Source organism: Micromonospora sp. NPDC049044 (assembly GCF_040649215.1).
Lineage (GTDB): Bacteria > Actinomycetota > Actinomycetes > Mycobacteriales > Micromonosporaceae > Micromonospora.
In genome coordinates this window covers 1-56,636 of record NZ_JBEZFA010000036.1, presented here as the reverse complement: position 1 = coordinate 56,636, position 56,636 = coordinate 1, and the positions used below count along the sequence as shown (strand labels likewise).

The 56,636-nt window shown below is 71.4% G+C and carries 55 protein-coding genes (1 of these 55 running past the window's edge); 33 read left to right on the top strand and 22 right to left on the bottom strand.

Going from position 1 to position 56,636, the window contains the following annotated elements; translation table 11 throughout:
* From AB0B85_RS25855 to AB0B85_RS25840, 4 genes are all read left to right on the top strand, one after another.
* On the top strand, positions 1-36 hold the final stretch of the coding sequence (locus AB0B85_RS25855) for a hypothetical protein (RefSeq protein WP_357411562.1). The gene continues 630 nt to the left of window position 1, outside the view; 36 of the gene's 666 nt are visible here — the last part of the coding sequence; its start codon lies off the left edge, out of view; the stop codon is at positions 34-36.
* 10 nt (positions 37-46) lie between these two features.
* Positions 47-856 carry an SDR family oxidoreductase gene (locus AB0B85_RS25850; protein ID WP_357411561.1) on the top strand — a complete coding sequence of 270 codons (810 nt, stop codon included), beginning with the start codon at positions 47-49 and terminating at the stop codon, positions 854-856.
* Positions 857-1,025: 169 nt separating this feature from the next.
* Positions 1,026-1,565, top strand: coding sequence for an orotate phosphoribosyltransferase (gene pyrE / locus AB0B85_RS25845; RefSeq protein WP_357373246.1), 540 nt, complete (start codon positions 1,026-1,028; stop codon positions 1,563-1,565).
* Positions 1,566-1,622: 57 nt separating this feature from the next.
* Complete coding sequence (locus AB0B85_RS25840) at positions 1,623-2,000, top strand: metalloregulator ArsR/SmtB family transcription factor (RefSeq protein WP_030332125.1); 378 nt, start codon at positions 1,623-1,625, stop codon at positions 1,998-2,000.
* Positions 2,001-2,173: 173 nt separating this feature from the next.
* On the opposite strand, the gene AB0B85_RS25835 is transcribed toward AB0B85_RS25840, so the two are convergent.
* Entirely contained in the window at positions 2,174-2,995 is an 822-nt protein-coding gene (locus AB0B85_RS25835; RefSeq protein WP_357411560.1) for a DedA family protein, read from the bottom strand.
* 140 nt (positions 2,996-3,135) lie between these two features.
* Here AB0B85_RS25835 and AB0B85_RS25830 point away from each other — a divergent pair, with 140 nt between their 5' ends.
* On the top strand, positions 3,136-3,615 hold the full coding sequence (locus tag AB0B85_RS25830; RefSeq protein ID WP_357411559.1) for a SigE family RNA polymerase sigma factor: 480 nt from the start codon (positions 3,136-3,138) through the stop codon (positions 3,613-3,615).
* A 2-nt stretch (positions 3,616-3,617) separates the two neighbouring features.
* A complete protein-coding gene (locus AB0B85_RS25825) occupies positions 3,618-4,682 on the top strand; it encodes an LCP family protein (RefSeq protein WP_357411558.1) in 1,065 nt (354 codons plus the stop codon).
* A 4-nt stretch (positions 4,683-4,686) separates the two neighbouring features.
* Here AB0B85_RS25825 and AB0B85_RS25820 read toward each other — a convergent pair whose 3' ends face one another.
* On the bottom strand, positions 4,687-4,899 hold the full coding sequence (locus AB0B85_RS25820) for a hypothetical protein (protein ID WP_357411557.1): 213 nt from the start codon (positions 4,897-4,899) through the stop codon (positions 4,687-4,689).
* A 124-nt stretch (positions 4,900-5,023) separates the two neighbouring features.
* Between AB0B85_RS25820 and AB0B85_RS25815 the strand changes: the two genes are divergently transcribed.
* Positions 5,024-5,407, top strand: coding sequence for a phage holin family protein (locus AB0B85_RS25815; protein ID WP_357411556.1), 384 nt, complete (start codon positions 5,024-5,026; stop codon positions 5,405-5,407).
* 136 nt (positions 5,408-5,543) lie between these two features.
* Entirely contained in the window at positions 5,544-6,569 is a 1,026-nt protein-coding gene (fbaA, locus tag AB0B85_RS25810) for a class II fructose-bisphosphate aldolase (RefSeq protein ID WP_124771129.1), read from the top strand.
* Between the two features lie 51 nt (positions 6,570-6,620).
* On the opposite strand, the gene AB0B85_RS25805 is transcribed toward fbaA, so the two are convergent.
* On the bottom strand, positions 6,621-7,814 hold the full coding sequence (locus AB0B85_RS25805; protein ID WP_357411555.1) for a hypothetical protein: 1,194 nt from the start codon (positions 7,812-7,814) through the stop codon (positions 6,621-6,623).
* A gap of 249 nt (positions 7,815-8,063) precedes the next feature.
* Between AB0B85_RS25805 and AB0B85_RS25800 the strand changes: the two genes are divergently transcribed.
* Positions 8,064-8,492, top strand: a complete 429-nt coding sequence (locus AB0B85_RS25800) for a DUF3151 domain-containing protein (protein ID WP_357411553.1) — start codon at positions 8,064-8,066, stop codon at positions 8,490-8,492.
* Positions 8,493-8,536: 44 nt separating this feature from the next.
* On the opposite strand, the gene AB0B85_RS25795 is transcribed toward AB0B85_RS25800, so the two are convergent.
* Positions 8,537-10,807, bottom strand: a complete 2,271-nt coding sequence (locus AB0B85_RS25795; protein ID WP_357411551.1) for a chromosome partitioning protein — start codon at positions 10,805-10,807, stop codon at positions 8,537-8,539.
* Positions 10,808-10,898: 91 nt separating this feature from the next.
* Positions 10,899-11,960 (bottom strand): hypothetical protein, encoded by a 1,062-nt coding sequence (locus AB0B85_RS25790; protein ID WP_357411549.1) that lies wholly within the window; start codon positions 11,958-11,960, stop codon positions 10,899-10,901.
* 124 nt (positions 11,961-12,084) lie between these two features.
* On the opposite strand from AB0B85_RS25790, the gene AB0B85_RS25785 reads away from it, so the two are divergent.
* The 5 genes from AB0B85_RS25785 to AB0B85_RS25765 all read left to right on the top strand — a co-directional run bounded on the left by AB0B85_RS25785 (position 12,085) and on the right by AB0B85_RS25765 (position 18,119).
* Positions 12,085-13,374 (top strand): adenylosuccinate synthase, encoded by a 1,290-nt coding sequence (locus AB0B85_RS25785; protein ID WP_357411547.1) that lies wholly within the window; start codon positions 12,085-12,087, stop codon positions 13,372-13,374.
* Between the two features lie 235 nt (positions 13,375-13,609).
* Positions 13,610-14,542 (top strand): type IV toxin-antitoxin system AbiEi family antitoxin domain-containing protein, encoded by a 933-nt coding sequence (locus AB0B85_RS25780; RefSeq protein WP_357411545.1) that lies wholly within the window; start codon positions 13,610-13,612, stop codon positions 14,540-14,542.
* Positions 14,543-14,632: 90 nt separating this feature from the next.
* Positions 14,633-15,883, top strand: a complete 1,251-nt coding sequence (gene purD, locus AB0B85_RS25775) for a phosphoribosylamine--glycine ligase (RefSeq protein WP_357411543.1) — start codon at positions 14,633-14,635, stop codon at positions 15,881-15,883.
* A gap of 422 nt (positions 15,884-16,305) precedes the next feature.
* The gene (locus AB0B85_RS25770; protein ID WP_357411541.1) at positions 16,306-16,890 is read left to right on the top strand and encodes a SigE family RNA polymerase sigma factor; all 585 of its coding nucleotides are present in this window, start codon (positions 16,306-16,308) and stop codon (positions 16,888-16,890) included.
* 2 nt (positions 16,891-16,892) lie between these two features.
* On the top strand, positions 16,893-18,119 hold the full coding sequence (locus tag AB0B85_RS25765) for a hypothetical protein (protein ID WP_357411539.1): 1,227 nt from the start codon (positions 16,893-16,895) through the stop codon (positions 18,117-18,119).
* Positions 18,120-18,174: 55 nt separating this feature from the next.
* Here AB0B85_RS25765 and AB0B85_RS25760 read toward each other — a convergent pair whose 3' ends face one another.
* The 3 genes from AB0B85_RS25760 to AB0B85_RS25750 all read right to left on the bottom strand — a co-directional run bounded on the left by AB0B85_RS25760 (position 18,175) and on the right by AB0B85_RS25750 (position 21,691).
* Positions 18,175-19,737 (bottom strand): AMP-binding protein, encoded by a 1,563-nt coding sequence (locus AB0B85_RS25760; protein WP_357411537.1) that lies wholly within the window; start codon positions 19,735-19,737, stop codon positions 18,175-18,177.
* Between the two features lie 285 nt (positions 19,738-20,022).
* Positions 20,023-21,237, bottom strand: coding sequence for an acyl-CoA dehydrogenase family protein (locus tag AB0B85_RS25755; RefSeq protein ID WP_357411535.1), 1,215 nt, complete (start codon positions 21,235-21,237; stop codon positions 20,023-20,025).
* Position 21,238: 1 nt separating this feature from the next.
* Positions 21,239-21,691, bottom strand: a complete 453-nt coding sequence (locus AB0B85_RS25750; protein ID WP_357411533.1) for an SCP2 sterol-binding domain-containing protein — start codon at positions 21,689-21,691, stop codon at positions 21,239-21,241.
* Between the two features lie 67 nt (positions 21,692-21,758).
* Here AB0B85_RS25750 and AB0B85_RS25745 point away from each other — a divergent pair, with 67 nt between their 5' ends.
* Positions 21,759-22,397: a TetR/AcrR family transcriptional regulator gene (locus tag AB0B85_RS25745; RefSeq protein WP_357411531.1), complete on the top strand. Its 639-nt coding sequence runs from the start codon at positions 21,759-21,761 to the stop codon at positions 22,395-22,397.
* A 38-nt stretch (positions 22,398-22,435) separates the two neighbouring features.
* On the opposite strand, the gene AB0B85_RS25740 is transcribed toward AB0B85_RS25745, so the two are convergent.
* Positions 22,436-23,083, bottom strand: coding sequence for a DedA family protein (locus tag AB0B85_RS25740; RefSeq protein ID WP_357411529.1), 648 nt, complete (start codon positions 23,081-23,083; stop codon positions 22,436-22,438).
* A gap of 169 nt (positions 23,084-23,252) precedes the next feature.
* Here AB0B85_RS25740 and AB0B85_RS25735 point away from each other — a divergent pair, with 169 nt between their 5' ends.
* On the top strand, positions 23,253-24,404 hold the full coding sequence (locus tag AB0B85_RS25735) for a histidine kinase (protein ID WP_357411527.1): 1,152 nt from the start codon (positions 23,253-23,255) through the stop codon (positions 24,402-24,404).
* A 16-nt stretch (positions 24,405-24,420) separates the two neighbouring features.
* On the top strand, positions 24,421-25,062 hold the full coding sequence (locus AB0B85_RS25730; RefSeq protein WP_357411525.1) for a response regulator transcription factor: 642 nt from the start codon (positions 24,421-24,423) through the stop codon (positions 25,060-25,062).
* A 15-nt stretch (positions 25,063-25,077) separates the two neighbouring features.
* Here AB0B85_RS25730 and AB0B85_RS25725 read toward each other — a convergent pair whose 3' ends face one another.
* Both AB0B85_RS25725 and AB0B85_RS25720 read right to left on the bottom strand, forming a co-directional pair.
* Positions 25,078-25,710 carry a DedA family protein gene (locus tag AB0B85_RS25725; protein ID WP_357411523.1) on the bottom strand — a complete coding sequence of 211 codons (633 nt, stop codon included), beginning with the start codon at positions 25,708-25,710 and terminating at the stop codon, positions 25,078-25,080.
* Positions 25,711-25,769: 59 nt separating this feature from the next.
* Entirely contained in the window at positions 25,770-26,741 is a 972-nt protein-coding gene (locus AB0B85_RS25720) for an SMP-30/gluconolactonase/LRE family protein (protein WP_357411521.1), read from the bottom strand.
* Positions 26,742-26,849: 108 nt separating this feature from the next.
* Here AB0B85_RS25720 and AB0B85_RS25715 point away from each other — a divergent pair, with 108 nt between their 5' ends.
* Positions 26,850-27,344: an Lrp/AsnC family transcriptional regulator gene (locus AB0B85_RS25715; RefSeq protein ID WP_357411519.1), complete on the top strand. Its 495-nt coding sequence runs from the start codon at positions 26,850-26,852 to the stop codon at positions 27,342-27,344.
* Here the strand turns inward: AB0B85_RS25715 and AB0B85_RS25710 are convergent.
* The 6 genes from AB0B85_RS25710 to AB0B85_RS25685 all read right to left on the bottom strand — a co-directional run bounded on the left by AB0B85_RS25710 (position 27,332) and on the right by AB0B85_RS25685 (position 33,685).
* Positions 27,332-28,594 (bottom strand): adenylosuccinate synthetase, encoded by a 1,263-nt coding sequence (locus AB0B85_RS25710; protein ID WP_357411517.1) that lies wholly within the window; start codon positions 28,592-28,594, stop codon positions 27,332-27,334. The two genes, AB0B85_RS25715 and AB0B85_RS25710, sit on opposite strands and share 13 nt — an antisense overlap.
* Entirely contained in the window at positions 28,591-29,550 is a 960-nt protein-coding gene (locus AB0B85_RS25705) for a hypothetical protein (RefSeq protein WP_357411515.1), read from the bottom strand. Before AB0B85_RS25705 ends, AB0B85_RS25710 begins: the two co-directional genes overlap by 4 nt.
* 9 nt (positions 29,551-29,559) lie before the next feature.
* Entirely contained in the window at positions 29,560-30,531 is a 972-nt protein-coding gene (locus AB0B85_RS25700) for a serine/threonine protein kinase (RefSeq protein WP_357411513.1), read from the bottom strand.
* Positions 30,528-31,280: an NUDIX domain-containing protein gene (locus tag AB0B85_RS25695; protein WP_357411511.1), complete on the bottom strand. Its 753-nt coding sequence runs from the start codon at positions 31,278-31,280 to the stop codon at positions 30,528-30,530. The genes AB0B85_RS25700 and AB0B85_RS25695 overlap by 4 nt, the downstream gene beginning before the upstream one ends.
* Positions 31,281-31,373: 93 nt before the next feature.
* Positions 31,374-32,189, bottom strand: a complete 816-nt coding sequence (locus AB0B85_RS25690) for a MaoC/PaaZ C-terminal domain-containing protein (protein WP_357411574.1) — start codon at positions 32,187-32,189, stop codon at positions 31,374-31,376.
* A gap of 140 nt (positions 32,190-32,329) precedes the next feature.
* The gene (locus tag AB0B85_RS25685; RefSeq protein ID WP_357411509.1) at positions 32,330-33,685 is read right to left on the bottom strand and encodes a 3-oxoacyl-ACP reductase; all 1,356 of its coding nucleotides are present in this window, start codon (positions 33,683-33,685) and stop codon (positions 32,330-32,332) included.
* A gap of 55 nt (positions 33,686-33,740) precedes the next feature.
* Between AB0B85_RS25685 and AB0B85_RS25680 the strand changes: the two genes are divergently transcribed.
* The 4 genes from AB0B85_RS25680 (at position 33,741) to purB (ending at position 40,099) form a co-directional block, all read left to right on the top strand.
* Positions 33,741-35,033, top strand: a complete 1,293-nt coding sequence (locus AB0B85_RS25680; protein ID WP_357411507.1) for an acetyl-CoA C-acetyltransferase — start codon at positions 33,741-33,743, stop codon at positions 35,031-35,033.
* Between the two features lie 175 nt (positions 35,034-35,208).
* Entirely contained in the window at positions 35,209-36,246 is a 1,038-nt protein-coding gene (locus AB0B85_RS25675) for a glycosyltransferase family 2 protein (RefSeq protein WP_357411505.1), read from the top strand.
* Positions 36,239-38,614, top strand: coding sequence for a hypothetical protein (locus AB0B85_RS25670; protein ID WP_357411503.1), 2,376 nt, complete (start codon positions 36,239-36,241; stop codon positions 38,612-38,614). Before AB0B85_RS25675 ends, AB0B85_RS25670 begins: the two co-directional genes overlap by 8 nt.
* A gap of 60 nt (positions 38,615-38,674) precedes the next feature.
* Positions 38,675-40,099 (top strand): adenylosuccinate lyase, encoded by a 1,425-nt coding sequence (purB, locus tag AB0B85_RS25665; protein ID WP_357411501.1) that lies wholly within the window; start codon positions 38,675-38,677, stop codon positions 40,097-40,099.
* A gap of 144 nt (positions 40,100-40,243) precedes the next feature.
* Here purB and AB0B85_RS25660 read toward each other — a convergent pair whose 3' ends face one another.
* Positions 40,244-40,804: a YbjQ family protein gene (locus AB0B85_RS25660; protein WP_357411499.1), complete on the bottom strand. Its 561-nt coding sequence runs from the start codon at positions 40,802-40,804 to the stop codon at positions 40,244-40,246.
* 24 nt (positions 40,805-40,828) lie between these two features.
* Complete coding sequence (locus AB0B85_RS25655; protein ID WP_357411496.1) at positions 40,829-41,512, bottom strand: DUF1986 domain-containing protein; 684 nt, start codon at positions 41,510-41,512, stop codon at positions 40,829-40,831.
* A 355-nt stretch (positions 41,513-41,867) separates the two neighbouring features.
* Here AB0B85_RS25655 and purS point away from each other — a divergent pair, with 355 nt between their 5' ends.
* The 4 genes from purS to AB0B85_RS25635 all read left to right on the top strand — a co-directional run bounded on the left by purS (position 41,868) and on the right by AB0B85_RS25635 (position 46,293).
* On the top strand, positions 41,868-42,131 hold the full coding sequence (gene purS / locus AB0B85_RS25650) for a phosphoribosylformylglycinamidine synthase subunit PurS (protein ID WP_030491392.1): 264 nt from the start codon (positions 41,868-41,870) through the stop codon (positions 42,129-42,131).
* Positions 42,128-42,811, top strand: coding sequence for a phosphoribosylformylglycinamidine synthase subunit PurQ (gene purQ, locus AB0B85_RS25645; RefSeq protein WP_357411494.1), 684 nt, complete (start codon positions 42,128-42,130; stop codon positions 42,809-42,811). Before purS ends, purQ begins: the two co-directional genes overlap by 4 nt.
* A gap of 67 nt (positions 42,812-42,878) precedes the next feature.
* On the top strand, positions 42,879-45,533 hold the full coding sequence (gene purL / locus AB0B85_RS25640) for a phosphoribosylformylglycinamidine synthase subunit PurL (RefSeq protein WP_357411492.1): 2,655 nt from the start codon (positions 42,879-42,881) through the stop codon (positions 45,531-45,533).
* A 4-nt stretch (positions 45,534-45,537) separates the two neighbouring features.
* Positions 45,538-46,293: a 2-phosphosulfolactate phosphatase gene (locus AB0B85_RS25635; protein ID WP_357411573.1), complete on the top strand. Its 756-nt coding sequence runs from the start codon at positions 45,538-45,540 to the stop codon at positions 46,291-46,293.
* Between the two features lie 173 nt (positions 46,294-46,466).
* Here the strand turns inward: AB0B85_RS25635 and AB0B85_RS25630 are convergent, their stop codons facing one another.
* Complete coding sequence (locus AB0B85_RS25630) at positions 46,467-48,431, bottom strand: hypothetical protein (protein ID WP_357411490.1); 1,965 nt, start codon at positions 48,429-48,431, stop codon at positions 46,467-46,469.
* Positions 48,432-48,592: 161 nt separating this feature from the next.
* Here AB0B85_RS25630 and AB0B85_RS25625 point away from each other — a divergent pair, with 161 nt between their 5' ends.
* The 5 genes from AB0B85_RS25625 to amcA all read left to right on the top strand — a co-directional run bounded on the left by AB0B85_RS25625 (position 48,593) and on the right by amcA (position 53,291).
* Positions 48,593-48,946, top strand: a complete 354-nt coding sequence (locus tag AB0B85_RS25625; protein WP_357411489.1) for a sterol carrier family protein — start codon at positions 48,593-48,595, stop codon at positions 48,944-48,946.
* Positions 48,947-49,112: 166 nt separating this feature from the next.
* Positions 49,113-50,651, top strand: coding sequence for an amidophosphoribosyltransferase (gene purF / locus AB0B85_RS25620; RefSeq protein WP_357411487.1), 1,539 nt, complete (start codon positions 49,113-49,115; stop codon positions 50,649-50,651).
* 59 nt (positions 50,652-50,710) lie between these two features.
* Positions 50,711-51,865, top strand: coding sequence for a phosphoribosylformylglycinamidine cyclo-ligase (purM, locus tag AB0B85_RS25615; protein WP_357411485.1), 1,155 nt, complete (start codon positions 50,711-50,713; stop codon positions 51,863-51,865).
* A gap of 126 nt (positions 51,866-51,991) precedes the next feature.
* Positions 51,992-53,095 (top strand): cyclophane-forming radical SAM peptide maturase AmcB, encoded by a 1,104-nt coding sequence (gene amcB / locus AB0B85_RS25610; protein WP_357411572.1) that lies wholly within the window; start codon positions 51,992-51,994, stop codon positions 53,093-53,095.
* Positions 53,064-53,291, top strand: a complete 228-nt coding sequence (gene amcA, locus AB0B85_RS25605; protein WP_357243548.1) for a multiple cyclophane-containing RiPP AmcA — start codon at positions 53,064-53,066, stop codon at positions 53,289-53,291. Before amcB ends, amcA begins: the two co-directional genes overlap by 32 nt.
* A gap of 136 nt (positions 53,292-53,427) precedes the next feature.
* On the opposite strand, the gene AB0B85_RS25600 is transcribed toward amcA, so the two are convergent.
* A complete protein-coding gene (locus tag AB0B85_RS25600; RefSeq protein WP_030332207.1) occupies positions 53,428-53,643 on the bottom strand; it encodes a DUF3073 domain-containing protein in 216 nt (71 codons plus the stop codon).
* Between the two features lie 299 nt (positions 53,644-53,942).
* On the bottom strand, positions 53,943-55,025 hold the full coding sequence (locus AB0B85_RS25595; protein WP_357411483.1) for a Glu/Leu/Phe/Val dehydrogenase dimerization domain-containing protein: 1,083 nt from the start codon (positions 55,023-55,025) through the stop codon (positions 53,943-53,945).
* A 193-nt stretch (positions 55,026-55,218) separates the two neighbouring features.
* Here AB0B85_RS25595 and AB0B85_RS25590 point away from each other — a divergent pair, with 193 nt between their 5' ends.
* Positions 55,219-56,058: a hypothetical protein gene (locus AB0B85_RS25590; protein ID WP_357411481.1), complete on the top strand. Its 840-nt coding sequence runs from the start codon at positions 55,219-55,221 to the stop codon at positions 56,056-56,058.
* A 250-nt stretch (positions 56,059-56,308) separates the two neighbouring features.
* Positions 56,309-56,518 carry a BldC family transcriptional regulator gene (locus tag AB0B85_RS25585; protein WP_007073996.1) on the top strand — a complete coding sequence of 70 codons (210 nt, stop codon included), beginning with the start codon at positions 56,309-56,311 and terminating at the stop codon, positions 56,516-56,518.
* Positions 56,519-56,636 lie beyond the last annotated feature (118 nt).

Sequence of the window (56,636 nt, the reverse complement as noted above, 5' to 3'; positions counted from 1 at the left end):
TCGGCGCCGCCCGCGCCCCCGTACCCGCCCAGGTGAGGACCGTCCCGTGCCGCTCGACCCCACCACCACCGAGCGTCGAGCCCTGATCACCGGGGCCACCGCCGGCATCGGCGCGGCGTTCGCCCGACGGCTGGCCGCCGACGGTTGGCACCTGGTGATCGTCGCCCGCGACGCGGCCCGGCTGGCCGAGTTGGCCGGCGAGTTGGGTGCCGCCCACGGCCGCGAGGTGGAGACGATCCCGGCGGATCTGTCCACCGACGACGGGTGCGCCGTCGTGGAGCGACGGCTCGCCGACGGCGAGCCGGTGCAGCTGCTTGTCAACAACGCCGGGATCAGCCTGAACAAACCGTTCCTGCGGTCCACCGCAGAGGACGAAGCGCGCCTGCTGCGGCTCAACGTGCACGCGGTCATGCGATTGACCCTGGCGGCGCTGCGATCGATGACCGAACGCCGAAATGGGGCAGTGATAAATGTCTCTTCGGTTGCTGGGTTCGGTACGGCCATGCCCGGTTCGACGTACTCGGCCAGCAAGGCGTGGGTGACCAACTTCAGCGAGTCCGTGGGCTTGTCAGCCCGCCCGTTCGGGGTCCGGGTGATGGCCCTCTGCCCCGGCTACACGCGCACCGAGTTCCACGAGCGGGCCGGCATCAACATGTCCAAGACCCCCGAGTGGCTTTGGCTGCGGGCCGAGGATGTGGTCGACGAAGCACTGCGTGACCTGGGCAAAGGCAAGATGGTCAGTGTCCCGGCATGGAAGTACAAGTTGGTGGTCGCCGGCATGCGGCATGCGCCGCGTCGACTGCTCCAGGCGGTCGCCCGGGACACTCGCGGGCGGATCGGCCGCGACGAGGGCTGACCCTCGACCGGCCCACCGGCTCCCGGTGATCGAGGCGGAGACGTTGGCGCGCCGCTATCAAGACGGTCGCTGAGCGTAGTCGAACATCGCCAATCATCGGTGCCTCGCCGGGCTGGTCAGGGTAGACCCCGCACACGCCGTTCAGACTTGCGCAGTAACCTCTATCGCCATGGGGGACCACGACGACCTGCGTAAATTCATTACCGACCTGGCCGTGGTCCACGGACGGGTCGTGCTCTCCTCGGGGCGTGAGGCAGACTGGTACGTGGACCTGCGGCGCGTCACGCTCCATCACCAGGCCGCTCCTCTGGTCGGCCGGGTGTTGCTCGACCTCACCGCCGACTGGGATTACGCCGCTGTCGGCGGCCTCACCCTGGGCGCTGATCCCGTCGCGGTCTCGATGCTGCACGCCGCCGCTCCGACCGGTCGTGCCCTGGACGCCTTTGTGGTGCGCAAGGCGGGTAAGGCACATGGTCTGCAACGGCGGATCGAAGGACCGGAGGTGGCCGGCCGTCGGGTGTTGGCGGTGGAGGATACGTCCACGACTGGCGGAAGTGTGTTGACCGCTGTCGAGGCGCTTCGCGAGGCCGGGGCGGAAGTCGTGGGCGTGGCGGTTATTGTTGATCGAGGCGCCGGCGACGCGGTGCGAGCCGCCGGATTGCCTTACCGGGCGGCCTATACGTTGGCTGACCTCGGCCTTGTGGCGTAAAAGTTTGCCGATTCGGATCTGCTGATATGCAGGCGGATCGATGCTGCTGGTGGAAGGATGGAATACGTGGGAACTGCGTTGGCCGAAATGACTATGCCTCAGATCTCGCCGCTTAACGGCGAGCCGATCGAACGTGCCGATGCCGAGCGTCTCGCCGGGGTCCTCAAGGCCCTTGCGGATCCTGCTCGGCTGCGGCTGCTCAGCCTGATCCAGTCGGCCCCAGAGGGCGAGGCGTGCGTCTGTGACCTGACGGCGCCGCTCGGCCTCTCTCAGCCGACGGTCAGTCATCACCTGCGTATCCTCACCGAGGCGGGCTTGCTGCAGCGGGAGAAGCGCGGTGTCTGGGCGTACTACAGCCTGGTCCCGAGTGCGATCGCGACGATCGCCGACCTGCTGACCCCGCCGCGTAAGCGGGCCACCAAGAAGGCCCGCTGACGTAGGCGCTGCACGCCGTCCCGCGCCGGGGCGGCGTCCGGTGGCGAGCCAGGGGTGGCGCCATCGGTGGGTAACACCTGCTCGTCCCCCGGCCGCACCGCCGGCGGCCGGGTCCGACATGCCGACGGCCGACCCCCGCACCAGGGGGCCGGCCGTCGTCGTCGTACCTGGACTCAGTGGTCCTGGCCGTGCTCCGGACGGTGCCGGCCGTGCTGGTGCACGTCGTTGTCGAACGCCTCGCGGGCCGCCTCCACCGCGCCGGCGGCGCTGGCCGCCGCCACCACCGCGACCGCCTCGCCGCGCTTACGGGCCCGCCGGTCGCGGAGGAACTCGAAGAAGATCGGCAACACCGAGATCAGGATGATCAGGGCCACCACCGGCAGGATGTATCGGTCGATCTTGTCGCCGATGGCGTCGTAGATCTGCTCGGCGAGCAGGTAGCCGATCAGCAGGATGCCGTCCACCCAGAGCACCGCGCCGACGATGTTCCAGAGCAGGAACTTCCGGGCCGGCATGCCGAGCGCGCCCGCGACCGGGTTGAGGAACGTCCGGACGATCGGGATGAAGCGCGCCAGCACCACGGCCTTCGCCGGGCCGAACTTCTCGAAGTAGTACTCGGCCTTCTCCACGTACTCCTTCTTGAAGAGCCGGGAGTTCGGCCGCTCGAACATCGGCCGGCCGTACCGGGCACCGAGCCAGTGCCCCAGTTGCGCGCCGAGGATCGCGCAGATCGGTCCGCCGACCAGCAGGGCGGGCAGGGAGAGCCGGGTGCCGTCACCGAAGATCGCGTCCGCCACCGGTGACGAGGCCACCCCGGCGAGGAACAGCAGTGAGTCGCCCGGGAAGAAGAAGCCCACCAGCAGGCCAGTTTCGGCGAAGAGGATCACCCACACGCCGATCAGCCCGAAGGTCTGCAACAGATCCTTGGGATCGAGCGGGTTCAGGGCGACGCTCTCCACGAGAGCGCGGGTCTTCTCAGCTGTGTCCACGGCCACAAAGGGTACCGAAGCCCAAGGTCCCGGCCGCGCCGGACCGGTCCCGCGCCACCCGCCCGCGTAGTGGAGTTCGGTCCGCCCTGCTGCAATGTTCCGCTCGCCCGCTTCCGTCATCTGCGGTAGGAGCCTCGGGAGGTGCAGTGACGTACGAGGAGTTCGCGGACACGCGGCTGGGCCCGCTACTGCGGTACGCGGTGATGCTCACCGGTGATCCGCACCAGGCGCAGGATCTGGTTCAGGAAACCATGGTCCGGGTCCAACTGAACTGGCGGCGGGTTGCCCGGGCGGATTCGCCCGAGCACTACGTGCGCCGGATGCTCACCAACCAGTTCATCGACTGGCGCCGCGGCTCCTGGGTGCGCCGGGTGCTGTTGCGGGCCGAGCCCGACGCGACGCTGCCGGCCCCCACCGACCACACCCAGACCGCAGTGGACCGGGACCAGATCTGGACCTGGCTGTCCCGGCTGCCGCGCCGGCAACGGGCCACCCTGGTGCTGCGCTACTACGAGGACCTGCCCGACGCGGAGATCGCCGACATTCTCGGCTGTGCCGTCGGGACCGTACGTTCGTCCATCTCCCGGGCCCTCGCCACGCTCCGGGCCGAGTACGTGGAGGCGTGAACATGATTGAGGACGACCTGCGTGCCGCCTTCGGCCGGCACGAGACGCTGACCCCACCCACCGGCCCGCTGCGGGCCGCGATCGATCGGCTGGCGACCCGTCGCCGGCAGCGCCGGAAGCGCTGGCAGGCCGGCGGTGCGGCGCTGGCCGTGCTCGGCGTACTCGGCATCGGGGTTCCGCTGCTCAGCCCGGAACGGGCCGGGCCGGCGCAGAAAATGGACACCCTGATCGGCTCGCCGGATCCGGTGGCGGCTGGTGCGGTGACTGTCCTGCTGCTCGGCATCGACAGCCGGACACCCGGCCCGCCGCTTGCCGACTCGGTGTTGCTGCTGCACATCCCGGCCGACCGGAGCCGCCCGTACCTGATCTCACTGCCCCGCGACCTGCGGGTGCCGATCTCCGGTCACGGCACCGACAAGCTGAACGCGGCGTTCGCGTTCGGTGCGGGCCATTCGTCACCGGACCTGAGCAGAGGGTACGAGCTGACCCGGAAGACGGTGGCGGAGCTGACCGGAGTTCGTGTCGACACCGGTGTGGTTTTCACGTACTCCGCGCTGCGGTCGCTGACAAACGAGGTGGGCGGCGTGCCGGTCTGCCTGCCTGACCAGGTCCGGTCGGTCCACACCCGGCGGGTCTTCCCGGCCGCGTGCCAGCGTCTCGACGGCGCCGCGGCTGTCGACCTGCTCCGCCAGCGGCGTGACCTGCCCGGGGGCAGCCAGGACCGGGACCGCAACGCGCGGCTCTTCGCCGCCGGGCTGGTGCGCGCGGCCTCCGACGAGGGCGTGCTCACCAATCCGGTACGACTGACCAGGTTGCTGAGCGCCGTCGAGCCGGGCCTCGCCGTGTCACCGGGGGTGGCCACCATGCTCGACCTCATGCGGCTGGTGCCGACACTGCGGTCGACGGACCAGGTCGGGCTCAGCCTGCCGGTGACCGAGCCGACCGGGACCAGTAGCTACCTGGAGGCGGACCCGCAGCTCGCCCCGGAGTTCCTGACCGCACTGCGCGAGGACCGGCTCGGCGACTGGGTGGCCCGTCACCCGACGGCTGTGGACGGCGCTCGCTGACCGTTCAGCGGTAGTCGTCCTCGTCCCCGGTGACCACCCGGGCCTGCTCCATCGCGTCCCAGTCGTCGACCTCCAGGCCGCGTTGCGGTGCACCGTCGTCGTCGACCGGGCCGACAGTGGTGGCCTGCTCGACAGCGTCCGCCGGCTCGGCCTCCGGGTTGCGCTCGTCCGGCGCGAGGTGGTCGCCGGGGGCGAAGTCCTCATCGGGCTGGCCCATCATCCCTCCCGGGGGTCTCGGGGCACGGTTCCCACCCACCGTACGGGCTGCGCCGGCAGCGCGCCCGGAAGCGGAGTAGGCGGAATCAGCCCGCAACGACGCGACCCGATGCCAGGATGGTGCGGTGGGCTTTCTCATCCGACTGGCGATCACCGCGGTCGCGCTGTGGATAACCACGTTGATCGTGCCCGGGGTCGACGTGCACGGCCGCTCGGGTGGCAACACAGTGCTCACCCTGATCGTGGTCGCGCTGATCTTCGGCGTGATCAACGCGGTGCTCAAACCGATCATCCGGGTGGTCGGCTGTGTGTTCTACCTGCTGACCCTGGGCCTGTTCGCGCTCGTGGTGAACGCGTTGCTGTTCCTGCTCACCGACCGGATCGCCCGCGGGCTCGACCTGCCGTTCCGGGTGGACGGTTTCTGGCCGGCGTTCTGGGGAGCCATCGTGATGACAGTGGTCACCTGGCTGATCAGCGTCATCGTGCCGGACCATCTGGACCGCCGGTGAGGGGTTGACCGCCGGGTCGGTTGTTCCGGCGCACCGCACCTGCGGGATACTGCCGGGCGGAGGACAGCGCGGTCCGGCGCACAAATGAACAACAGCGGCCAGCACGGCCGAGAGTGGTAAGTAAGGAGCGCATCACATGCCCATCGCTTCCCCCGAGGCCTACGCGGAGATGCTGGACCGCGCCAAGGCTGGCCGGTACGCGTACCCCGCGATCAACGTGACCTCCTCGCAGACGCTGAACGCGGCGCTCAAGGGCTTCGCCGACGCGGAGAGCGACGGCATCATCCAGGTCTCCACCGGTGGCGCCGAGTACCTTTCCGGCCCGTCGATCAAGGACATGGTCACCGGCGCCGTGGCGTTCGCCGCTTACGCGCACGAGGTGGCCAAGAAGTACTCGGTCAACATCGCCCTGCACACCGACCACTGCCCGAAGGACAAGCTGGACAAGTTCGTCCGTCCGCTGATGGGCATCTCGCAGGAGCGGGTGAAGCGCGGCGAGGAGCCGCTGTACCAGTCGCACATGTGGGACGGCTCGGCCGTGCCGGTCGCGGAGAACCTCCAGATCGCCGCCCAGCTCCTCGACGAGGCCGCCAAGGCCAAGATCGTTCTTGAGATCGAGGTCGGCGTCGTCGGTGGCGAGGAGGACGGCGTCGAGAACGCCATCAACGACAAGCTCTACACCACCACCGAAGACGGCCTGGCCATGGTCGAGGCGCTCGGCCTCGGCGAGAAGGGCCGCTACATGGCGGCGCTCACCTTCGGCAACGTGCACGGCGTCTACAAGCCCGGCAACGTCAAGCTCCGCCCGGAGATCCTCAACCAGATCCAGGAGGCGGTCGGCGCCAAGTACGGCAAGGACAAGCCGCTCAGCCTGGTCTTCCACGGCGGCTCGGGCTCACTGCTGAGCGAGATCCGTGAGGCGCTCGACTACGGCGTGGTGAAGATGAACATCGACACCGACACCCAGTACGCCTTCACCCGGCCCGTCGCGGACCACATGCTCCGCAACTACGACGGCGTGCTGAAGATCGACGGCGAGGTCGGCAACAAGAAGCAGTACGACCCGCGCGCCTGGGGCAAGGCCGCCGAGGCCGGCCTGGCCGCCCGGGTCGTCGAGGCGTGCGAGCACCTGCGCTCCACCGGCACCACGATGACCAAGTAACTACGCACCACGAACGGCCGGCTTCCCCTCGGGGGAGCCGGCCGTCGTCGTTCAGGCGGTGAGCAGGCGGACGGCCTCACGGACGTCGTCGGTGAGATGGATCGTCGTCGACAGGTCACCGAACGGGGACGCGGCCAGCAGCGGACGCAGCAACGCCTCCACCGGCAGCTCGGTGGTCCAGTAGCCACGGTCCAGGAAGATGTACGCGCCGCTGGCGCCGTCCGTGCCGTAGTAGGTCTTGGTGGCCGCCTGGAACACCTCCTGCACCGTGCCCGCCCGCCCCGGCGCGAAGACGATGCCGCCCCGGGCCAGGCGCAGGATGGTGTCCTCCCGGATCGCGTTCGAGAAGTACTTCGCGATCCGCCCGGCGAACAGGTTCGCCGGCTCGTGCCCGTACAGCCAGGTGGGGATGGCCAGGCCACCGGCCCGCGCCCAGGCGAGGTCGTCACCACGCTGCCGGGGCACCCCCGCGTAGCGCTGCCGCACCGCCAACGCGGTGGCTGTGTACCGGTGGTGGTCGGTGAAGTCGGGCGCCTCGGCCAACAGGTCGATCGCCTCGGTCAACTCGGCCGCCGGCCGGTCCGCCAGGTAGGCGCCGAGATTCGCCGCCTCCATCACACCCGGACCACCGCCGGTCACCACCAGCCGGTCGGCCCGCGCCAGCTCCCACCCCAGCACGGCAGCCATCCGGTACGGCGGGCTGCCACGCCGCACCGCGTGCCCACCCATGATGCCGACCACCGACTGCGGACCGTGCCGGGCCAGCCAGGCCCGGGTGGCGTCGGTGAGCGCGTTGTCCACGCCATGGTCGTGCAGTCGCTGACCCAGCGCCTCCTTGACGTCCGGCAGCGCGCCGCCGTGCGCCCGGTAGTGGTCGTACACCCGGGTGTCGTACATCTCGGTGAACCCGCCCTCGGCGAAGCCGGCGGCCAGGTCCTGCGGGGTGTAGAGGTGCGACGGCTGGGTCGGGTACGGCAGCCCGGAGAACGGCGGCACCACGTTCGCGCCGCGGCGGACCAGGTCGGCCCCGACGTCCCGGGAGGCGAACCGGCATCCCACGAAGAGCGTGCCAGCGACCTCGATCCCCCGCAGGTCGGGCACCGGTGCCAGGTCGAGGCGCAGGCCCTGCACGGTCAGCCCGGTCAGTCGGCCGGTGGCCAACTGCCTGTCGAACTCGTCGCGGGTCTGGATCTCGTCGGCGTGCAGGTGCGGCTCGATGACGTCCGCGGGAGGTGGGGTCGGCACCCGGCCATCCTGCCCCTCGGCCGGGGCCGGCCAAACCTCGGGCCCGGGGTGGAACCGACAGGAGCCCGGTGACCGTGGCCACCGGGCTCCTGCGTAACCGGTTCCTGGGGAGGCTCCGGACCATTAGTTGTAGTGGAAAACACTTGGCGGCGGCATAGGCCGCAGGCGTGACCAACTCCTCAGCCGTTCAGCGGAACGTGTCGGCCGACCCGCTCGCGTGTCGCCCTGTCCAGCGGGTTGAATGGGGCGATGCAGAACCTTTTGCCAGAGCCACCGGCCACCCGCCTGCCCGCGAACGACGAGGCCGACACCGCACTGGCTGCCGCCGAGGAGGCCGGCACCGCTGAGGCGTTCGCCAGCGTGGCGGCCGGCTTCCCCACCTACAGTGCGGCCTGGGCGGAGCTCGCCGCCCGGTCGTTCGCGCAGGGGCAGGTGGTGACGGCGTACGCGTACGCGCGCACCGGCTACCACCGGGGCCTCGACCAGTTGCGCCGCAGCGGGTGGAAGGGGCACGGCCCGGTGCCGTGGTCGCACGAGCCCAACCGGGGCTTCCTCCGCTGCCTCTACGTGCTGTCCCGGGCTGCGGACGAGATCGGCGAGGCCGACGAGGCGGCCCGCTGCGCCCAGTTCCTGCGCGACTGCGACCCGGCGGCGGCCGACGCGCTCGCGAGCAACTGACCCGATCCGACGGCCGACCCGACAGCGGGCCGGCCGTCGGCGGGTCACAGCCCTTCGGCGACCGCAGCGGCGATCTTCAGCCAGGCGTCCCGGGTGGCCGAGGACAGCCCGCCGTACCGGATCGGCTCACCCGTGTCGATGAGCCGCTCGTACGGAGCCAGCAGCACCGCCCGGGTGCGGGCCGCGAAGTGCTCCTGGATGGCCGGCAGGTCGATCTCCTTGCGGGACGGTGGCATCGACACCACTGTCACGGCCTGGCGGACCAGCCGTTGCCGGCCGCTCTGCTCCAGGTGGTCGAGCATCCGGGCGGCGGTCTCCGCCGAGTCGTTACGGGCCGACATGGTGACCACCAACTGGTCGGTGGCGTCCATCGAGGCCTGCCAGTTCTGCGCCCGGACGTTGTTCCCGGTGTCCACAAAGATCAACTTGTAGAACCGGCTCACCACCTCGCGGATCTCGGCGAACGCGGCAGCTGTCAACATCTCGCCACCGGTGGCCGACTCGTCCGAGGCCAGCACGTCGAACATGCCCTCGCCCTGCGAGCGGACGTACTGCGACAGGTCACCGACCCGCCCGTGCGCGCCCTGGAACTGCCCGAGATCGCGCAGCATGTCCCGCACCGTGCGGGAGTGGAAGTCCTGCTGGGCACGCATCCCCAGGGTGCCCTGGGTCTCGTTGTTGTCCCAGGCCAGCACGTAGCCACCGCGCTTCTGACCGAACGTCATGGCGAGCAGCAGGATGGCCACCGTCTTGCCGGCGCCGCCCTTCGGGTTGACCACCGTCACCTGCCGCAGCCCGCCGAAGTTCCGGCGCACCATCTCGATGTCCCGCTTGAGTTCCTGCTCGTGTCGACCGGGAGACAGCCGGAGCAGCCCCATCTTGTTGACCACCGCCCGGACGCCCATTGTCGCCACCGGGTCGGCGGGCCGGACCTGCCGGCGTCGGCTGAAGTCCTCGGCGGTCGGTACCGCGGTCTCCTCCGGCGTCCAGCTCGCGTCCGGGTACGCGGTCGCCTCCGGGTAGCCGGCCGCGGGCACCCGGGTCACCCCTTCGGCCTCCTGGTAGGGCTGCCCGGGCTGGACACCTGGTGCACCCTGCTGCCACGGCGGCGGGTACCAACCCGGAGACGGCGGAAACGGTCCCGGCGGTGGGGTCGCCGACCCGACCTGCGGCGGCAGGTTGCTGAACTGGGTCAGGTCCGGCGGCGGCGGGATATGCCCCGGGCCGGCCTGACCGGGGATCACCGGGGTGACCGACGGGCCCGGGTACGCCGGAGCCGGCCCGGGGTGCGGCGGCTGTAGCGGTGGCGGTGGCGGCGGCGCGGCGGCCTGGTCGTGAGCCGGTGTGGGCGTTGCGGCGGGGCGTTGCGGCGGGTACGCCCAGGGCGACTCGGCGGGCCGGCCCACCCCGCCGGCAGATCCGTCCTTCTCGGCCCCGTCGACCTCCGGGGCCGTCCCTGCCGCTGCGGGGCCGGTTGCTGCCGAGTCTGCCGAGGCGCGGGTCGCACCGTTCGGGCGATCGGCGGGCGTCCCGGCCGCGGTGGGGTTGTCCAGGGTGAACGGCTGGTCCAGGTCCACCCCCGCCGGGAGGATCGGCGCGGCGACGGCCGGCCCCCGGTCGCCGGCGGGCGCCGGCCCCACGCCGACTGCGCTGCCCCGCGCCCCGGCTGCGGCGCTGGGCGCGCCGCTCGTCATCCCGGAGGTGCCTGTCGCCCCGGCGGCGGGGCTCGTCGTGCCCGGTGCCGTTGGCGTGCCGGGAGTCGGCGGCGTGCCTGGTGCCGTTGGCGTGCCCGAGGTGGTTGGCATACCCGGGGTGGTTGGCGTGCCCGGGGCTGGCGGCGTGGCGGGTGCCGTTGGCGTGCCCGGGGCAGGCGCTGCTGCCGGGTTGGCCGGCGCCGCCAGGTCGGCCGGCGGCCCCGGGTTGGCCGGCGGCCCCGGGTTGGCCGGCGGCCAACTCGGTTGAGCTGGCGCCCAGCCGGACGGGGCGACGGATGAGCCGCTGGTGTCCCAGCCGCCGGGCGCCGGAACGGCACCGGAGAGCGACGGGTAGTCCGCCGGCGAAGGCGGCGGTTGGGCCGGGGCTCCGGGTTGCCCGGGCACCGGCGGCCTACCGATCGGCGGCGCGGCCACCGGCGGCGTCACCGGCCCCGGCGCGGCCGACGACGGCGCACCCCGCTGTTGGGCGACCGCCGCCCACGGCGGCACCGCGCTACCCGTGGTGCGGTCGGCCGGATCCGGTGGCCAGAGTGGTTCGATGTCCCGCTCCGGCACCGGCTGCTGGCCGTGCACCTGCGCCCGGTCGGCGTTCTCGTCCATTACGGCCCCTCCCAGTCCTCCTGCGAGGATAGGCCCAACCACCCGGCGGGGCCGTCGGCGCAGCCGGCCGCCGCGCGGCGTGCGGCCGGGATCAGATCGACCAGACCGCCCAGGCGCCCGGCTCGATCCACCAGGAACGCTTTCGGGTCAGCTCAGCCTCGACACCATCGTCGAGGTACGGGATCTTCCCCTCCCGGGGCAGCACCGAAACGGCCCGCCCACGGGCTCGCCGCACCTCGAGCCGGACCCGCTTGCGGCCCAGCGCCGAGCGGACCACCACCGGCACGGCCACCGCGACCTCGATCTGGCCGTCGGCCGGGTCCGGCGCGGTAAGCAGCCGCACGTCGTCGAGCGTCGCGTACCCGCCGGCGTTGCCGACCACGCAGGCCAGCAGCGGTTCGTCGCCGTTCGTGAGGACGGTGTCGTCCACCTCCACCCGGGCCCGCCAGTGCAGCGGCCGGCCGGCGTCGTCGGCGGCGCCGAGCAGCGCGCCGTCCAGGGTCACCGATCCACCGTCGTTACGCAGGAGGTCGAGTCGGCGCGGCGTGCCGTCCACCACCGCGGCGGCCACCGCCGCCGGGTCACGCGGCAGCTTGAGCTGCGCGGCCAGGTCCTGGTGGCTGCCGCCCCGAGCCGGATCGAGCGGGAGTACGGCCACCGGCGGCAGGTCGGGCAGGGTCCGGTTGCCGGGCAGATCCGCCGGTCGCCTGCTCGGCGCTGGCGCGTACCGCCGGACCAGTCGGCGCAGCACGGCGCGCAACTGCCCGTCGCTCGCCGTGGCGACGACCAGCCGGGTCTTGCTGTCCGGGTCGGGCCAGGTCAGGCCGTCCGGGCGGGCCGGACCGTCGAGCCGGGCCAACACCGCGTCGATCTCCGCGTCGGAGCGGGCGGTGACCATCTCCACCCGGGCACCTCTGGCGATCAGCGCGTCGGAGCAGGCCAGCACCGGCACCCGGGGTCGCTCGGTGGCGCACTGTTCGGTGTCGCCGGTCCGGGCCGGGGATCCCTGACCGCTCTCGGTCTGCTTCGTCGGGTCGGCCGCGGACCCATCGGCTGCGGACCCGGTCGCGCCGCCGCAGCAGGCCCCGCCGCTGCCGCAGCCCCCGGGAGCGTCCCGCTCCGAACCGAGGGTGAGCAGCACCACGTCGTACACCGAAGGAGCCTCCTGCCTCTCGACGCGACCCCTGCCGGCCACGCCGTCATTACTTGTTAACCTGACACCCCGGGCTCGCCAACCGGTCGCCACCTGGCACCCGAGCCTTCTGGAGGCGGAAAAGATGCCAGCGATCGTGCTCATCGGCGCTCAGTGGGGCGACGAGGGCAAGGGCAAGGTTACCGACCTGCTGGGTGAGCGGGTCGACTACGTCGTGCGCTACTCCGGTGGCAACAATGCCGGCCACACGGTGATCACCCCCGACGGCCAGAAGTACGCGCTGCACCTGATGCCGTCCGGCGCGCTCTCGCCGAACGCGATGATCGTCATCGGCAACGGTGTGGTGGTCGATCCGAAGGTGCTGCTCGCCGAGATCGACGGCCTGGCCGAGCGCGGCGTCGACGTCTCCCGGCTACGGATCTCGGGCGACGCGCATCTGATCATGCCGCACCACCGGGCCCTGGACCGGGTGATCGAGCGCTATCTCGGCTCGTCGCGGATCGGCACGACCGGCCGCGGGATCGGCCCGGCGTACGGCGACAAGGTCGCCCGGATCGGCATCCGCCTGCAGGACCTGCTCGACCCGGGCATCCTGCGGAAGAAGCTCGAACTGGCGCTGCGCGAGAAGAACCAGATCCTGTTCAAGGTCTACAACCGCAAGGCGATCGACCTCGAGGCGACGGTCGAGGAGTACCTGGCGTACGCCGAGCGGCTCAAGCCGTACATCGCGGAGACCCGGGCGATGCTCTGGGACGCCCTGGACCGGGGCGACACGGTGCTGCTGGAGGGCGCGCAGGCCACCATGCTCGACATGGACCACGGCACGTACCCCTTCGTGACCTCGTCCAACCCGACCGCCGGTGGTGCCTGCGTGGGCGCCGGCATCCCGCCGACCGCGATCAACAAGGTGATCGCGGTGAGCAAGGCGTACACCACCCGGGTCGGCGCGGGGCCGTTCCCGACCGAGCTGTTCGACGCCAACGGCGAGCACCTGCGCAAGGTCGGCGCGGAGTACGGCACCACCACCGGGCGGGAGCGTCGGTGTGGCTGGTTCGACGCGGTCGTCGCCCGGTACGCCTGCCGCCTCAACGGGGTGACCGACCTGGTCATCACCAAACTGGACGTGCTCACCGGCCTGCCCAAGGTGCCGCTCTGCGTCGGCTACGAGATCAATGGCGTCCGGGTGGACGACATGCCGATGAGCCAGACGGACTTCCACCACGCCACCCCGGTCTACGAGGAACTCGACGGCTGGTGGGAGGACATCACCAAGGCCCGCACCGCCGAGGATCTGCCGGAGAACGCCCGCCGTTACATCGCCCGCGTGGAAGAACTCTGCAACACCAGGGTGAGCGTCGTAGGCGTAGGCCCCGGCCGAGAGGAAAACGTAGTCCTCCACCCCCTCCTCCCCTAAAGCCCTCACCCCCACCCCCTGGCCCCCACCCCCACCCCCTGGCCCCCGCCTGCCGGCGCGCCATCCCGCGTTGATCATGAAGTTATTGCCCTCCGCCTCGGCGCGTCGTGGCAATAACTTCATGATCAACCAAGGGTGGTGGGTGGGGGTGGGTGGTGGGGGGGGTTATCCACAGGGTGGTTGTGGTTGTCCACAGGGGGGTGCCTGGGGTTTTCGAGTGGGCCAGGGTGGCTGAGTGGACGCCTTGGATGTTGTACGGCGGGTTGCCGCCGGCCGCGACGGGATTGTGACCCTCGGGCAGGCGCGTGCCGCTGGCCTGACCACACACGAGGTCCAGCGGCTCTGTCGGGCCGGCCGTTGGCGCGCTGTGGCGCGGGGCAGTTATCTCGTCGACGCCGACCTGTATGACGAGGTGCCCCGACGGGCGCGAATCAGGGCGGCGATGGTGTCCTTTGGCTCGGCGGCAGTCGCAGTGCTCTCAACGGCCGCCGAGCTGCACGGGTTGGCCGGAATGCGGTTCACCGAGTTGATCCATCTGTCGGTGCCGGGTCCGGTCGCCAGGCCGGCTCGACTCGGCCATCCGCAGGTGGTGGTCCATCAGTTGGTCATCCCGCCTGCGCAGCTCGTTCGGGTGGACGGGATGACCGCGACTGGGCCCCTTCGGACTGTTGCCGACCTCAGCCTGCGGGCAGATCGTTTCTCAGCGGTGAGTGTGCTGGATTCCGCGTTGAATCGTCGCCTCGTGACGGCGGCCGACGACCTGCTCTCCATCCCGCGCCTCATCCGTGGTCGGCGCGGTGCGGTCGCGGCTCGGGGCTACCTCGGCGAGGTGGACGGGCGAGCGCAGTCGCCGCTGGAGACGCGTGCCCGGCTCCGATGCGTCGACGGCAGGGTGCCGCCCGATGTTCTGCAACTCGAGGTCCGTGACGACGACGGTTATCTGCTCGGCATCGGGGATCTTGGCTGGCGCGCCTCCCGGGTCATCGCCGAGGCCGACGGTCGTGGCCCGCACGACGTGCCCGAAGCTGCCTTCGCCGACCGCCGCCGCCAGAATCGCCTGGTCAACGCCGGCTGGACCATCCTCCGATTCACCTGGGAGGACACTCTCCGCCCGGATTACATCCCGTGGACGGTCCGCCAGGCGATCGCCGCCGCCCGACGCCGTTGATCATGAAGTTATCGCCATGACACGCCGAGGCGGCCCGCAACAACTTCATGATCAACGCGGGCGGAGGTGGGGGCAGTAGGATCTCGGGGCGTGCGGGTTCTTTTGGTGGGTGGTGGAGGGCGGGAGCATGCGCTCGCGCTCCGGCTGGTGGCGGATTCGGGCGTTTCTGCGGTTGTTGCCGCGCCGGGTAATCCGGGGATCGCCTCGGTGGCTGAGCTGCGGGCCACGAACGCCTCCGATCCGGCCGCGGTGGCGGCGCTGGCAGTGGAGACCGCTGCTGACCTGGTAGTGATCGGGCCCGAGGCCCCGCTGGTCGCCGGGGTCGCCGACGCCGTACGCGCCAAGGGCATCCCCGTGTTCGGCCCCTCCGGTGCGGCCGCTCAGCTTGAGGGTTCCAAGGCGTTCGCCAAGGACGTGATGACCGCCGCCGGTGTGCCGACCGCCCGGGCGTACGTCTGCACTGACGAGGAGAGCACCGCGAGGGCGCTCGACGAGTTCGGTGCCCCGTACGTGGTGAAGGACGACGGGCTCGCCGCCGGCAAGGGCGTGGTGGTGACCGACGACCGGTCCGCCGCGCTGGCGCACGCCGCCGAGTGCGGACGGGTGGTGATCGAGGAGTTCCTCGACGGCCCGGAGGTCAGCCTCTTCGTGGTCACCGACGGTGAGGCGGCGCTGCCGCTGCTGCCGGCGCAGGACTTCAAGCGGCTCGGCGACGGCGACACCGGCCCGAACACCGGCGGCATGGGCGCGTACGCGCCGCTGCCCTGGGCGCCGTCGGGCCTGGTGGACGAGGTCATGCGCGACGTGGTCCACCCCACCCTGGCCGAGATGCGCCGCCGGGGCACCCCGTTCGCCGGCCTGCTCTACGTCGGGCTCGCGATCACCGGGGCCGGCCCGCGGGTGATCGAGTTCAACGCGCGCTTCGGTGACCCGGAGACCCAGGTGGTGCTCGCGCTCCTGGAGACCCCGCTGGGCGGGCTGCTGCACGCGGCGGCCACCGGCACGCTTGCCGAGCACCCGCCGCTGCGGTGGCGCGACGGCAGCGCGGTCACCGTGGTGCTCGCCGCCCCGGGCTACCCGGCGGCACCGCGCACCGGCGAGGTCATCACCGGCGCGGACCGACCCGGCATCATCCACGCCGGCACCGCCCGCCGGGCCAGCGACGGCGCGTTGCTCTCCGCCGGCGGTCGGGTCCTCTGCGGTACGGCCACCGGCGTCGACCTGGCCGCCGCGCGGGATGCCGCGTACGCGCTCGTGAACGGGGTGGGGCTGGCCGGCTCGCAGCACCGCACCGACATCGCCGCCGCCGCGATCGAGCACCGGATCACGATCCCGAGCTGACTCCCCACATCGGTGGGTGGGTGCCTCGACCGCGAACGTCTGCGGTGCGGGGCTGATCGAGAGTTCGACCCGGTTCCGGGCCGCCCTCGCAGGTTGAGCGGGGGGCCATCGTGTTCGCCACGCTCCGGTGCCGCCGAACGCCACCCGGAAGCCTGTCGTCGTAGCCGCACCCGGGCACGATCTGCCACCACTTTGGCCGGACGGCCCGCCGCGATCCCCATGACGTGTCGATCCGTGGCGACCGGATGGGTCGCGTGCCACGGATGAGCCAGTCCGGTGAGGCGGTCCGCCCCGCAGGGCAACCCGGCGTTGCTCCGACCACGACTTAGCGGTGTCGGAGGCACAGCGACGGGAGGAGGGCAGATGCGGGTTTGCGGACGATCACCGTGTTGTTGGTGGCCGGTGGGGGGACAGGTCCGAGGATGCCGCTGAGCCGGAAACCGGTCGAGCGGTCTGCGGCCGACGTCGAGTACACCGAGTGCGTTCGCGTCGGTCTGCCGCAGTGGCGCCGGACGGCGTACCTGATGTGCGGTGACTGGCATCAGGGCGACGACATCGTGCAGCGGGTGCTCACCGAGCTGTACCGCAACTGGTCCCGGGCGCGGCGGGCCGACAACCTGAACGCGCTGGTCCGGACGATGCTGATGCGGCGGTTGATCGACGAGCGGCGACGCGGTTGGACTCGGGTGCTGATCACCGACCTGCTGCCGGAGCGGCCCGCACCGGCCGCCCCGGATGCCACGGAGCGGCTCGATCTGGTGGCGGCACTGCGTCAGGTCGCACCGCGGCAGCGGGCCGTCCTGGTGCTGCGGTTCTTCCAGGACCTGACGGTGGAGGAGACGGCACAGGTGCTGGGCTGCTCGTCGGGCACCGTCAAGAGTCAGACGGCCAAGGGGCTGGCGACGTTGCGAGGACTGCTCGCCCCCGCCCGGAACGACGTGCCGACCAGCAGGCAGCCCGGCACGGCGAGTGGCACGCCGACCAACGTGTTAGCCCACGGGAGTTGACAATGATCGATGAACTGGATGTGGCGCGGTTGATGCGCGCCGAGGTCGAGGCGGCCGAGACGCCGTCCGCCGTGGTGAACGTCGAACGGGCGATGACCGTCGGGCGCCGGCAGCGCTGGTACGCGCGCAGTGCGGGCGCCGCACTGGCGGTGGTCGCGGTGGTTGTCGGTGCTGTCACGGTGCCGGGCCTGGTTGCGCCGCCGGACGGGTCGGCGCCGTCGGCGCAGCCGTCGTCACTGAACCTGTTCGGCGCCCTGGCTCCGCTGGAGCCGTACACCGGGAAGGTGCCGTCGCCCGACACGTCCCGGATCCCGGCCGCGTTGGAGACGATCGATCCGACCGTTCAGTACGTTCGGTTCGGTTGGTTGCCGTCGGGCCTGGCCAGTCTGCAGTACCAGGTGGGTTTGCTGCTGAGCGGGCCGGGTGCCGTCCTGATCGGGCACGCTCCCGATTCGCCGGATGGCAACTCGGCGGCGGGTGTGATGGTCAGCCTCTACCCCAAGGGGGTGACGCCGCCCGCGCCGCAGGTCATGGGCATCGACCAACGGGCTCCCACAGTGAGTACGGCGCCCGCGCCCGAGGTGCGGGGCGCGGCGGCGACCTTCACCCTGTACGACGTCGACGGCACTGACCGGCTCTCCCTGCGTTGGCAGTACGCCCCGGACGGCTGGGCCGCCGTCGATGTCTCACCCTGGGCGGCGGGGCAGGACGCCCGCGAGATCGCCCTGCACGTGGCGCAGAAGCTCAGGTTCAGTACGACCGAGCGGGTGCGGACGCCGGCCCAGGTCACTGGGGTGCCGCAGCGCCTCCGGCTGATCTATACCACCGTCAACGGGCCACTGACCCCGGAGGGTTGGCGGTGGTACGCCGGAGTCACGTACAGCGCCGAACCCGCCACGGCGGATCCCGGTAGGCAGCGGGCGAAGATGGTGGACGTCGGCTTCTCCCCGTACGTCGAGATGACCGACAAGATTCGGGCCGAGTTGAAGGGGAAGGAACTCTTCCGGCCGCCGAACACCACAGTCGACGGTCATCAAGCGTCGTTCTACTCTGCCGCTGATGATCCGAACTCGTCGGAGACGCTGGAGGTGCTCGACGTCCGGGGGATGGTGGTCGAGATCGACGCACACCGCGGAACGCTCGATGAGCCGGGCACGAAGGGCCTGTTCCAGCACCTCGACCTCGCCGAGGCGAAGCCGGACTGGCGGCCCGCACTGACTGTCGACTGACGGGCGCGGTGACCGCCCCGGAACCCGCCGGTTCTCGCCGACGGTTCCGGGGCGGTCAGCCGTAGTAGCGGCGCAGCTCGCGGGCGAGCACCTTGCCTGTGGCGTTGCGGGGCAGGTATTTGACGAAGACCACGTCCCGGGGCACGGAGAAGCGGGCCAGGTAGCGCCGGACGTACTCGCGTACCGCCTCGGGGTCGAGCGTTTCGTCCGGGTGCAGGGCGAGGAACGCGGACAGCCGCTGGCCGTACTCGGCGTCCGGCACGCCGATCACCGCCGCCTCGCGGACCTGGGGCAGTTGGGCGAGCAGGTCCTCCACCTCGGACGGGAAGACGTTCTCGCCGCCGGAGACGATCATGTCGTCGGCCCGACCGTCGACGAAGAGCAGGCCGTCCGGGTTGAGTCGGCCGAGGTCGCCGGTGTCGAGGAGACCGTTGTGGGTCTCCCGGTCGGCGCCGGAGGTGTAACCCTCGAAGAGCATCTCGTTGCCGACGAAGATCCGCCCCACCTGGCCTTTCGGCACGGGTTGGCCGTCGTCGCCGAGCATCTCCAGCCGGGTGCCGTGCGGTGGCCGCCCGGCTGTGGTGGGTGCCTGGCGCAGGTCCTGCGGAGCGGCGATGGACGCCCAGGAGACCTCGGTGGAGCCGTAGAGGTTGTACAGGACGTCGCCGTAGACATCCATGAACTTGGGGGCGAGCCCGCCGGGCAGGGCAGAACCGCTTACCGCGACGACCTTGAGCGGCGGGCGCGGGTCCGTCGGGGGCACCTCCAGGAGTCGCTGCACCATCACGGGCACGGCGAACAGCGCGTCACAGCGGTGCGCCGTGAGAGCGGCGAGCGTGACGGCCGGGTCGAAGCGCCGGTGCAGCACGATTGTGGCCCGCAACGCCAGGCAGACCTGGAGGGCGGCGAACCCCCAGGTGTGGAAGATCGGTGCCGAGATCATCACCCGGTTCCGGGCGTGCAGGGGGATCTGGTCGATGATGGACACCAACGGGCCGAAGCCGCTCGGGGTGGGTCGGCGGGCGCCCTTGGGCGTGCCGGTGGTGCCGGAGGTGAGCACGATGATCCGGCCGTCCCGCTCCGGGGGACGCAGGTCACCCGGCAACGCCCCGGCGACCAACTCCTCGCGGGCCCGTTCGTCGAGTCGGGGCAGCTCGGTGGGGAGACCGAGGACCCGCTCGGCGAACTCGTCGTCGTGCACGAGCAGCCGTAGCTGCTGCTCCTCGGCGACGGTGCCCAGTTGGGCGGCGGAGAGCCCGGTGTTGACGAGTACGGCGTCGACGCCGAGCATGGTGGCCGCGACGATCGTCTCGATCAGCCCGTGATGGTTGCGGCAGAGGACGCCGATCCGGTCGCCGGCTTGGACGCCGAGCCCGGCCCGCATCGAGCGGGCCATCCGTTCGGCCCGGTCGAGCAGATCGTGGTACGTCAGCTCGACGCCGTCCTCGTCGATGACCGCCGGCCGGCCGGGGTCCCGGGCGGCTGCCTGGCGCAACTCGCCGGCCAGGCTCCAGCCCCACGTCCGCAACGCGTTGAGCTGTGCGGCGACCCGGACGGGGCTGCCGGGGGTGAGCAGTCCGCGACGGGTGAGCGTGGCAATGACGAACGGCAGGTCCATGCCGCAGACCTCCTCGGGGTGGTGCGCGGACGGGGCAGCGGATCCCCCCGTCCATCAGGGCGTCTTCCTTGATCATGCACTGGGCGCGGCGGAAGGCGCAGCTCACGCCCGCTTGGGGTGACGAACACGGCACAGATTGTGGAATCGGTGCCGGCGCGGTATCTGGACGTCGCGGCCTGTGCGCCCGGCTCGGCAGAGACGGGCCGGTCCGGCCGACCGCACGGCAGTCAGCCGGACCGGGGCGCACCCCCGACCGGACCGGCCGGGCCCGCCGATGCGGGTCGGTCAGCGGATCTGCATCCCGGAGATCGCCCGGGAGATGACAAGTCGCTGGATCTCCGAGGTGCCCTCGAAGATGGTGTAGATCTTGGCGTCGCGGTACCAGCGTTCGACCGGATGGTCACGCAGGAAACCGGCCCCGCCGAGCAACTGCACCGCCTTCTCGGTGACCGACACCGCCACCTCGCCGGCCTTGAGCTTGGACATCGAGCCCTCACCCGCGGTGAACGGGCGGTTGTTGCGGCCCATCCACGACGCCCGCCAGACCAGCAGCCGCGCCGCGTCGATCTCCACCCGCATGTCGGCGAGCGCGAACGCGACAGCCTGGTTCTCGATGATCGGCCGTCCGAACTGGACCCGGTCCTTCGCGTAGTCAAGGGCGTACTCGTAGGCGGCCCGGGCCACACCGAGCGCCTGCGCGCCGACAGTGGGCCGGGACAGCTCGAAGGTCCGCATGGCTGCCTGCCCGCTGGCCCGCTGACCGGTGCGGGCCCGGTCGAGGCGTTCCAGCAGGGCGTCCCGCCCGCCGAGCAGGCAGCGGCCGGGCACGCGGACCCCGTCGAGGAAGACGTCGGCGGTGTGGGACGCGCGCAGGCCGAGTTTGCGTAGCTTGCGGGTGGCGGTCAGGCCGGGGGTGCCAGGGGGTACGACGAACGCGGCCTGGCCCCGGGAGCCGAGCGTGCTGTCCACCGAGGCGGTGACCACGTGCACGCCGGCGATCCCACCGTTCGTGGCGTACGCCTTCTGGCCGTTGAGCACCCACTCGTCGGTGGCCTCGTCGTAGACGGCCCGGGTGCGCATCGCGCCGACGTCGGAGCCGGCTTCCGGCTCACTCGTGCAGAACGCGGCGACGGCGGGCGAGTCGATGTCGCCGAAGCACTGTGGCACCCACTCGACCAGTTGGTCCGGGGTGCCGGCACCGTAGATGGCGGCGACGGCGAGCGAGGTGCCGAAGATGGAGAGGCCGATGCCGGCGTCACCCCAGAAGAGTTCCTCGCTGGCGATCGGCAGCGACAGCCCGGTCGGATCGGCCCAGCAGGTGGCGAGGAACTCGAAGCCGTAGAGGCCGACCTTGGCGGCCTCTTTGATCACCGGCCACGGGGTTTCCTCGCGCTCGTCCCACTCGGCGGCGGCCGGGCGCACGACCTCGGCGGCGAAGCCGTGCACCCAGTCGCGTAGATCCCGCTGTTCCTCGTTCAGGTCGAGCGAGAACTCAGCCATGTCAGGCCTTGGGGATGTCGAACAGGTTGGCGATGTTGGCGGCGAGACCGAGGTCGCCCTTCGCCTTCAGCTTGCCGGTCATGAACATCATCACCGGGTTGGCACCACCGGAGACGATCTTCAGGAACTCGACCGGGCCCATGGTCAGGCTCAGCTTCGGGTCGTGCTGCGGGGTCTCGTTCACCGCGCACTTGCCATCGGCGACGACCACCTCGTAGGTGTCGCTGCCACCATCCGGGCGGCCGGTGATGATCCAGTGGATGACCGCGTTCGTGGAGCCGGCCCGGTCCGCGCGGAACATCGTCGGCATCCGGCCGAACACCTCGCCCAGAACCCTGCCGCGCAGGTCACCGGACATCACCTGGGCGATCTTGTCGTCCGGGGTGGACTTGACCAGTTGGGCGAACTCCTTGGGGCCCACGTTGGCGAAGGTGGCCGGGTCGAAGTCAGTCATCAGGTGCGCCTTCCGAAGATATGGCTACTCGTGCGTAACCCTACGCACGAGTAGGTATGCTCGCAAGGTGTCCACGCCGCCCGCCTTCAAGCGCCTGCCACGTGCCGTTCGCGAGCAACAGATGCTCGACGCGGCCGTGAAGGTCTTCTCCCGGCGCGGCTTCCACGCCGCGAGCATGGACGAGATCGCCGAGGACGCCGGCATCTCCAAGCCCATGGTGTACGCGTACCTCGGCACCAAGGAGGAGCTCTTCGTCGCCTGCCTGCATCGGGAGGGCACCCGGATGATGCAGGCCATCGCCGGTGCCGCCGCCCCCGACCTGCCGGCGGACGTTCGACTCTGGCGCGGGCTGAAGGCGTTCTTCGGCTTCGTGGGGGCACACCGCGACGGCTGGGCGGTGCTCTACCGGCAGGCCCGGGGCGAACAGCCGTTCGCCGGCGAACTGGCCACCATGCGGGCCCGGTTGGTCGAGGTGGTCGCCGGGATGCTCGACCACGCCCTGCGCGCCGAGGGCCGGGAGATCGGCGCCGTCGATTTGGAGGTCGTCGCGTACGCCCTGGTCGGCGCGACCGAGTCGCTCGCCGACTGGCTCGCGGACCACCCGGAGGCCGACCCGGAGAAGACCGCCACCCGGATGATGAACGTGGCCTGGCTGGGCGCCGGCCAACTCCTGCACGGCGTCGTCTGGCGCCCGGCCGCCGACTGACCGCCCCGAGGTCAGCGCCCCGGCCCCGGCCCCCGAGGTCAGCGCACCGGCACCCGGCTCACCGGTTCGGTCGCCGACGCCGACCGCGCGGATCGGCGACGACGCCGGCCCAGCCAGCGCACCACCTCGACGATCGTGGTCACGCCCAGGGCGAGGCCCAGACCAAGCAGCAGACCGCGCAGCGGATCCTGCTCGAAGGCCATCCCGCCGAGGTAGCCCACCAGTCCGGAGTAGAGCCCCCACGAGCCGGCGGCGAGCGCGTCGAAGGCCAGGAACCGTCGTCGGGGATAGCGCACCGCGCCCATGGTGAGGGTGACCGCCGTCCGGCCGCCCGGCACATAACGGGCCACGGTGAGGATGAGACCGCCCCGGGTGGCGATCCCTCGACGGGCCCACTCGATGGCGGCGCGACGCCGGCCCTCGGGCGGTAGCCGGTCGAGTAGCCGGGTGCCACCGCCCCGACCGATGGCGTACGAGATGTGATCGCCGAGCAGTGCCCCGCTCGCGGCCACCACGATCACCGCGGGAAGGTACGGCGCGCCGGAGGCCGCGAACACCCCGGCGGTGATCACCGCTGTCTCGCTCGGTACCACCGGGAAGAAGCCGTCGAGCACCGCGATCGCGAAGATCGCCAGATAGACCCAGGGCGAGGCCATCGTCTCGTGCAGCAGGTCGAGCAGGTCCATGCCCTGATGGTGGTGCGGGAGGCGGCTCCCGCCATCGGCCAGTGGTCAGCCGGAGGCCACTACTTAGGTCGTCTCCGGCCCGGACGCCGGGTAGGGGTCATCCCCCAGCGCACCCGGGTCCGACGGCGTGGGGCGACCCGAACCACCTGCGGAGTTCTAGGCTCGGCAGGTGGCCACCAGCGCCGTCGCCCTCCGGCGGGTCGTCAAGCGGTACGCCCCGCTGCTGCTCGCCGTCCTGGTGGTGCTTGCTGTCTGGGCCAGCGCCAGCGGTGACCTGGGGGTCCGCTCGCCGCTGCCGGGCGCTGTGGTGCTGCTGCTCGCGCTGGGTTCGGGTTGGGCCGCCAGCACGGTGCGGGCCCGCCGCTGGCCGTTGTTCGTGGCCGCGGCGGTCGGCTGGTGGGTGCTCGCGGCCGCGGCCGCCGGGGTGGTCGCCTCCTACCAGGCAGGGCTGCGGCTGCGGGGCCGGCGGCTCGCCGGCTACCTCGTCGGGGCGGCAGTGGTGCTGGCCGGTGGGGTGCTCATCGGGCAGGCGGTGGGCGGCGTACGCCGGATCACCACCGCCACCACCGGCAACGTGATTTTCCTTGCCGCCGGTCTGGTTGGACTGCCGCTGGTCTTCGGCCTCTGGGTGCGGGCCCGCCGGGACACCCTCGCCGCCCTGCGGGACCGGGCCGAACGGTTGGAAGGTGAACAGGAGGCCCGCGCCGACCAGGTCCGCGCCGAGGAGCGGACCCGGATCGCCCGCGAGATGCACGACGTGGTCGCGCACCGGGTCTCGCTGATGGTGGTGCACGCCGGGGCGTTGGAGGTGACAGCGGCCGACCCGTCGACAGTCGAGGCCGCCGCGTTGATCCGGACAACCGGTCGGGAGGCGCTCACCGACCTGCGCGAGGTGCTCGGTGTGCTGCGGCAGGCCGGTCCGGCCGTGCTGCCGGAGCGGGGCCTCGACGCGCTGGACGAGCTGATCGGCGAGTCCCGTGCCGCCGGGCTGCGGGTGCACCGGCGGGACGAGGGAGTGCCGGCGGCGTTGCCGGCGACGGTGGGGCGCACGGCGTACCGGGTGGTCCGGGAGGCGCTCACCAACGTACGCAAGCACGCCGCCGACGCCGAGTCGACAGTGTGCCTGCGCTACCTGCCCGACGGGCTGGAGGTGCGGGTCAGTAACGGCCCGTCCGAGGGCGGCCGGTCGCTGCCCGGTGCCGGCCAGGGGCTGCTCGGACTACGCGAGCGGGTGGAGTTGCTCGGCGGTCGGCTGGAGGCGACACCAGTGGACGGCGGCTTTCTGGTCCGCGCCCTGATCCCGGTGGCGGGTGCGACGTGATCCAGGTGGGTGCGACGTGATCCGGGTGGTGGTGGTCGACGACGAGCAGCTGATCCGCGCCGGGCTGCGGATGATCCTCGAGGCGGCGGAGGACATCGCTGTGGTGGGCGAGGCGGCGGACGGCGCCGGTGCGTTGGAGCAGGCCGAACGGTTACGTCCCGACGTGGTGCTGCTCGACGTGCGGATGCCGGGTGTCGACGGCCTGACCATCGCACCCGACGTGATCGCCGCCGGGCCGAAGGTGATCATGCTGACCACCTTCGACCTCGACGAGTACGTGCACCAGGCGCTGCGGGCCGGGGCGGTCGGTTTCCTGCTCAAGGACACCCCGCCCCGGGAGTTGGCCGCCGCCGTCCGCACTGTGGCCGCCGGGAACGCGATGCTCGCCCCGACTGTCACCCGGCGCCTGATCAGCTCGTTCGCCGAACGTGGTCCGGTCCGGCGGAGCGCGGCTCGCAACCGGCTGGCGCCGCTCACCGTGCGGGAGTTGGAGGTCGTCCGGGAGGTGGCCCGCGGGCACGGCAACGCGGAGATCGCCCGACGGCTGACGATGAGCGAGGCCACGGTGAAGGCACACGTCAGTCGGGCGCTGGCGAAGGTCCAGGCCGGCAACCGGGTGCAGTTGGCCATCGTGGTGCACGACGCGGACCTGTTGTGACCGGGCCGAGCCCGGTCAGTGCCGGGAGGTGGCGGGGCGGCGGGCCCGGCGGTGGGCTCGGCGGCGCAGCCACCGGATCCCCTCCAGCCCGAACGTGACGATCAGCGAGAGCCCCACCCCGACCAGTACCCCCTTCACCGGGTCACGTTCGAAGGCGAGCCCGCCGAAGTAGCCGAGCAGGCCGCAGTACACCGCCCAGGTGCCCGCGCCGATGCTGTCGTAGAGCAGGAACGCCCGGCGGGGATAGCGCACCGCGCCCATGGTCAGGGTGACGGCGGTCCGCCCGCCCGGCACGTACCGGCTGGTGGTCAGGATGATTCCGCCGCGCCGGTCGACGGCCCGGCGGGCCCACTCGGAGCTGGCCCGACGACGGCTGCCGTCGGGCAGGCGGGCCAGCCGGCGGGCGCCTCCGCCCTGTCCGATGGCGTACGAGATGTGGTCGCCGACGAGCGCGCCGATGGCTGCGCTCACGATCACCAGGGTCAGGCTGGGATGTCCGTCGCTCGCCGCGAGCACCCCAGCGGTGATCACCGCCGCCTCGCCCGGCACCGCGGGGAAGAACGCGTCGACAGCGGTGAGCCCGAAGATCAACAGGTAGACCCACGGCGACGTGACCGTCCCACGGAGGAGGTCGAGCAGGGCGTCCATGCCCCCATGCTCGGGGGCGCGGCGGCGGTCGGTGGCGCTTCGCCGACATTGGCAACCGGTCAGCCGAGCGCTGCCACCGTCGCTGTCGCGGGCGACGAGGCGTCCGCGGGGAGTTGCGTCGCTGGCGGGTAGTGGGCGCCGTTGAAGGTGACTCGCAGCGTGTACACCGAGGTCCCGGCGGTGACGAACAGGTGATTGCGCTTCGGGCCACCGAACGTGAGGTTGGCTGCCGGTTCGGGTAGCAGCAGCTTGCCGATGAGGGTGCCGTCGGGGTCGAAGCAGTGCACGCCGTCCCAGGCCGCCGCCCAGACCCGCCCGAGATGGTCGAGACGGAGGCCGTCGAACCGGCCGAAGTCACACTCGGCGAAGATCTTTCCCTCGTCCAGGGTGCCGTCGGCCGTGACGTCGAAGACGCGGATGTGACTGGGCTCCTGCCGGGTGTCGGCGATGTAGAGCCGCTGCTCGTCGGCCGAGAACGCCAGGCCGTTGGGGCGGGAGAAGTCGTCCGCCACGACGCGTACGTCCCCGGTGGCGGGGTCCAGGCGGAACACGTAGCAGGCCCCGCCGAACTCGCTGTCGCCCTTGTTGCCCTCGTAGTCGCCCTGGATGCCGTAGCTCGGATCGGTGAACCAGATCGTGCCGTCGGCGCGGACGACCACGTCGTTGGGGCTGTTGAACCGCTTGCCGTGGAACCGGTCGGCGAGCACGGTGATCGTGCCGTCGTGCTCGGTGCGGGTGACCCGCCGGTTTCCCTGCTCGCACGTGACAAGCCGACCCTGACGGTCCACGGTGTTGCCGTTGGCGTAGCCCGAGCCGTGGCGGTAGACACCGACGGTGCCGGTGGTCTCGTCCCAGCGCAGCAGTCGGTCGTTGGGGATGTCGCTCCACACCAGGTAGCGGCCCGCCGGGAAGTAGGCCGGCCCTTCCGTCTTACGTGCGCCGCTGTGCAGCCGTTCGACAACGAAGTCGCCGTCGCAGCTGCGAAACCGCTCGTCCAGCAGGCGGAATTCGGCGGGAACAGTGTCGACCATTGCTGCGCCTCCCCAGCGCCGGGGGCTCATTCGGCAGAATCATATATCTGCCATACTTCATCTGGTCAACAGGCAGTCTTTCCAAATCACGTTCAGTAAGGTGTCCCGGTGGTAGATGACGTCGACCGCGCGCTGATCACACAGCTTCAGCGCGACGCCACCCAGTCCTACGCGACGCTGGCCAGGGCGGTGGGTCTGTCCGCCGGTTCGGCCCATGAGCGGGTACGCAAGCTGCGCGAACGAGGCGTGATCCGCCGGAGCACCGTAGACGTCGATCCGGCCGCCGTGGGCCGTGGCGTGTCGGCCTTCGTGCTGGTCAGCGCGGACTCCTGGATGGGCGACGCCCCTACCCGGGACGCGCTTGCGGCCATCCCCGAGATCCAGGAGGCGCACATCATCGCCGGTGCGGCGTCCCTGCTGGTGAAGATCCGCACCGCGACCACCGAAGACCTGCAAGCGGCGCTGCGCCGCGTCTTCGGCATCGACGGGGTAACCGGCACCCAGGCCATGGTCGTGCTGGAGACGTTCTTCGAACGCCCGGTGAGCGTGGTCGAGCAGCCCGACAAGCCGCGCCGTCCGGACGCCAGTCGTCAGGCCGAGTGAACCAGTGTCGGCGCGGCGAGCAGCGGGCCGTGCGCGGTCTTGTCGTCGGCGGTGGGGCCGTGCGAGGTCAGCACCACCGGTGCGGCCAACTCGGTGCTCACCGCCTGTGCCCAGTCCGTCGGCGGGTCGTCATAGACCGGGCGGGAGCGCAGCAGGCGGGCGGTGAGCGCGGCCTGTCGGTCCAGGTCACCGGGCGGGCCCGGGGTGAGCCGGTCGGTGGTGTCGTAGCGGCGGCAGATCCGCAGGTGAGGGCCGGCGAGGTCGAGGTGGGTCAGGGCCAGGCCGTCGACCCCACCGGCGGCGGCGAGGGCGTACCGGTGGGCGACCGCGTCGAAGTGGCCGAACCGGAACCGGCCCTGCCACGGGTTGGTGGCGTTGTGCCGGTCGGTGAACGGCAGGGCCGGGTCCTCGGTCACCAGCGGGCCGGCACCGTGTCGGGTGGTGGCGATCCGGAGCACCCCGATCCGGGTCACCGCACCGGGCAGGCCGGCCTCGGCGAGCAGACTGTCGGCGTTGGCGAAGGTGGTGGTGCTCCACGTCGTGTACGGGTGGAAGCCGTGCCACTCGTCGAGCAGCACCCCCTGCGCGCCCTCGAAGACGCAGGTCCCCGCGCGCAGGGCTCCGGCGAGCCAGCTCCAGTCGACGATCGCGACCCGCCCGGCGAACCCGGTGAACGCGGGCAGGCAGTCCTCGACCGGTGGGGCGTCCAGCGGGCCGAGTTCGGCGGTCAGCCGGTCCCGCAGGGCGGTCAGCCGGCGGCGCAGCAGCGTCGGGCTGTGGCAGTCGGCGACCCGGGGGGCGTCGTCCGGGTGGGCGAGACCGTACGCGACGGCCTCGCCCACCCCCAGCCCGCAGGAGCCGTGCCGGTCGGCTCCCCGGGCGATCTCCCGGGCCCGGTTGGCGGCCCGGTGGTACGGGGTGGCGAGCAGCGCCGCCCCGTCGACTGTCAGTCGGTCGAGCGCGTCGGTCACCCCGACGGTGGCGAGATGGTCGGCCTCGGCGGCCAGGGCCAGCGGGTCCACCACCACGTGCCGCGACAGGTGGGTACGGACCCCGCTGTGGAACGTGCCGGCACCGAACTGCGCGAACGTGTGGTGCCGCCCGTCGCGCAGCACGACGTTGTGTGCCGCCTGCGCGCCCCCGTTGAAGCGGACCACCGTGTGCACGGGCCGGGTGGCGCAGAGCCAGTCCACCACCGTGCCCTTGCCGGCGTCGCCGTAGCCGAGGTCGACCACCGCCACATGGTTCACAGCCGGGTCACCCCGCCGGTGGTGTCGCGGAACGCGGGCAGCGTCGACACCTCGGCCCGCCGTCCCCGGCCGAGGCGGGCCAGCGCCTTGGACACGGTGCCGGTGGCGCTGGAGCCGGCGTGATCCAGGTGGCGCAGGCCCTCGTCCAGGTCGATGGCCTGCTCACCGAGGCCGATGGTGAGCGCGATGGTCTCGCAGACCGCGTCGAGGTCGTCGAGCACCACTGCGTTCTGCCCGAGCAGGTCCCGCCAGAAGTCCAGCACCTTGGCGTTGCCGGCGTAGTGGCTGCCGGCGGGGAGCAGGTAGTAGGTGTCCCAGCGGCGGGTGACCTCGTCGACGACCTGCCGCAGCGGCATGTCCTCGCTCAGGTCGTCGCCGATCAGGCGGGCCACCTCCCGGGTCTTCACCTGCTGGTACGCCAGCTCGTCGCCGATGATGAACAGGTAGCCGCGTCGGCCGCGCTTCTCCCAGTTGTCGGTGGCGGTGTGCCGGGCCATGAAGTACATGGCCAGCTCGTACGACTCGCTCATCTGCCCGCCGCCACCGCCCTCCAGGACGATCCGGCCGAGGTCGTCGTCCATCCGGTTGTCCGACTCGAACTGGCCGACCTGCAACGGCACCCGGTCGCAGGTGGCGTCGCCGATCGCACCGAACATGATCTGCGGGTCGCTGGCGTACCCCTGCCGTTGCAGCAGGCCGAGCAGTTGCGGCAGCTTGGTCTGCAGCACGCGCGGCACGGTGCGCATCGAGCCGGTCACGTCGAAGAGCACGGCGACGGGGGTCGACCGGGGGTGCTCGTCGGAGTCGCGGCTCTCGCGCATCGCGCCGCGCGGGTCGAGCGCGGCGTGCACGGTTCGCGCCCCGCTGTCGCTGTAGGAGAAGGCGCTCTTACCGGTGGACCGGCGGTAACGGTCGGCGGCGTCGTACACGTCGGTGGACCAGATTCCACTGCCCATGACAGCTCCTTAGGGGGTGAGGGTGAAGGGTCGGAAGGTGCGGGGCCCGTAGAGCCGGTCCAGCACCCTGTCGAGTTCGCGCAGCAGGCGCCAGGCGTCGTCGGGCCGGGCGTGCAGGGAGTGCTGCTGGCAGCCCTGCGCGAAGGCGTGCAGCTCACGCGGCGCGTGGCGGTTCAGCAGCCAGGTCATGCAGCGGGTGGCCATCCAGATGTCGGTGCCCGGCCCGCACTGCCGCTTCTGGAGGACCTCGGGGGGATACCAGTCCTGGTGGCCGGGCACCAGCGCCGGGATCGTGCTGCCGACGGGGGCCGAGAAGCACCAGTCGACGAGGACCACTCCGTGCGCGTCCGGCTCGACGAGCACGTGTCGCGGCACTACAGCGCCGTGCACCACACCGGCCCGGTGGGCCAGGCCGAGCACCACAAGCAGCCGCCGCCACATCCAGGCCACGTCCCGGGCGTCCAACCCGTCGGGGTACGCGCGCCGCACCGCGTCGAGGTCATGCAGCCCGGGTGCGGTGGCCAGCACGTTGATCCGACGTTCCGCGCCGGTCGACGCGTCCCGGTGCGGGAACTCGTCGACGAGCCGGGGCACGTACGGCAGGTAGCGCGGGTCGCCGCGCTCGGCGATGGTGCGCAGCGCGTGCGCCTCGCGGGCCATCAGGTCGTTGTCGGTGGGCCGTCGGGGCAGCTTGAGCAGCCGGTCGGCACCGACGTCGTAGAGGTCCGCCAGGTCACCCGAGTGGGCCGGCTCGCCGAGTCGGTAGTCCCCGAGCACTGTGACCTGCCGGGCCCGCCACCGGGTGGTGACCTGGATGAAGGCCTCGGTGGCTTCGGCGCGTACCGCCGGGTCGGCCGGCAGGCGGTCGGGGTGCAGGGCCGCTACCAGCTCGCGGTAGCGGCGGGCCGGTTGGTCCGCGCCGAACAGGTCGGCGTCGGTGCGGGCCGCCGCGACCAGGCCGATCGCCTCGGTGGTCCTCATCGCACCGTCTCCTCGCGGGCCGGGCGTAGCAGCGCCGGGTGCAGCAGGCGGGCGTCGCCGGCCCGGTAGAGCCGGGCGCGCGGGCCGCCCCGGCTGCCGCCGCGCTCGGTGCTGGCGCCGGTGCTCTCCACGAAGCCCGGCACGGAGAGCACCTTGCGGTGGAAGTTGCCGGCGTGCAGCGGGTGACCCCACACCGTCTCGTAGACGGCGCGCAGCTCGCTGATGGTGAACTCGGCCGGGAGGAAGCGGGTGGCGAGTGGCGTGTACTCCAGCTTGGACCGGGCCCGTTCCAGCGCGTCCTCGATGATCCGGCCGTGGTCGAAGGCCAGCTGCCGGCTGCTCAGCGCTGTCACCGGCAGCCAGATCGCCTCGTCGGCGTCGGTGCCGGCGGCCGGGTCCGGCAGGTCGGGGGCGAACGCGAGGTGGGCGACCGAGACGACGCGCATCCGCGGGTCGCGGTCGGGAGCGCCATAGCTGCCCAACTGCTCCAGGTGTACGCGGCGCAGCCCTTCACCGCCGAGCCCGGTCTCCTCGGCCAGCTCGCGTCGGGCGCCGGTGGTGAGGTCCTCGTCGGTGTGGACGAAGCCGCCGGGCAGCGCCCAGTGCCCCGCGAAGGGTGCCTGACCACGCCGGATCAGCAGCAGGTGCAGCGCGTCGGCGCGGATGGTGAATGCGACGACGTCGACTGTCACCGCGACCGCCGGGTAGGCCCGCGGGTCGTACGCGTCCAGGAACTCCTGCTCACCCATCGCGTCTGCCTCACTGTGAGAACATCTCTATGTGAGAACAACTTAGCGCACGAGTGCGCCCCTGCCAAGCCCGAACTGCTCGGCGGGGGCGGGTCAGCGCAGGAGACCTGCCAGGTGCGGTCGGCCGCGCGAGTCGTGCAGGGCGAACCCGCCGTCCGGCAGCACTGTGAAGTTCACGGTGCTCGGCAGCGGCACGGGCAGCTTGAAGGCGACCTCGACGGCGTACGAGTCCGGCAGGCGGTTCTCCAACGCGGCCAGGCAGCGCGCCTTGCTCCACATGCCGTGCGCGATCGGCCGCCGGAAACCGAACAGCCGCGCGCCGATCCGGGAGGTGTGGATCGGGTTGTGATCCCCGGCCACCCGCGCGTACTCCGTGCCGACGCGAGGTTCCACCCGCCAGCGAGCCGTGCCGACCGGCGCCTCGGGGCGTCCACCCCGGTCGCCGCCGCCCGGCTTGCCGTCCCGGGCCAGGTACGTCGAGACGCCCTCCCAGACCCGCTCGCCGTCGACCGAGCCGACAAGCACCACGTCCACCTGCCGCCCCCGGTCGTGCGGGCGCAGATTCTCCGCGTACGCGGTGAAGTCGATTGTCTCGTCGGAGGTGATCGGGCGGTGCACGGCGATCCGGTTGCCGACGTGCACCAGGCCGGTCAGAGGGATCGGGAACGCCGGCAGGGTCATCAGCCGCAGACTCAGCGGGAAGCCCAGGACGTGCGGGAACGTCCCCGGCAGCCGATCACTGAGCCGAAACCCGCAGACCCGGTCGTAGGCAGCCAACTGTGCCCTGTCGACAGTCACCCCGCCGACGGCCAGTTCGACAGTCGGTAGGCCGGGCCCGCGCCGCCCGCCACCGAGCCCCGGCAGCGCGCCGAGCAGCGCCCGCCGGTTCAGCGCCCCTACCGCCGGCATTCGCGGCAGGTCGACCCGGGTGCGACCGCCCGACCCCGGTTCGAGCGCCGCGGCCAGGGTCTCCGCCGTCAACGTCTCGGTCGGGCCGTCGATCAGTTCGTGCAGGGAAAGGTCGTCGTCCGGCTCCCGCTCGCTCCGCATCACGCCCCCAGCAGGCTCTGGCCGCAGACCCGGACCACGTTCCCGCTGACCCCGCCGCTTGCCGGCCAGGCCAGCCAGCCGATCGTCTCGGCCACGTCCACCGGCAGCCCGCCCTGCGCCAGGCTGTTCATCCGCCGGCCCGCCTCACGGACCACGAGCGGGATGCGCGCGGTCAGCCGGGTCTCGATGAAGCCGGGCGCCACAGCGTTGACGCTGATGCCCCGCTCCCGCAGGCTCGGGGCGAGCGAGTCGACCAGCCCGATCACCCCGGCCTTGCTCGTCGCGTAGTTGGTCTGCCCCCGGTTGCCGGCGATCCCGGCGATCGAGGAGACCGCCACGATCCGCCCGCCGGTCGGGATCAATTCCCGCTCCAGCAGCACGTCGTTGATCCGTTCCTGGCTGGAGAGGTTGACGTCGAGGACCTGGTCCCACCGGTCGGCGTCCATCCGGCCGAGCGTCTTGTCCCGGGTGATGCCGGCGTTGTGCACCACCACGTCGACCCGGCCGTGCCGGCTGGCCAGGTGGTCGGCGAGCCGGGTCGGCGCGTCCGGCGCGGTCAGGTCGAGCTGGACGGCGGTGCCGCCGATGTCGTTCGCCACCGCGGCGAGGGCGTCCCCGGCGGCGGGGATGTCCAGGGCCACGACCTGCGCGCCGTCGCGGGCGAGCACCTTCGCCAGCGCCGCGCCGATGCCCCGGGCGGCGCCTGTGACAAGCACCACCTGCCCGTCCAACGGGCGCTCCCAGTCGGCCGGGACGCTCGCCTCGCCCGCGCCGACCCGGATCACCTGGCCCGAGACGTACGCGGACCGGCCGGAGAGCAGGAAGCGGAGCGTCGACTCGAGGCTGGTGAGGACGCCGTCCTCGGCCCGGGTCACGTAGACGAGCTGGGCGGTGGTGCCCCGCCCGAACTCCTTGCCGATGCTGCGGACCAGCCCTTCCAAGGCGCGCTGGGCGGTCGCCTCGCGGGGCGTCGGGCACTCCTGCGGCGGGGTTCCCAGCACGATCACCCGGCCGCTTGGCAGCACGGCCCGGGCGTGCGGGTGGAAGAAGTCGTAGAGCTGGCGGAGCTGGGTGGAGTCGGTGATGCCGCTGGCGTCGTACACCAGGGCGCCGAACCGATCCTGGGGTCCGGTGGCGGCGGCACTGTCGGCCAGCTCGACCCCGGCGGTGGTCAGGATCCTGCCGACCGGCTCGGTGAGCCGGCCTCCGGTGGCCGCGCCGAGCAGGGCCGGCCCGGTCAGCAGCGGGTCGCCGGGCTGGTACCGACGCAGTCGGGGCGGGTCGGGCAGCCCGAGGCGCTTGACCAGCGCGCGGCCGGCGGCCGATTGGACGAAGCTCGCGTACCTGTCGGTCATGGGCGTAGCCTACTGGCGAGTAGGGTTGGAGCAACACTTTGCGAGGAGGCGGATCGTGCAGAGCATCCGGAAGGTCGCCGTCATCGGGGGCAACCGCATCCCCTTCGCCCGTTCCAACTCCCGCTACGCGGACGCGTCGAACGCCGACCTGCTTGGTGCCGCGCTGGACGGCCTGATCGCCCGGTACGGGCTGGCCGGGCAGCGGGTCGGCGAGGTGGTGGCGGGCGCGGTGCTGAAGCACTCCCGCGACTTCAACCTCACCCGTGAGGTGGTGCTCGGCTCCCGGCTGGACCCGCACACCCCGGCGTACGACATCCAGCAGGCCTGCGGCACCGGCCTGGAGGCGGCGATCCTGGTCGCCAACAAGATCGCCCTCGGTCAGCTCGACGTGGGCATCGCCGGTGGCGTCGACACCACCTCCGACGCACCGCTCGCTGTCAACGAGGAGATGCGGCGCACGCTGCTCAAGCTCAACAGCGCCCGCACGCTCGGCGAACGGCTCAAGATCGCGGCGAAGTTGCGCCCGCTCCAGCCGTTCAAGCCGGACATCCCGCGCAACGCCGAACCGCGTACCGGCCTGTCCATGGGTGACCACGCCGCCCGCACCGCGCTGCGCTGGCAGATCGACAGGCGATCCCAGGACGAGCTGGCGCTGCGCTCGCACCAACGGCTGGCCGCCGCGTACGACAGGGGCTTCTTCGACGACCTGATGACTCCGTACCTGGGGCTGACCCGCGACCAGAACCTGCGCCCCGACACCAGCCTGGAGAAGCTCGGCTCACTCAAGCCGGCCTTCGGCACCCGGGGCACGGACGCCGAGCACGCCACGATGACCGCCGGCAACTCGTCGCCGCTCACCGACGGCGCGTCCACGGTGCTGCTGGCCAGCGAGGAGTGGGCGGCCGCGCACAACCTGCCGGTGCTGGCCTGGTTCAGCTGGTCGGAGACGGCGGCTGTCGACTTCGTGCACGGCGACGAGGGGCTGCTGATGGCCCCCGCGTACGCGGTGCCCCGGATGCTGGCCCGGGCCGGGCTGACGTTGCAGGACTTCGACTACTACGAGATCCACGAGGCGTTCGCGTCGCAGGTGCTGGCCACCCTCGCCGCCTGGGAGTCGCCCGAGTTCTGCAAGGACCGCCTCGGCCTGGACGCACCGCTGGGCGCGATCGACACCGACCGGCTCAACGTGAACGGCTCGTCGCTTGCCGCCGGGCACCCGTTCGCTGCCACCGGCGGTCGGATCGTGGCGACCCTGGCCAAGATGCTTGCCGAGAAGGGCACCGGACGCGGGCTGATCTCCATCTGCGCGGCCGGTGGTCAGGGCGTGACAGCCATCCTGGAACGCTGAGCGCAGACGCGGCTATCGTCCCGCGTCACCCCATACCCCGGCATTGGTCGACAGGCCTTAATGGCCCGTTCAGCAACCGGCCCGCTGGTGGAGATTTCGCCACGCCACGGTGATCGTCAACGCGCCCTCGGCGCGGTATCGATCACTCCTGCGTGCGGAACGGGGCCGTATCACCGTGGAGTCAGTCGTCCCCGGGGCAGCCACCCTGTCGGTGGTCATCCCGATGTTCAACGAGGCCGCGGTCATCCCGGCCCTGGTCGCCCGGCTGCGGCCGGTGCTCGACGCGCTCGGCGTCGACTACGAGGTGGTCACCGTCGACGACGGCAGCCGGGACGACACCGTTTCGGTGCTCTTCGACAACGGCCGGGACTGGCCGCAGCTGCGGGTCGTGCGGCTGCGGCGCAACAGCGGCCACCAGGCGGCGTTGACCGCCGGACTGCACCGGGCCGTCGGTCAGTGGGTGGTAAGCCTCGACGCCGACCTCCAGGATCCGCCGGAGACCATCGCCGAGATGCTCCGGGTGGCCCGCGAGGAGAGTGTGGACGTCGTCTACGGCGTCCGCGCCGATCGCAGCACCGACACGGCCTTCAAGCGCAACACGGCCCGGGGCTACTACTGGTTCATGCGCCGCCTCGTCGGTGCCGACCTGCCCGCCCAGGCCGGCGACTTCCGGCTGCTCAGCCGCGACGTGATCGAGGTGCTGCGCCGGCTGCCCGAGCGCGCCCCGGTCTACCGGCTGCTGGTGCCGTCTCTCGGTTTCCCCAGCGCCGAGGTGCGCTACACCCGGGCGGCGCGGGCCGCCGGGGAGACGAAGTACCCGCTGCGCCGGATGGCCGCCCTGGCCTGGGAGAGCACTGCGAACTTCTCCGCCGCGCCCCTGCGACTGGCCACCTGGCTGGGAATGTCGAGCTTCCTGCTCTGCCTCGGCCTGATCGTCTTCGGCATGGTCGCCCACGTCTCCGGCACCACGATCCCCGGCTGGACCTCGATGTTCGTCGCGGTGCTGCTGCTCAGCGGGGTACAGCTGGTCTGCCTCGGCCTCCTGGGCGATTACGTCGGCCGGATCTACGCCACAGTGCAGAACCGGCCGGCCTTCCACGTCGGGTTCGACTCCCGCGACGAGGCCCGGGTCACCGGGACTGTCGCCCGACGCCGGGTCGAGAACGACTCGCGTACGTCCGACGTGGACTCGGTGGTCGGCGTCCATGGCTGACGTCCTCGTGGCCGAGCGGGTCGACAGCCCGGCGCCGACGACGCGTCGCAACGTTCTCCTGCCGGTCCTCACCACACTGCCGTGGGCGCTCGTACTCGCCGCACTGCTCCTGGTCTGGTCACGCGGCGGTGTGCCCGCCCCCGCCCTTGCCCGCTTCTGCGCGTACTGGGTCCTCGCGCTGGTGCTGCCCGGGACGCTCGTGCACCGCGCCCTGCGCGGCAGCCGGGGCAACCTTCCGGAGGACCTCGCCTACGGCGCGGCCACCGGCCTGCTGCTCGAAATCGTCGCCTGGGCGTCGGCTGCCGCGATCGGCCAACAGTCAGTGCTGCGCTGGTGGCCGCTGCCCGTACTCGTGGCCTTCGCCGCCGTTCCCGGGCTGCGCCGGCACTGGCGGATGGGTGAGCGTCGTCCCCTGCCGGTCGTGTGGCACTGGGGGATGGGCGCGGCGCTGCTGGTGGTGCTGGCCTGGGGGTACGTCCAGTGGCGGACGGTCCCGCTGCCGCCGGCGTACGGCAGCTACTACCAGGATCTGCTCTACCACCTGGGGCTCGTGCAGGAGCTGACCCGGGCGATGCCGTTCGAGCTGCCGCACGTCGCGGGGGAGGACCTGCGCTACCACTACCTCTCCGACGCCCACATCGCCAGCGGCAGCATGATCACCGGCATCTCGCCGGCGGTGGTGCTGCTGCGACTGTGGCTGGTGCCGGTGATCGGTACCGCCGTGGTGCTCGCGGCCGGGCTTGCGCGTGATCTGAGCGGTGCCGCCTGGGCCGGCCCGGTCGTCGCCGTCGCCGGCTTCGCGGGCAGCACTGTCACGCTCGGCTCAGCCGTGGGCGTGTCCGGTGAGATGCCCCTGTCGTACGCCAGCCCGTCCCAGACGTACGTGCTGGTGCCGCTGCTGCTGCTCGCCGGTCTCTGCGTCGATGCCGTCCGGGGGCGGTCGCTCGGCCCGGCCTGGGCGATGGTCCCGGCGCTCGGGCTGGTCTGTGCGGGCGCGAAGTCGAGTGCGTTGCCGCCGCTGGTCGCCGGCCTTGGTCTCACCGCCGCCGTGCTCTGGTGGCGGGACCGACGCATCCCGCGGCCCGCCCTGGTGGCCCTGGCCTGCCTCGTGGCGGCGATGGCGCTGGGCTTCCGGTTGTTCGCCGGTGGCGGGGCGTCCACCCTGCGCGTGCAGGCGTTGGCGTTGCTGCACTTCATCGCACCGTACGCGGAGACCCTCGGCGCGGGCGACGGCATCTGGCCGGACGCACCGCTGCCGCCGGGCATCGACGACGGTGGGGCCCTCGGGTGGCTGCTGGCGTTCTCGGTGGTCGTCTGGTGGATTCTGGGTCAGGCGCCCCGGTGGGTCGGAATGAGCCTGCTCGCCGATCGGGAGCACCGGATCGACAGTGCCGTCTGGTTGCTCGCGGGCACCGTGCTGGCCGGCGCCGCCACCACCTGGGTCTTCCAGCACCCGTCGATCAGCCAGATCTACTTCTGGATGGGGGTCATCCCGGTCGGTGTCGTGCTGACCGCCTGGTCACTCGCCGCCGCCCGGGCACCCTGGCCGGCGCTGGTGGTGCCCGCCCTGGCCGGCGCGTTGGTGGCGCTCGGCACGGCCGGCACGGTGACGGGTTTCGCCCTGCCGAGGATCGACCGTCCCGGCACCCCGGAAACCTCGACCATCGAGGGGTGGCTGCGGGTGCTGGGCCTCTCGGCGGCCCGGTACGTGCTGTTCGTGGCGGTGGCCGCCGCGCTCGCCGTCGGGGTGGCAGCCCTGTGGCGGCGGCGCGTCCCGTCGACGTGGGGTCGTCGGCGCGTGTCGACGCTCGCGGTGGCCGGTGTCACCGCCGCGATGCTCGGTGCCAGTGCCTCAGTCGTCGTGGGTGGGATCGTCCGCTCGGTGCTCACCGAACCGGTGCCGGTGAGCGGACCACAGCCGTACGCCCTCACCGCCGCCGAGATGCGCGCGGCGTTGTGGCTGGACGAGCACGCCGCCGACGACGACGTGGTGGCCACCAACGTGCACTGCCGGCCGGTGCGCACCACGCCGCACTGCGATGCCCGCGCGTTCTGGGTGACCGGCCTGGGCGGGCACCGGACGGTGGTGGAGAGCTGGAGCTACACCGACGCCGTCGTGGCCGCACACGGTGTCGACAACCTGGGGTACGCCCGGCAGAACTTCCCCGATCAGGAACTGCTCGCGTTCAACGACCGGGTGTTCACCTCGCCGACCGTGGACGACCTGGAGCGGCTCCGGACACGGCACGGGGTGCGGTGGCTCTTCGCCGACACCCGGGCGGGGGCGGTGTCGCCGGAGCTGGCCCGGCTGGCCCAGGTCCGGTTGGTCTCCGGCTCGGTCATCGTCTACGAGCTGAACCGCCCCTGACGCTCTCGCCAACCCGGCCCGGTCCAGGTGGCGGCCGGCGGGTGCGGGACAATGAGGTACGTGACGACGATCCCCAACGTGCTGGCCAACCGGTACGCCTCGCCCGAACTGGTCGCCCTCTGGTCTCCGGAGGAGAAGGTCCGGATGGAACGGCGGCTCTGGCTCGCCGTGCTCCGCGCGCAGCGTGACCTCGGCGTGTCGGTGCCGGACGGCGTGGTCGAGGCGTACGAGCGGGTGCTCGACCAGGTCGACCTCGCCTCGATCGCGGAGCGGGAGCGGGTCACCCGGCACGACGTGAAGGCCCGGATCGAGGAGTTCAGCGCGCTCGCCGGCTTCGAGCACGTGCACAAGGGGATGACCTCCCGGGACCTCACCGAGAACGTCGAGCAGTTGCAGGTGCGGGCCTCGCTGGAGCTGGTCCGGGACCGGGTGGTGGCCACCCTGGCCCGCCTCGCCTTCCTGGCGTACGAGCACTCCGAGCTGGTCATGACCGGCCGTTCGCACAACGTGGCCGCGCAGGCCACCACGCTCGGCAAGCGGTTCGCGTCGGCGGCGGAGGAGCTACTCATCGCGTACGAGCGCCTGGAAGACCTGATCGCCAGGTACCCGCTGCGCGGGATCAAGGGGCCGGTCGGCACGGCCGCCGACCAGCTCGACCTCTTCGACGGCGACGCCGACAAGGTGGCCGAGTTGGAGCGCCGCGTCGCCGAGCACCTGGGCTTCTCCCGGGTGCTCGACAGCGTCGGGCAGGTCTACCCGCGCTCGCTGGACTTCGACGTGCTGGCCGCGCTGGCGCAGACCGCCGCCGCGCCGTCGTCGCTGGCCACCACGATCCGGCTGATGGTCGGCCAGGAGTTGGCGACCGAGGGCTTCAAGCCGGGCCAGGTCGGCTCCAGCGCGATGCCGCACAAGATGAACACGCGCTCGTCGGAGCGGGTGAACGGCTTCGCCGTGATCATCAGGGGTTACCTGTCGATGGTCGGCGAGTTGGCCGGCGACCAGTGGAACGAGGGGGACGTGTCCTGCTCGGTGGTCCGCCGGGTCGCCCTGCCGGACGCGTTCTTCGCCGCCGACGGGCTGTTCCAGACGTTCCTGACGGTGCTCGACGAGTTCGGCGCGTACCCGGCGGTGATCAACCGGGAGTTGGAGCGGTTCCTGCCGTTCCTGGCCACCACCAAGATCCTGGTGGCGGCGGTCCGGCGGGGCGTCGGCCGGGAGGTCGCCCACGAGGTGATCAAGGAGCACGCGGTAGCGGTGGCCCTGGCGATGCGCGAGCAGGGCTCCCCGGAGAACGACCTGTTCGACAGGTTGGCCGCCGACGGTCGGTTGGGTCTGTCCCGCGCCGACATCGACACCCTGGTCGCCGACCGCAGCGCCTTCGTCGGTGCCGCCCAGGCCCAGGTGGCAGCGGTAACCAAGCGGATCACCGCAGTGGTGACAGCCCACCCGGACGCAGCCACCTACACCCCACCCCCCATCCTCTAACCCACCCCGAACCCCCACCCCCACCCTCGGCCGGGCCGCCTAGGTCCCGTTGATCATGAAGTTATTGCCCTCCGCACCGGCGTGTCGTGGCAATAACTTCATGATCAACGGTGGGTTGGGTTGGGTTGGGTGGGGTGGGGTGGGTTAGGGGTTTGGGGTTTCTGCGGCTGTGCTGAGGTTGGGGGCGCTCGCCGGTTCGGCGATGCCGCCGAGGGACTCGGCGAAGGCCGGGTCGGTGGCGGTCTCCGCAGCGACCGCCGGCTGGTCGGCCGGCATGACCTCCGGCATGACGGGTACGGCGACCACTGCCGTCCCGTACGCGCAGATCTCCATCCACATCTCACCGCAGTCCCGGCTGTCGAACCGCATGCCGATCACCGCGTTCGCGCCGAGCCGCAGGGCCTCCTCGCCGAGGCGGGTCACCGAGTCGGTGCGCCACCGGGTGAGGTTGTCCGGGGCCATCGGGTCGTACGCGCCACCGCGCAGGTTCTTGACCCCCTCGCGGTACGGGTTGCGCGTCCTGGCCATCGATGACACCACCTCACCGAGAATCTGGCGGATCTCGTAGCCGGGCAGTTGCTCTGTCGTCACGACCAGCACGTTTCCGATGCTGTCAGGAGTGGCGCGACCCGATCGTGTGCATTGTTCACCTGATCGGATGCTGCAAAACGACGCGGCGCGGACGGCCGGCACGTGGCTGACCATCCGCGTCGCGTCGGGCGTTAACCGTCAGACACCGGCCGTCGAGGTGATCCAGGCCCGGTTGTACGCAACGCTGCCGTAGTTCTGGATGCTCGACCCGTCGGCGGTGGAGGCGACGCCGACCTGCTGGCCGTTGTAGAACTGCGGGCCGCCGGAGTCGCCACGCCACGCGTTGCCGTTGATCCGGGTGCTGCGGATGGCCTGCCCGCCGTACGCGTCGGTGGCGCTGTTGCTTGTCACCCGGACGGTGGCGGTCTTCAACTGGGTGGACGCCGAGCAACCGCTGTAGCAGGTCATGCCCCAGCCGTAGATCGAGTTCGTCGAGTTGATCGGCGGGTTGCTGCTGGCCAGGGACACCGCGGAGGTGCTGACGGTGCTGGAGAGCCGCATCAGCGCGAGGTCGTTGCGGGTGTAGGTGGCGCTGACCGTGCGGGTGACCCCGCCGGAGGTGCGGTTGACGCTTCCGACCCGCACCGACATGGTGCCGCTGATGCAGTGCCGGGCGGTGAGCACCCACTGGGCGGCGATGACGCTGCCGGAGCAGGTGAACGAGCCGTTACTGAACACCGCGGCGGCCCAGGGGGCGGACGAGACGGTGCCGCCACCGATGATGGGTTGCGGGCCGGCGGGGGCGGCGGACGCGGCGGACGGGACGCCGAGGGCGCCGACCAGCGCGGTGCTGAGTACGGCGAGCAGGGGGCGGATGCGCATCGGGTGGACTCCTTGGACGGGGCGGGCCCGGGGTCGCCGGGCGCGGATGGGCGGCAGCGAGGGGTCCCGCCGACGCCTGAATCGACTTACGTCGATGTACAGTAGGGTGCGGGGTGGTCGTTATCAAGGATTTGATCAATGTTGCTCTATGTAACGATTTGGCTCGCTGTAGCGCTGTATATGTCCTGCTGAGGCCGCGTGTCGCGCCCGATGGGTCACCCTGAGCGCCGGTAATGTTGATCACTGCCTGAACTGCACCCGGCCGGTGCGTCCGCGGCGATATCTGCCAGGTAGGCTGGCTGCGCTCGCCCGTTGTGGGTCGGCACCCAACTGCGTACACAGTCAGGAGTGCCCAGTGCCTCGCGTCGTCGTCGACGTCATGCTCAAGCCCGAGATCCTCGATCCGCAGGGCCAGGCCGTCGCAAACGCGCTGCCCCGGCTCGGCGTCGGTGACGTCGCCTCGGTTCGGATCGGCAGGCGGATCGAGATCGAGTTCACAGGTGAACCGGACCTGGACCGCGCTCGGGAGATTGCCGACAAGTTGCTCGCCAACCCGGTCATCGAGGACTTCACCGTTCGCCTGGTCGAGGCCGACGAGACCGCGGACGCCCGCTCGTGACCGCCCGGGTCGGTGTGGTCACCTTCCCCGGCTCGCTCGACGACGGGGACGCGGCCCGGGCCGTCCGGATCGCCGGCGCTGAGCCGGTCCGGCTCTGGCACGGCGACCCGGGCTTGCACGGCGTGGACGCCGTCGTCCTGCCCGGTGGCTTCTCCTACGGCGACTACCTGCGCTGCGGTGCCATCGCCCGGTTCGCCCCGGTGATGGAGACGATCGTGGACGCCGCCCGGGGCGGTCTGCCGGTGCTCGGCATCTGCAACGGCTTCCAGATCCTCTGCGAGGCGCACCTGCTGCCCGGCGCGCTCACCCGTAACCAGCACCTGCACTTCCGCAACCGGGACCAGGTCCTGCGCATCGAGTCGGCCGGGACCGCGTGGACGAACACGTTCCAGCCCGGCCAGGAGGTGCTCGTCCCGGTCAAGAACGGCGAGGGCTGCTACGTCGCCGACACCGCGACGCTGGACCAGCTCGAAGGCGAGGGCCGGGTGGTCGCGCGCTACGTCGGCGGCAACCCCAACGGGTCGCAGCGCGACATCGCCGCGATCACCAACGCCGCCGGCAACGTGGTCGGCATCATGCCGCACCCCGAGCACGCGGTGGAGGCGCTCACCGGCCCCTCGCTTGACGGCCTCGGCTTCTTCACCTCGGTCCTCAAGCACCTGGTGGGGGCGCCGGCGTGACCGGCGGCACGATCATCGGTCAGCTCAACCGCATCTCTGGCGGGCGCGAGCGCAGCGAGGAGAGGTCATGACCACCCATCCGGACCCGGTACGCGACACCCCGGAGGCATACTCCGCCCCGGTGCAGCCGACCGAGCCGAGCCCGGCGCAGCCGGTCGCACCCGCGACCGCTCCCGCCCAGCCGGCCGCTGCCGTCTGGACCGAGGGCGTGGACACCGTGCCGCGCGCCGGTGGCACCCCGGGCGAGCTTCAGCCGTACACCGAGCTGGGTCTGCGCGACGACGAGTACGACCGGATCCGGCAGATCCTCGGCCGCCGGCCCACCCAGTCCGAGCTGGCGATGTACTCGATCATGTGGAGCGAGCACTGCTCGTACAAGTCGAGCAAGGTGCACCTGCGGCAGTTCGGTGAGAAGGCCCCGCACAGCGACCGGCTGCTCGCCGGCATCGGTGAGAACGCCGGCGTCGTGCAGGTCTCCGACGAGTTGGCGGTGACCTTCAAGGTCGAGTCGCACAACCACCCGAGCTTCGTCGAGCCGTACCAGGGTGCGGCGACCGGCGTCGGCGGCATCGTCCGGGACATCCTCGCCATGGGTGCCCGCCCGGTCGCGGTGATGGACCCGCTGCGCTTCGGTGCCGCGGATCACCCGGACACCGCCCGGGTCCTCACCGGCGTCGTCGCCGGCGTCGGCGGCTACGGCAACTGCCTCGGCCTGCCGAACATCGGTGGCGAGCTGGTCTTCGACCCGTCCTACCAGGGCAACCCGTTGCTCAACGCGCTCTGCCTGGGCGTGCTGCCGGTCGACAGGCTGCAGAACAAGGCCGCCGCCGGCCCCGGCAACGTGGTCGTGCTGATGGGCGCCAAGACCGGCCGGGACGGCATCGGCGGCGTCTCGGTGCTGGCCAGTGCCACCTTCGACGAGGGCAGCGAGGCCCGCCGCCCCGCCGTGCAGGTCGGTGACCCGTTCACCGAGAAGCTGCTGATCGAGGCGTGCCTGGAGCTGTACGACGGCCAGCTGGTCGTCGGCATCCAGGACCTCGGCGGCGCCGGCCTGACCTGCGCGCTCACCGAGACCGCCGCCGCGGCCGGCACCGGCATGCGGGTCTGGCTGGAGCGGGTGCCGCTGCGCGAGCCGTCGATGGACCCGCACGAGATCCTGGCCAGTGAGTCGCAGGAGCGGATGCTCCTCGTCGTCGAGCCGGACAAGCTCGACGCGGTGCTCAAGACCTGCGAGAAGTGGGGCGTCCTCGCCACCGCCATCGGCGAGGTCACCGCACCGGAGCCGGACGGCCGCCCGGGTCGTCTGCTGATCACCTGGCAGGACCACCTGGTCGTCGATGTGCCGCCGGGTTCGCTCGTCGACGACGGCCCGGTCTACGCCCGGCCGATGCGTGAGCCGGCCGACCTGATCCTGCTCCAGGCCGACCGGGCCGAAACGCTGCCCCGCCCGGCCGACCCGGACGCGCTGCGGGAGACCGTGCTGCGCATGATCGCGTCGCCGAACCTGGCCGACAAGACGTGGGTCACCGAGCAGTACGACCGCTACGTGCTGGGCAACACAGTGCTCGCGCAGCCGGAGGACGGCGGCGTGATCCGGATCGACGAGCGCACCGGACTCGGTGTGGCGCTGTCGGTCGACGGCAACGGCCGGTACGCCCGGCTCGACCCGTACAACGGCACCAAGCTGGCCCTGGCCGAGGCGTACCGGAACGTGGCGGTGACCGGCGCGAAGCCGATCGCCGTCACCAACTGCCTCAACTTCGGCTCGCCGGAGGACCCGGGCGTGATGTGGCAGTTCGCCGAGGCCGTGCGCGGCCTAGCGGACGGCTGCCTGGAGCTGGGCATCCCGGTCACCGGCGGCAACGTCAGCTTCTACAACCAGACCGGTGCGGCGGCCATCCACCCGACCCCGGTGGTCGGCGTACTGGGTGTGCTGGACAACGTGGCCGACCGGGTGCCGATGGGCTTCGTCCCGCGTCCCGGCGGCGACCACGACCAGCTCTACCTGCTCGGTGAGACCAACGTCGAGCTGTCCGGCTCGGAGTGGGCCTGGGTGACGCACGAGCACCTCGGCGGCATCCCGCCGCAGGTCGACCTGCTCCGCGAGAAGGCGCTGGCCGACCTGCTGGCCGAGGCGGCCCGGGTGGGTCACCTCAGCTCGGCGCACGACCTGTCCGACGGTGGCCTCGCCCAGAGCCTTGTCGAGTCCTGTCTGCGGCGTGGCGTCGGCGCTCGGATCGCCGTGCCGGAGCAGTTCGCCGACGGTTCGATGCCGTTCGTCTACCTGTTCAGCGAGTCCGCCACCCGGGCGCTGGTGTCGGTGCCGCGTGGCCACGACAAGGCGTTCGCGGCGCTCTGCGCCGAGCGGGGGGTGCCGTTCGAGCTGATCGGCGTCACCGACCCGACCGGCGGTGCGCTCGAGGTGCACGGCCAGTTCCGGATCGGCCTGGACGAGCTGCGCAGCGCGCACACCGAGACGCTGCCGCGCCTCTTCGGGGGTACGACCGCCGTCGAGGTGCCCGCGCCGGCAGCCGGTGTGGCGGGCGCGGTCGAGGCCGTCCCGCTGCCGGTCGCCCCGGCCGAGCGGATCGACCCGGCTGAGGTGCTCTCCGAGCCGATCGCGTCTTCGGGGCCTGACCCGAAGACCGGTGCCGTCGAGCCGATCGGTGGGGCGGCCGAGTCTGACACCGGTGTCACCGAACCGTCGCCTGACGAGCGCTGAGGCGTTGTCGGCCGCTGTCTACGGCCAACCCGGTTCCGGTGCCCGGTTCGACTGGGGGCTGACCGGGGCGGCCGAGCTCGGCCGGGTCTGCGCGGCGCTGGTGGTGGTGGACGTGCTGTCGTTCACCACCGCCGTCGAGGTGGCGGTGGCGCGGGGCATCCGGGTGCACCCGTTCCCCTGGGGCGAGCAGGCCCCGGAGTACGCGGTACGGGTCGGCGCGGTCGCGGCGGTGGGCCGGCGGCGGGTGAGCGCGGAACATCCGTGGTCGCTCTCGCCCGCCGCACTGAGCACCGCACCGGTGGTGGCGGACCTGGTCCTACCCTCGCCGAACGGTTCCGCCATCAGCGCCGCGGCCAGCGCCACCGGCCTCCCGGTGGTCGCGGCGTGTCTGCGTAACGCGCGGGCCGTCGGGCGTTGGCTGCGCCGCCAGGGGTACGGCACCGTGGACGCCCCGATCGGCGTGATCGCCTCGGGTGAGCGGTGGCCGGATGGGTCGCTGCGCCCGTCGGTGGAGGACCAGCTCGGCGCCGCCTCGGTGCTCGACGCGCTCTCCGGCGTGCCGGGTGGGCTGTCCGTGGAGGCCGCCATGGCACTCGCCGCCCTGGCGAGCACTCCGGATGTGCCAGCGGCGGTGCGGGGAAGCGTGTCCGGGCGGGAATTGACCGAGAGTGGCTTCGCCCAGGACGTGGACATCGCCGTCCGGATCGGCGTCTCGGACGTCGTGCCGCTGCTCAACCAGGGCGTCTTCTCCGCCGCCTGACCGCCGCTCAACCAGCGCGCCGCGTCGGCCCGCCTGCATTGATCAACTCGGCTTGGGTGACGCCGTGGTGTTCGGGCCGGCGGGATGCCACGACCTCGTTGACCACGAGTGACGCTTGAATGCGGAACGGCCACCCGGATCTCCGGGTGGCCGTTCTTCAGTGCGCTGTGTCGTCAGTCGTCAAGCCAGTCGAGACGTCGGCCGCCCCGGTCGGTCGGCGGCGGGGTCTCCGGTCGGGACCGACCGCCGGCCGGCTGGCCGTAGCCGCCCTGGTCGTAGCCCCGGTCGTCGTAGCCGCCGCGCTGCGCCGGGGGCTCCTGACCGTAGGTGCCGCCCTGGTCGTACCCGCCGGCCGGTTGGCCGCCGTAACCGCCCTGGTCGTACCCGCCCGACTGCTGGCCGCCGTACCCGGCGGTCGGCTCGGCGGTCCGACCGCCGTACGGAGCCGGGTCGGGCTGGCCGTACCCCTGCCCCTGCTCGGGCTGGTAGACCCCGGTGGCGTACGGGTCCGCCGGTGCCGGGTACTGGGTGTTGTCGCCCGTGTACCGGCCGGTCGGCTCGTCGTACCGTTCGCCGTAGGCCGCTCCACCTGCGGGAGCCGGCGGGTAGGCGGCGGTCCCCCCACCCTGGGCGGGGTAGTCGCGGCTGCCGTAGCCACCGCCGGAAGCCGGCGCGTTGCCATAGCCACCACCGGACGCGGGAGCGTTGCCGTAACCGTCACCGGAGGCCGGAGCGCCACCGTAACCAGCGCCGGAACCGGGCGCCGCACCGTAGCCGTCAGCGGCGCCGTAGCCGCCCTCGGCACCCGCCGGGGTGCCGTAACCGCCGCCAGAGGCGGGAGCGTTGCCGTAACCGCCACCGGACGCGGGAGCGTTGCCGTAGCCGCCGGCCCCGTACCCGCCGGGTGCTGGCTCCTCGCCGTAGCCGGCGCCGCCCCAACCCTGCTGTCCCGCACCGCCGTACGCCTGCGCGGGCGCACCGTACGGGTCCGGTGGGACGTCGTCGACCACCGGGCGGTGCATCATCGTCGGTGCCTCGCTCAGCGCCGCGCCGCCGACCATGGTCGGGTCCGCGCCGCCGATGGGCCGGCCGCCAGCCATCCGGGTCTGGTCGTCGGCGCCGCGGTAACCGCCCCGGGCCGGCGGCACGACAGCGCCGCCACCAGCCGCGGCCGGCGCGTCGTCGTCGTCGCCGTTCTCCTTGCGCTTCATCCAGAGCAGGACGATCGTGCCCACACCGGCGGCCACCAGCAGACCACCGAGCAGAATGATCAGGTACGAGCCCGCGCCGTTGCCGCCTTCGTCGGTTTTGGAGGCGTTCGCCGGAGGGCCCGCGCTGGCCTCGTCGTCGCCCTCCTCCGCCGCGCCCTCGTCGGCCGGCTCCTCGGTGGGAGTCGCCTCGGTGGTGGCGGACGGCGTGGCGCTGGGCGTCACCTCGACCTTGATCGCGAGACTGATCCGTTGCCCGGTGATGGCCTGCCCGGCGGCGGCGCTCAGCGTCTTTCGGGCCTGCACGTTGTCGAAGGTGGCACCCAGGTCGATCCGACCCGGTGCGATCGGCTTGTCCGTGGTGCCGGTGAAGCGGAAGTTGCCGCTGCCGTCGCTGGTGGTGTCGAAGCGCTTGCCGGTGCTGTCCAGCAGCATGACCACCGCGTTCGGCACCGCCTTGTTGTCGGCCTGGACGACGACCTTGCCGGAGACCGACTGCACGGTCTGCACCTGCGGGGGTGGCGGAGCAGCCGCCGCCTTGACCGTCACCCGGAGCGTGCGGGAGTCACCGCCGGACACCGTGATCTTCGCCGAGCTTCCGTTGGCCGCGGGCGCGTTGGCCGCTGCCGTCAGGGTCAACGTCACTTGCTTCGGCTCGCTCGAGTCACCGAAGTTGATCGGCCCGCAGCCACCGCAGGTGACGCCGTCGGGCAGGTCGGTGACGTCGATGTCCGCGGACTTCTCGTCCTGGTCCGGTCGAACGACCACGTTGACGGTGCTGCTCTTGCCCGCGTCGATCGAGGTCGAGTTGTCAGCTGTACTGATCCTGGCGGCCATTGCGGGTGTGGCGGGGACGGCGAGCAGAGCGCCGACAACCAGCGCTACGACCACACCGGCCCGCTGCTTCCAGGCACGTCGGTGTGTTGACACGTCCACCGCCTTCCGGGCTGACTTCCCTCTGACCGGCGGGGCGCCGGGCCGGGGATCATCACGGTACGAATACGCCGTCGGCAACTATGCCTTGTCCGACTGGATTGGCGCGACCCAGGGCCAACGTCAGGTGCTTGGCCTGCGGGTCGTATCGTCCCTTCGTGTCCTCTCCGCACAGTAAGTCCGCTGCCGTCGCGGCGGCGTTGTCGGCGCTCGACGAGGGGCGTACACCCGAACGGCCGGTGTTCCGCGAGGCGGTCCGGGCGCTGTTGGCCATCCTCGCGGAGCGCGCCCCCGGCCGATCGGTGGAGGTGCGCGTTCCACCATACGGCGCGATCCAGTGCGTACCCGGCCCTCGACACACCAGGGGAAATCCGTCAAACGTGGTCGAGATGGCTGCGGACACCTGGTTGGAGTTGGCTACCGGGCGGATCGGGTGGGCGGAGGCGGTCACCGAGGGTCGCGTCCAGATGAGTGGTGTCCGGGCGGACCTCTCGACCTATCTGCCCCTCTGATCGTCAGGTGTCCTACTCCTGGTTACGCTCAGCATGGAAAACGTGACTATCTGTGCCGATGGCGATTCGCGTACACTGTCAGGCGATGAGAGTGGTCCCGGCAGACGAGTGTGGATCCGCCAGTGATCCCGCCCAGCCGGTCCAGACCAGCATGAGGGAGCGGTAGGTGCCCCGAGGCGACGGCCGGCTGAGCCACGACCTTGACCCACAACGACCCGGCCCCCAAGACGCCTGTGGTGTCTTCGGTGTCTGGGCGCCCGGCGAAGAGGTCGCCAACCTGACCTACTTCGGTCTCTACGCGCTACAGCACCGCGGCCAGGAGGCGGCGGGCATCGCGGTGAGCGATGGCTCCGGGGTGGTGGTCTACAAGGACCTCGGCCTGGTGGCCCAGGTCTTCGACGAACCAACCCTGGCGAGCCTGCGCGGCCACCTGGCCATCGGGCACGCCCGCTACTCCACCACCGGCGCGTCCAACTGGGAGAACGCCCAGCCGACGATTCGGTCCACCACCTCCGGCACGACCATCGCGTTGGCCCACAACGGCAACCTGGTCAACACCGCGGAGCTGGAAAAGGAGGTCGCCGAGCGTGGCCTCGTGGCGGACGGTTCGACAAACGACACGTCCCTGGTGACCATGCTGCTCGCCGGCCGACCGGATCTGTCGGTCGAGGCGGCCGCACTGGAGGTGCTGCCGCAGTTGCGCGGCGCGTTCAGTTTCGTCTTCATGGACGAGTCGACCCTCTACGCGGCCCGTGACGCGCACGGCGTCCGCCCGCTGGTGCTCGGCCGCCTGGAGCGCGGCTGGGTGGTGGCCAGCGAGACGGCCGCACTCGACATCGTCGGTGCCAGCGTGGTGCGCGAGGTCGAGCCGGGCGAGCTGATCGCGATCGACGAGAACGGCCTGCGCTCCACCCGGTTCGCCGCGCCCGAGCCCAAGGGCTGCCTCTTCGAGTACGTCTACATCGCCCGCCCGGACGCCACGATCGCCGGGCGCAACGTGCACGCGGCGCGGGTGCAGATCGGTAGGCAGTTGGCCAAGGAGCACCCGGTCGAGGCCGACCTGGTGATTCCGGTGCCGGAGTCCGGCACCCCGGCCGCTATCGGCTACGCGGAGGCGTCGGGCATCACCTACGGTGCCGGCCTGATGAAGAACCCGTACGTGGGTCGCACGTTCATCCAGCCGTCGCAGACCCTGCGTCAGCTCGGCATCCGTCTCAAGCTCAACCCGCTGCGGGAGAACGTCCGGGGCAAGCGGTTGGTGGTCGTTGACGACTCGATCGTGCGGGGCAACACCCAGCGCGCCATCGTCCGGATGCTGCGTGAGGCGGGGGCGCTGGAGGTGCACGTCCGGATCTCCTCCCCGCCCGTCAGCTGGCCGTGCTTCTACGGCATCGACTTCGCCACCCGGGCGGAGCTGCTGGCCAACGGGTTGGACAACGACGGCATCCGGCGCTCCATCGGCGCCGACACGCTGGGTTACGTTTCCCTTCCTGGCCTGATCGCCGCAACCGAGCAGCCGAAGACCCGGCTGTGTCGGGCATGTTTCGATGGGGAGTACCCGATCGAGTTGCCGGCTGGCAACCTGATCGGCAAGCACGTGCTCGAAGGGGTGGGTCGACGGGTCACGAACTCGTCGCCGGAAGCCCTGCACACCAACGGCTCGTCCGTCGCCACTCCGGGTGGCGTTACCGCAAACCGCCCGTAGCACCAACCGGCGCGGCCCGGCCACCGTCGGCGCGGCACCGAGAACCAAAGGGGAGAACCGTGACGCACGTGTCCGAGCGCAGCGGCGCAGGAAGCAGCCCGACCGGCGCCGGCGGCGACCGACAGCCCTGGACGGCCGGCACCAGCCGGCAGGCCCGCAAACGCTCGGTTTCGTACGCCGACGCCGGAGTCTCCATCGACGCGGGCGACCGCGCGGTTGAGCTGCTCAAGTCGAAGGTGCGCCAGACCCGCCGCCCCGAGGTGCTCGGTGACCTCGGTGGGTTCGCCGGCCTGTTCCGGCTGGACACGAAGAAGTACAAGAGCCCGATCCTGGCGTCCTCCACCGACGGGGTGGGCACCAAGCTGGTCATCGCCCAGCAGATGGACATTCACGACACCGTCGGCATCGACCTGGTCGCGATGGTCGTGGACGACCTGGTGGCCTGTGGTGCCGAGCCGCTGTTCCTGCTCGACTACATCGCCACCGGCGAGGTCGTGCCGGACAAGGTCGCCGAGATCGGCGCGGGCATCGCCGACGGCTGCCGCTACGCCGGCTGCGCCCTGCTGGGCGGGGAGACCGCCGAGCACCCCGGCGTGCTCCGCCCGGACGAGTACGACATCTCCGCGACCGGTGTCGGCGTGGTCGAGGAGGCCGACATCCTCAGCCCGGAGCGGGTCGAGGTGGGCGACGTGGTGATCGCCATGCGCTCCTCCGGCCTGCACTCCAACGGTTACTCGCTGGTCCGGCACGTGCTGCTCGGCGCCGCCCGGATGCGACTGGACATCGTGATCGACGACTTCGGTCGGCAGCGGACCCTCGGTGAGGAGCTGCTCACCCCGACCAAGATCTACGCCAAGGACTGCCTCAAGCTGATCGCCGAGGCGGAGGTGCGGGCGCTCTCCCACATCACCGGTGGCGGCATCCCCGGCAACCTGGTGCGGGTGCTGCCCGAGAACGTCGACGCGGTGGTCAACCGGTCCACCTGGAAGCCGCAGCCGATCTTCGACCTGATCCAGACTAAGGGCCGCATCGACGACCAGGACATGGAGTCGACCTTCAACATGGGCGTCGGCATGTTCGCGATCGTGTCGGCCGAGGACGCTGACCGCGCGCTCGCCACCCTGACCGGTCGTGGGGTCGAGGCGTGGCAGGCCGGCGAGATCATCGAGGGCACCGGCAACGTGCAGATGGTTGGTCAGCACACCCGAGGTTGATCACATGCTGGTGATCGTACGGGCACCTGATGAGGGCTTCACCCGAGTGGCCAATGCCGCCTAGCCTGAAGGGCTCAGGCTAGGCGGGGGAGGGTGATGGGTGCTCGGGGACAGTCGTTCAGCGGGATGCGTGGTCTGGCGGCCGTCCCGTCGTACGTCGTCATGCAGCCGACCACTCTCTGCAATCTTGATTGCACGTACTGCTACCTGCCGTTTCGGGCCGTCGACCGGCGGATGCCGGTGGCGGTGGCCGCGGCGGTCGCGGCGGCGGTCAACCCCTGGGCGGCGGCGAATCGGTTCTCGGTGGTCTGGCACGGCGGGGAGCCGCTGGCGGCCGGCCGGGAGCACCTCGCCGACCTGATGGCTCCGTTCGGGCCCGACGTCGAGCATCACGTGCAGACAAACGCCACTCTTGTCGACGACGACTGGTGTGACTTCTTCGCCCGGCACGAGATGCGGGTGAGCGTGAGCGTCGACGGGCCCCGGGCCCGCAACGGTGACCGGGTCAACCGGGGCGGCCAGCCGGCGTACGACCGGATCCTGCGGGGTGTCGACGCGTTGCGTCGGCACGGCCTGCCGTTCTCCGCCCTGGCCGTGGTGTCCCGGCCGGAGCCGGGGCTCGCCACCGAGCTGTACGAATACTTCCTCGAGCTGGGGTGCGACGTGCTGGGCGTCAACATCGAGGAGACCGAAGGGGTCAACACCCGGGACAACAGCCACGACCCGGCGGCGGTGACCGGCTTCTGGGCCGAGTTGGTAGCGGCCTGGCGTCGGGAGCCCCGGATCCACCTGCGCGAGATCGAGTGGTCGTTGCGCTACGCCGCCGCCGTGCTCGACAACTCGGCGGACGCGGTGCTACCCCGCCAGTTGGACCCGATCCCGACGATCGGTCACGACGGCTCGGTGATCGTGCTGTCGCCGGAGATGGCCGGCTTCAGCGACCCGCGCTACGGCGACTTCAGCAGCGGCAACGTGCTGCGGACCCCGCTGGCGGAGATCCTCGCCGGTGCGGCGGCGACGCCGTGGGTCGGCGAGTTTCTGGCTGGGGTGGAGGCGTGCCGGGTTTCCTGCCCGTACTTCGGTTTCTGCGGGGGTGGTCACGCCGCCAACCGTTACTTCGAGCTGGGGCGTTTTGACGGCACAGAGACCGAGCACTGCCGCAACAGCAAGATCCGCCTATTGGAGGGAGTGTTGGAGCATGCCCGAGACCACCAGTCACCGGCGCCCTGAGCGCGAAGCGGACGACGGCGTCACCGAACGGGTACGGGAGGCAGGTCCCGCGCTCGTCGCGCTGCTGCAGGAGGCTGAGGACGCGCGGAGGCTGCGTTCCGAGGTTTCGGGAAGCGACGGCGCCAGCGCGGTGTGCGCCTGGAACCACTTCGAGAACATCCCGACGTTCTACAACTGGAACAACCGCCCACGCTGAGTCGAGCCACGATCGGGGGCCTGTCGAGCGACCGGAGTGACTCCGGTCGGGTCAGGCCCCTGATCGTCGGCTACTACACCTGCACCGAACGTGCGTGAGCACGCGGACTTACCGCGTGCTCAATTGCGTCGAGAGGTCAGCGGGTCGGACGGACCCAGGGATCCGGGTCGTCGTCCGCGTGATCCTCATCATCGTCGTCGACGAACTCTTTAGAGTCGTCGTCGAAGTGGTGCTCAGACTTACCAGCACCCGCCAGTTCGCGCTGCAAGGCGGTGAGGTCGGTGTTCGGGGAGTGGTACTTCAACTCCCGGGCCACCTTCGTCTGCTTGGCCTTAGCACGGCCGCGCCCCATGGCTCGACCCCCTCGCACAGAATGCGGGGCAGCCCGAAGGCGGGCCCCGATGACGTCAGGCATCTCTCGTGGCTCTTACGGTACATGGGGATGCCAACGTTCGGCACCTCGGGTTACCGTCAGCCGGCTCTGCGCGTCGCGTCGATCCGGCCGTCACCCAGTGTACCGGGTAAGGAGCGGAACGGTTAGCACCCGTGACACCGGACAAACCACATCAAAATTGACCGACTTGAGCTTACCCAGACGAGCCGGCCAAGGGGGCCCGGAGGCGGATCCCGTTGATCCGCCTCCGGAAACGCTCAGCGCAGGTGGATTCCGCGCAGCCGGCCGATCTCCGCCATCCGCCGTTCCGCCAGCCGATCGGCGGCCACCGCCGGCGGCACGCCCTCGGCGTCGGCCAGGCGCAGGATCTCGCGGGTGGTGTCGTAGATCCCGGTCGCCCGCAGCTTCGCCCGCTCGAAGTTGAAGCCCTCGATCTCGTCGGCCACCTGGATGACGCCGCCCGCGTTGACGACGTAGTCCGGGGTGTAGAGGATGCCCCGGTCGGCCAGCAGCTTCTCGATGCCCGGGTGGGCGAGCTGGTTGTTCGCCGCGCCGGCCACCACCTTGGCGCGCAGCGCCGGCACCGTCTCGTCGTTCAGGGCGCCGCCCAGCGCGCAGGGCGCGTACACGTCGATGTCCGCGGCGGCCAGCGCGCTGGCGTCGTCCAGGAGGGTGACCTGCGGGTGGTTGGTCCGCACCCACGCCAGCGCCTTCGGGTTGACGTCGGTGGCGACCACCTCGGCGCCGTCTTCGAGCAGGTGCCCGGTGAGGTACTTGCCGACCTTGCCCAACCCGGCCACGCCGATCCGCCGGCCCCGCAGGCTCGGGGTGCCCCAGACGTGCTCGGCCGCCGCCCGCATGCCCTGGAAGACACCCCAGGCGGTGAGGATCGACGAGTCGCCAGCGCCACCGTGCTCGACGCTGCGCCCGGTCACGTAGCGGGTCTCCCGGGCCACGACGTCCATGTCCGCCACGTACGTGCCGACGTCGCAGGCGGTGTAGTAGCGACCGCCGAGCGACTCCACGAAGCGACCGTACGCGCGCAGCAACGCCTCGCTCTTGATCTGCTCCGGGTCGCCCCAGATGACGGCCTTGCCACCGCCCAGGTCCAGCCCGGCGAGCGCGTTCTTGTACGCCATCCCGCGGGACAGGTCGAGCACGTCGGCGAGGGCGTCCGCCTCGCTGTCGTACGGGTAGAAGCGGGTGCCGCCGAGCGCCGGCCCCAGCGCGGTGGAGTAGATCCCGATGATCGCCTTCAGGCCACTCTGCTTGTCCTGGCAGAACACGACCTGTTCGTGACCTGTCGATACCGGGTCGTCGGTGCTCGCGAATACACCCATGGTTGGCTCCTGGAGTGGGGTGCGCCCTTGTGGGACGCGGACCTGGTGGACGCCGGCGGGGATGCTGCCGGTGTGATCGAGCCTAGTATCGGCCGCCGGGCGAGTGCTCGACGCGCCGTCGCCGTCCCACGTTGCGGCGCGCGTGGTCCGGCCGCTGACCCTGTACGGGTGCCGTTCGTGGGAGGATCGCGCCGTGCCGTCGCTCTTCGCTTCTTACCTGCGCGTGTACGAACCGTTGACCGCCTTCGACCGAGACCGGCAGAGCTACTGGCGCCGCTATGTCTCGGAGGGGCGGGCGGTGGCCCCGGTCGAGGGCCCCGGCCGGCAGCGGACGGCGGTGATCGAGGCGCTGGGCGCGGGCTGGACCCGGCTGCCCGACCTGCCGGAGGAGGCGTACGTCCTGGAGACGGACGACAGCCTGCTGGTCTGCCCGTGGAACCTGCGGATCCGGGTCGCTGAGGCGGCGCTCAGCGCCCGGGACGGGGTGCCCTCGGTGCTCGCCGACGCGTTCGTGCCGCCGGTGCTCGCCGGGCAGGCCAGGGCGGTGATCGACGACTGGCGCAGCGGGGCCCGGGTGCTTGAGCACGGGGTGCCCCGGGTGCACGAGCAGATCGCCACGTGGGGCGTACCGCTGCGTTGGTTCGTGCTCTTCGAGCCGGCCGAGCGGGACCTGGTCTCCGAGCCGGGCCGGCGGGCGCTGCGCTACCGCACGGAGATCTCCAAGGCCCGCCGTCGGTCGTCCCGGGCGCTGTCCGTGCTGCGTAAGTCGGTGGGCGAGGCCCCGATCACCGACGCGGTGGAGGAGGCGGCTCGCTGGCTTGAGGAGTTCCACCCTCGGTCGGTTGTCGAGCTGGACTACGGCGGCCTCGTCGACCTGCTCTCCGACGAGACTCTCGCGGCGGACGACTCGCCTGAGCTGGTCGCCGACGGCCTGGCGGGGCTGTCGCGGGGTGAGGCGGAGGAGGCGTCCGCCGCGTACGACAAGTTGGTGGCCAGATGGCGCGCGGTGCAGCTGCTGGAGCGGTGCAACTAGGGCAAACCGTCGTAGTAGCGCTCCCAAGGTGAGGTGCGCTCGTAGTTGACGCATCACGAACCGTGATCATGAGTCCGAATAAGGTAGCTTCTGCCGTGTAAAAGTCGTAAAAATCGGGCATGGTTCATCCGTCCGTCTAGGGACCTTCATCCGTTCGGCCCATGTCGGACATCGGGGACTAGCCGGACCATGGGAGACGCGTCGGCCGGCGGGACCCCGGCCGATGTCTATACATGTGGAGGAGTGACCGATGGCATCGCGAACGCACGAACCAGAGCCGCTACTCACGCCGGCCGAGGTGGCGTCGATGTTCCGTGTCGACCCGAAAACGGTGACCCGGTGGGCCAAGGCGGGCAAGCTCAGTGCCATCCGCACCCTGGGTGGTCACCGTCGATACCGTGAGTCGGAGGTCAGGGCGCTGCTGCAGGGTCAGATCCCGCAGCAACGGCAGGGCGACTGAACGGCTCCAGTTTTTTCGAGAAGGGGGGGGGGGGGGGGGGGGGCCCCCCCCCCCCGGGGGGGGGGGGGGGGGGGGGGAAAACACACCCCCCCCCGCGCCGGCGCCCCGTGACCCGCGT

Bases quoted from the DNA above. Each gene is read 5' to 3' on its own strand.
- pyrE (WP_357373246.1), top strand. From the start codon at position 1,026: ATGGGGGACCACGACGACCTGCGTAAATTCATTACCGACCTGGCCGTG.
- AB0B85_RS25840 (WP_030332125.1), top strand. From the start codon at position 1,623: ATGGAATACGTGGGAACTGCGTTGGCCGAAATGACTATGCCTCAGATC.
- AB0B85_RS25825 (WP_357411558.1), top strand. From the start codon at position 3,618: ATGATTGAGGACGACCTGCGTGCCGCCTTCGGCCGGCACGAGACGCTG.
- AB0B85_RS25820 (WP_357411557.1), bottom strand. From the start codon at position 4,899: ATGGGCCAGCCCGATGAGGACTTCGCCCCCGGCGACCACCTCGCGCCG.
- fbaA (WP_124771129.1), top strand. From the start codon at position 5,544: ATGCCCATCGCTTCCCCCGAGGCCTACGCGGAGATGCTGGACCGCGCC.
- AB0B85_RS25800 (WP_357411553.1), top strand. From the start codon at position 8,064: ATGCAGAACCTTTTGCCAGAGCCACCGGCCACCCGCCTGCCCGCGAAC.
- AB0B85_RS25795 (WP_357411551.1), bottom strand. From the start codon at position 10,807: ATGGACGAGAACGCCGACCGGGCGCAGGTGCACGGCCAGCAGCCGGTG.
- AB0B85_RS25785 (WP_357411547.1), top strand. From the start codon at position 12,085: ATGCCAGCGATCGTGCTCATCGGCGCTCAGTGGGGCGACGAGGGCAAG.
- AB0B85_RS25770 (WP_357411541.1), top strand. From the start codon at position 16,306: ATGCCGCTGAGCCGGAAACCGGTCGAGCGGTCTGCGGCCGACGTCGAG.
- AB0B85_RS25765 (WP_357411539.1), top strand. From the start codon at position 16,893: ATGATCGATGAACTGGATGTGGCGCGGTTGATGCGCGCCGAGGTCGAG.
- AB0B85_RS25760 (WP_357411537.1), bottom strand. From the start codon at position 19,737: ATGGACCTGCCGTTCGTCATTGCCACGCTCACCCGTCGCGGACTGCTC.
- AB0B85_RS25755 (WP_357411535.1), bottom strand. From the start codon at position 21,237: ATGGCTGAGTTCTCGCTCGACCTGAACGAGGAACAGCGGGATCTACGC.
- AB0B85_RS25750 (WP_357411533.1), bottom strand. From the start codon at position 21,691: ATGACTGACTTCGACCCGGCCACCTTCGCCAACGTGGGCCCCAAGGAG.
- AB0B85_RS25740 (WP_357411529.1), bottom strand. From the start codon at position 23,083: ATGGACCTGCTCGACCTGCTGCACGAGACGATGGCCTCGCCCTGGGTC.
- AB0B85_RS25725 (WP_357411523.1), bottom strand. From the start codon at position 25,710: ATGGACGCCCTGCTCGACCTCCTCCGTGGGACGGTCACGTCGCCGTGG.
- AB0B85_RS25720 (WP_357411521.1), bottom strand. From the start codon at position 26,741: ATGGTCGACACTGTTCCCGCCGAATTCCGCCTGCTGGACGAGCGGTTT.
- AB0B85_RS25705 (WP_357411515.1), bottom strand. From the start codon at position 29,550: ATGGGCAGTGGAATCTGGTCCACCGACGTGTACGACGCCGCCGACCGT.
- AB0B85_RS25700 (WP_357411513.1), bottom strand. From the start codon at position 30,531: ATGAGGACCACCGAGGCGATCGGCCTGGTCGCGGCGGCCCGCACCGAC.
- AB0B85_RS25695 (WP_357411511.1), bottom strand. From the start codon at position 31,280: ATGGGTGAGCAGGAGTTCCTGGACGCGTACGACCCGCGGGCCTACCCG.
- AB0B85_RS25690 (WP_357411574.1), bottom strand. From the start codon at position 32,189: ATGCCGGCGGTAGGGGCGCTGAACCGGCGGGCGCTGCTCGGCGCGCTG.
- AB0B85_RS25685 (WP_357411509.1), bottom strand. From the start codon at position 33,685: ATGACCGACAGGTACGCGAGCTTCGTCCAATCGGCCGCCGGCCGCGCG.
- AB0B85_RS25670 (WP_357411503.1), top strand. From the start codon at position 36,239: ATGGCTGACGTCCTCGTGGCCGAGCGGGTCGACAGCCCGGCGCCGACG.
- AB0B85_RS25660 (WP_357411499.1), bottom strand. From the start codon at position 40,804: ATGGTCAGCCACGTGCCGGCCGTCCGCGCCGCGTCGTTTTGCAGCATC.
- AB0B85_RS25655 (WP_357411496.1), bottom strand. From the start codon at position 41,512: ATGCGCATCCGCCCCCTGCTCGCCGTACTCAGCACCGCGCTGGTCGGC.
- purL (WP_357411492.1), top strand. From the start codon at position 42,879: ATGACCACCCATCCGGACCCGGTACGCGACACCCCGGAGGCATACTCC.
- amcB (WP_357411572.1), top strand. From the start codon at position 51,992: ATGCGTGGTCTGGCGGCCGTCCCGTCGTACGTCGTCATGCAGCCGACC.
- amcA (WP_357243548.1), top strand. From the start codon at position 53,064: ATGCCCGAGACCACCAGTCACCGGCGCCCTGAGCGCGAAGCGGACGAC.
- AB0B85_RS25600 (WP_030332207.1), bottom strand. From the start codon at position 53,643: ATGGGGCGCGGCCGTGCTAAGGCCAAGCAGACGAAGGTGGCCCGGGAG.
- AB0B85_RS25595 (WP_357411483.1), bottom strand. From the start codon at position 55,025: ATGGGTGTATTCGCGAGCACCGACGACCCGGTATCGACAGGTCACGAA.
- AB0B85_RS25585 (WP_007073996.1), top strand. From the start codon at position 56,309: ATGGCATCGCGAACGCACGAACCAGAGCCGCTACTCACGCCGGCCGAG.